This is a genomic window from Ornithinimicrobium sediminis (assembly GCF_021272345.1).
Taxonomy (GTDB): domain Bacteria; phylum Actinomycetota; class Actinomycetes; order Actinomycetales; family Dermatophilaceae; genus Ornithinicoccus; species Ornithinicoccus sediminis_B.
Genome location: NZ_JAJSDQ010000010.1, coordinates 1 through 57,671, shown reverse-complemented (window position 1 = coordinate 57,671; position 57,671 = coordinate 1). Strand labels below are relative to the sequence as shown.

Sequence of the window (57,671 nt, the reverse complement as noted above, 5' to 3'; positions counted from 1 at the left end):
TTCGTCAGCGGTTCGGGCCCGGTCGGCCACCTCGTTGAGCCACATGCCGCTGGTGAGCAGGAGCTCGGCTCCCTGAATCCACGGTGTGGGGTCGGGTAGCTCGGATACCGCCACCCAGCCCACCTCGTGGTCAAGCCCTTGCGGGTCACCATGGGCGGTCAACCGCAGATCGCCGTCGGCAATCAGGCTACGGATCGTCACCGTCACGGCCCAGGTCCTCTCGTTCCGCACTCCAGTTCCGACAGTATCGCTCAAAGATTGGCATAACTGTCAGGGAAGTTCGTTGTGTGTCGAGGGTTAGCGTGTGATCCACACCACTGGCCCGATCTTGGAGGGGTGGGATGACCGGCTCCAGACAGTCGATGAGCGAGAGTGGCGGTCTTCCGCGCATCGTCAGCGAACGTGCGGTAGGGCAGGTCGACGCCACGGTCGTGCCGCGGTTCGCCGGACCGACGACATTTGCGCGGTTGCCGAGGATCGACGAGGTCTCTGACGTCGACGTGGCCGTGATAGGCGTCCCGTTTGACGCCGGGGTCTCTTACCGCCCCGGGGCTCGGTTCGGCCCGGCACACGTGCGCGAGTCTTCCCGGCTGCTAAGGCCCTATAACCCTGCGGCTGACGTAGAGCCGTTCGCGGCTCAGCAGGTCGTGGACGCTGGGGACGTGGCTGCCAACCCCTTCTCGATCGAGGACGGCATCAGCCAGATACAGGCCGGCGCGCAGGCGATGCTGGAACGGGCCGGCCGGCTCGTGACGATCGGCGGGGATCACACCATCGCCCTGCCACTGCTGCGCGCCATAGCGGCAAGGCAAGGTCCTGTGGCGGTGGTGCACTTCGACGCCCACCTCGACACCTGGGACACCTACTTCGGTGCCGCCTACACTCATGGGACGCCATTCCGGCGGGCCTCCGAAGAGGGCCTCATCGACCGGTCCGGCTGTATGCACGTCGGCACGCGTGGCCCGCTCTACTCCACCCAGGACCTGACCGACGACGCCGAGCTTGGTTTCCAGATCGTGCCGAGCGTTGAGATGGATGACATCGGCGTCGGTGGTGTCCTGGAGCGTATTCGGGACCGGGTGCAGGAGCGACCTGTTTACGTCTCGATCGACATCGACGTACTCGACCCGGCTTTCGCTCCGGGCACGGGCACGCCGGAGGCCGGGGGTATGACCAGTCGCGAGCTGCTCGCGGTTCTTCGCGGCCTGGGTGGCTTGAACCTCGTCGGCGCCGACGTTGTCGAGGTCGCCCCTGTCTACGACCACGCGGAGATCACCGGCATCGCCGCCTCGCACGTCGTCTACGAGCTGCTGTCGGCGATGGCGAGATCCAGCGGTCGCGGCACCACCGAGACCGGCACCGATCAGACCCCGGAGGAGAGAGCATGAGCACCTGGCAGAACCTGGTTAGCAGGATGCCAAAGGAGTCCGACGCGGACGCACCTGCCGAACGGACCATGAGCCTGGGCCGCACAGCGATGCTGTGGCTCGCCGCCAACATGGTCGTCACCACACTGCTCACCGGCACCTTGTTCGTGCCCGGCGTTTCCTACGCCACCGCCCTGCTGATGATCCTCACCGGCACCCTGGTCGGTGGCGCGGTCCTCATCCTGGTGGGCCGGATCGGGACCCGCACCGGCCTGCCCACGATGGTGTTGACCCGCGGCTCCTTCGGCCGGCGCGGCGGCTATCTCCCGGCCGCCTTCAACCTGATCGTGCTCATGGGATGGGCATGGGTCCAGGCACTGTTGGCCGGGATCACCCTCAACTACGTCGTGGAGCGCGCCACAGGCTTCTCTAATCCGGTGCTGTTCGCCGTCATTGCCCAGACCATCGTGGTGCTGCTGGCGCTCTTCGGCCACCTGGGCATCCAGCGGGTCGAGCCGTGGCTGGCCGTGATCATGGTCGCGGTCGCCGGCTACGTCTTCTACACGGCCTTCAGCACCTTCGGTGTGAGCGAGTTCCTCGCCATCCCTGCTCAGCCAGAGGTGATCACAACCATCGTGGTCTTCGACATCGTGGTCGCGACCGCGATCTCGTGGACGGTCCTGTCCGCGGACTTCAACCGCCATGCAATGAGCGAGCGGGCCGGCGTCGTTGGCACCGCGATCGGCTACACCGCCTCGACGTTCACCGCCATGGCGCTCGGGGCGACGGCCCTCGGCTACGTGTTCCTCGAAGGCGGCGAGCCCATCCCGTTCGACCCCACCGTCATCGTGGAACGGTTCGGCGTCCCCTTGGCGATCATCATCTTCATCTCGGTGATGGCGACCAACACCATGGTCGTCTACGGCATGGTGATGTCGTACCTGAACGTGCGTCCCAAGGACAACTTCCTCGTGGCTGCTCTCGTCATCGGCCTGATCTCCATCGTCGGTGCGACGTGGCAGGGGCTGCTCGAGCGCTTCATCGACTTCCTGTTCTTGATCAGCGGGCTGTTTGTGCCGGTCTTCGCGATCCTGCTCGTTGACTACTACATCCTGCGGCGCGGACGCTACATCTTCGCCGACCTGGTCAAGGACCGTGGCGGCGCCTACTGGTACTCCGGCGGCCTCAACCCCGTTGCGCTGCTGAGCTGGGCTGTCGGCGCGGCGCTCGCCTACTACTGGTCTCAGGTGTCGCCGCTGTCCTTCGGTGCGACCGTGCCGGTCTTCTTCGTGACCTTCGCTCTCTACCTACTCGCCAGCCTTCTCGTCGGACGTAGACCGAAGGCTCAGGCCGACCGAGCGGCGGCGACCTCGCCGCCAGCGACCGACACCGTGGGTAGGTGAAGGCCGATGGCACCGCAGATCCGCCGCATCGTCGACCTCTCGCACCCGGTCGGCGAGGGCACACCCGTCTACCCAGGCGACCCCGAGCCGGCCTTCACCCCTGCGACGACCATCGCCGAGGACGGCTACAACGTGCTGCATGTGAGTATGGGCTCCCAGACCGGCACCCATCTCGACGCGCCCTACCACTTCCTTGAGGACGGTGCCCGCGTCGATGAGCTCGACCTAGGCCTGCTGTGCGCGCCGGCCGTCGTGGTGAATGTGAGAGGCAAGCAGCCGCGACAGCCGATCACCTGGAGGGACATCGAGCCGTACGCCTCATCGCTCGAGTCCGGGGTCATTCTGGTGCTGCACACCGGGTGGTCCGAGCACTGGGGTACCGACGCGTACGCAGAGCACCCGTTCCTGGACGCAGCGGCCGCCCAGCGGGTGGTGGCCGCGGGCGTCCGCACCGTGGCGATCGACGCGATGAGCCTCGATGAGACCTCTGACGCTGCCGAGCACCCCAGCGGGTTCGCCGCGCACTACGAAGTGCTCGGTGCCGGCGGAACGATCGCGGAGAACCTCACCCGGCTCGCTGACATCGATTTCCCTGACCCGGTGGTGAGCCTTCTCCCGATTCGTTTTCGGGGAGCAGACGGTGCTCCCGTGCGAGCGGTGGCGATGGAGGTGGTGTCATGAGCGACGGCATCGCCCTGGTTACCGGCGCCGCCAGGGGTCTCGGTGCCGCGATTGCGCAAGGCCTGAGGGCCGAAGGCTGGCGGGTAGCAGGGGTCGATCTGCTGCGCTCCGAGACCGATCTGAGCATCGAGGTCGACGTGGCTATCGCGGCCGACGTGGCCGAGGCCGTGCGTCGGGTGGAAAACGAGCTCGGTGCCATCGACGTACTCGTCACGGCCGCCGGCATCTACGAGATGCTCGACATCGAGGAGATCAGCGACGAGAGCTGGGAGCGGATGCTGAGCGTGAACATCGGCGGCACCGCGAACACGTGCGCCGCCGTGGTGCCCCGGATGGTGGAGCGTGGACGTGGCAGCGTGGTCATGATCTCTTCCGACCTCGGCTACGGCGGGAGCCAAGGCGACGCCCACTACGCGGCCACCAAGGGGGCGATCGTTGGCCTCACCCGTAGCCTGGCGCTGGAGGTCCAGTCGGCGGGCGTCGCGGTCAATACCGTCGCGCCGGGCGCGGCTGACACCCCGATGCTCGCGGTGGACTCGCCGTGGCGGGCCGACGACTTCCTGTCAACGATTCCAGTCCAACGGCTGGTGCGACCCGACGAGATCGCCGCGGCAGTCCTGTTCATCGTGCGTAGCGGCCAGGCCTTCGTCGGCCAGGTCGTCTCGCCCAACTGCGGAGCAACAATCTGATGAGCCGGCGCAGAACAGCTCTCGTCGAGCTCGAGGACGCCGCCATCGTTGAGTCGGTGGTTGGCGCGCTTCACCTGGACGGTTACGAGGTTTACGACAGTGGCTCGGACTTGCCTTCGACCCTCGACCTGCTCGTCGTCGACACTCCTGTGCCTCCGGCCGGCGACTTCCTCGAGAGCGACGTGCAACGTTGGTACGACGACGTGCGCGCGGCGGTCTCCCGGCCCTTCCGGTTGGTGCATGCCGCGACCCCAGCCCTGCGTCGTTCCGGTGACGCCCGGGTGGTAGTGCTCGGGTCCGGATGGATTCCCACGTCTCTGCGCGCCAGCGCGGCTGCCGTCGCGCACGGAGCCGTCGTCGGCCTCGTGAAGACCCTCGCTCGTGACCTCGGCCCCCAAGGCATCACCGTCAACGAAGTCGTCCTCCACCCCTTCGACCCCCCTCGTCCCGAGGATGTCGCCAGGACCGTCGCCTACCTTGGTGGTACTCACGGGGGCGCCATCACAGGGCAGCTCATCACCCTTGGCAGCGCCGGGGAATTGCGACCATGAACGAGTCCAAGGAAGGGCAGTCCCAGACTGACGAGGTCGAGGTGCTTCGAGCCGCAGCCCAACTCGTCGCGGCGTTCGGCGAACACCGGGTGGCTGACTACTTCGGCTGTTTCGATGAGTCGGCGACCTTCATCTTCCACAATGTCAGCCAGCCGTTACGATCACGCGCGGACTACGAGCGGCTGTGGCTGGACTGGGAGCGCCACCTGGACTTCCGGGTGCTAGAGTGCCGATCGTCCAATGAGGCACTGGACGTTCATGGCGACGTTGCAGTCTTCACCCATGACGTCCGCACCAGGACCAGCACGCTAGAGGGTGAGGAAACACTCGTGGAGCGGGAGACGATCATCTTTCGCAGAGTGCCTGATAGCGGATGGCTCGCCGTGCATGAGCACCTCTCTACCATGCCCGACGGGGAGTGAGTCTCCGCCGTCAATGAGCCGGTTGCGCAGCATCGGGCTTGCCAACTCGATCAGCAATCCTGAATATGCGGACGCCCCAACAACCCTGAGGGCTGCCGGGGCGTTCGCTTGTGGTGCTCAGTTCGCCGCGTAGTACGCGTCCTTGACTGCCTGGGCGATGCGGCCACGCTCGGAAACCTGGTGACCGTTGGCCTTGGCCCACTGCCGGATCTTGCTGAGGTCCTCCTTGCTCGCGGATGACTTCTGGCCAGCCTGGCGTCGCCCGCCGACCTTCCGGCCGTGCTCGATGTACATGCCGATGGCCTTGTCGAAGTCGGCGATCTCGTTCTCGCTGAGGTCGATCTCGTACTCGACGCCCTTGTAGCCGAACCTGACGGTCTGGCCACTCTCGCCGAGGTCATCGCCCGAGAGGTCGCTGACAAAAAGCGTCTGGACGCGCTGCGCCATCTTGTTGCTCCTAGGTAGATTTGCGATTGTGTCGGAGCAGACTATACGCAGCGTGCGGCTGTACTCGCACGGTAGCGGCCCAAGCTGATGTGATCCTCGCCCCGCCGCTCGGCCGAGCTGACGCGCGTTCGCACGGTCGCCACTTGCGCACCCGTGGGCTGATTGCTTCAACCAAACATGGTGACCAAGTGCGTGAGCGCGGGTGGTGGTCGTGTCACGTCGTCTCGGGTGGGTGTTCCACACCGGTCGGATCCTGGGGTGTGGCAGCATGCCACGCATGGGTATGTCTCAAGTTATTGCTGATGTTCTGGAGCGATCGTCCAGGCTGCGAGAGGCTAAGAAGGGGAACGAGGCCAACACGAAGGCGCTGCTGATCGAGCCGGTCCTCCGTGGGCTTGGCTGGGACACCGATGACCTCGACGCTGTTCAGCGGGAGGTGAAGGTGTTCGAGGGGACCTACTTGGACTATGCGTTGATCGTGGCCGGGGGGACGAGCCTGTACGTCGAGGCGAAGGGCCTGAAGGAGAACCTGAACGACAAGAAGTTCATCGCGCAGACGGTGAACTACGCCAACAACGACGGTGTCGTGTGGTGCGTCCTCACGAACGGCCTGCAGTACCGCGTGTTCAAGACTAACGGAGCCTGTGGCAATGGACCAGAAGCTCCTGTTTGAAGTGGATCTGCGCGACGAGTCCCAGTCGTTGGCCGACCGGCTGCGCCAGTTGCGGGCACTGAGCAGGGACGCCGTGTCCAGTGGCGAGCTCGACGCGTTGGGGGAGCGGGTCTTCACTGACACCCGTGTGCGGGCCGCGCTGGCCAATCTGGCCACCAACCCTCCCAGGGAGTTCATGAAGTTGCTGTCGGACAGGCTGGGGCATCCAGCCGTCTCCAGCGAGGCCCTGCGACGTAGTCTTGTGAGGGTGCTCGACGGGGATGTGACGACGCCCGCGCCGCTCGCCACCGAGCCCACGCCTGCCTCCGCAAAGGGAGTTGGGCCTGCGGTCCCCCCAAAGGGCAAGGAGTACGACCTCGATCACCACATTGGTGGAAAGAGCAGCCTAATCCGCGAGCTGTTCGAGGCGGTCGACAACTATGCCGAGTCTCTCGGTGGTGACGTCTCGCGGCGTATCCGGAAGTTCTACGTGGGCTATTTCCGGGGGAAGCGGTCCTTCTTCACGGTAGAGGTTCAGAAGAGCCGCATCCTCTTGTACCTTTGCCTGGACCCTGCTTCCACGAAACTGTGGAACGACGCTGTGATGCGAGACACCACCAACATCGGGCACTTCGGGATGGGAGACGTCGAGTACTCGCTGACCACCGCTGAGCAACTGGGCGATGCCCGCAGCCTGATCGAAGCCGCCTACGGACGGTGAGTCTGGGGCGAACCAGGGCATTCCATTGGGCTCCACAGTCATCACCAGCGGCCAGTCCAGCACCCACCGCCCGTCAGCCATCCCGCCAGAGGCCGATTGACGGGCGGGCGAGGACCGGGAATTCGTCGACGGCGGCGTCTGGGCGAACAACCCTGGAGGAGTCGCGCTCTCCGAAGCCCTCGCGCTCGAGGGCGGCGCCACCGCCGAGTCCATCGTCATGGTCTCGCTCGGCACCGGAGTCGCTCCCGGAGACTCGGTGCTGGACGGGAACGGCTCATGGCTGGGCGTGGCCATGGACCTGGCCGGGATGGCGACCAGCGTCTGGGCGGGTGAACTGTTGGCCAGCCGTGCTCTGCACGACAACCTGCACCGGTTCCAGGTGCTGGACCCCAGTGTGGCAGGGCCCATGAACGACCCGAGCACCGACAGGCTAGAGGCACTGAGGACCAGCCGCGTCGTCCCTGGTCACCAGTCAGTCCGCGGCCCTCGACCGAGCCATCAGCAAGCTCACCTGAGAAACGTTCACGGTGCCGCATGATCTCACCTGGACTGGTGCTCGGAAGAGGCACGGCCACCCCATACCCGGACTCCGTGAGACCCGCCGAGCCATCCTGGCCACGGGTCCTTCCCCTCGGGCGCGTCGAGGTCCACACTGAACCATGGGCCGATGGGTGATCCTCCTGATTGCGTCAGCGGTCGGGCTGAACGGCTGCACCTCGAATCCGGTGCCTGAGGAGTCCACCTGGAGTCCACCGCCAGTCGAATCCCCGGACACGCCCCCCCAGGTCCCGGACGATCCGCCCGTGTCTCACGCGACGGACCCGGCGGCCTGCGCGGCGTTCGTAGGGGGACACCCCCTTGTCGTCACAACCAGCATTCCCGAGGAGATGCCCTACATCAGCTCGTGGGACGTTTGCCTGCGTCTCGAGTCCGGAGCGAGCGAGACCTGGATCCGTAACCGGACGGACGCGCTATGGGTCGTGCAGGGCGTGAGCTGGTCGGACGTCAGCGAGCGCGTCCTCGCCGACGACGCACTGGGTGCGGGCGCCGCCAAGGAGGCGGCGCTGTCGGTCATGCTCGTTGACAGCGTCTTCCTCTCACCTGGTGCCTCGATGCGTATCCACCGCCCGCCGGAGGACGTCGCGTGGGCGCTGGACCTCGAAACGACCCTGGCCTGGGAGGCCCAGGGGGCGCTTCTGGACGCGGTTAACGCACGGCTGGGGCCGGCATACGTGCGATCGCTCACGAGTCAAGTTGGCTCCCGTGCGCTCGCCGTGTGCGCGCTCGAAGTGCACAACTACGCCCAGTCGGTCGATGACTGGGGGGCGACGGACCCGTATGAGGTGATCATCGGGGGCCTGGGCGCGGCGGGCACGGCGAACGCCTGTTACACGGAAACCAAGAAGGTGCCTGTGCACTTCCAGGACGGTCGGGTCTCAACGCTCGGGGACGAAGTCCTGAGGCCGCTGCCCCAACTGCAGGTGCTGGACGACGTCAACGCGAAGCTCGGCCCGTTCAAGAGCACGGTGAGAGTGGTTGGACTGAAGCTGATCACCAGGGCGCGCGGCTGAAAGTCCGGGCGAACCGCCGCCACACATCCATCTGGGTGGCGTCAGGTCCGGGGCCGCAGCGTCAGCGACTACACCACCGACCCGACCTGGCCGTGTATGTCATGCATGTGCGAGGAGGACTGGCCGATACGGGTCAGGCGCCACGAGACCTGGCTGTTCGCCCCGACCCACGGCCCCTCGGGCTGGCGGTGCAAGTGCAGCGTGAGGTCGACGTAGGCGTAAAGCGGCTCTTCGTCTTTGAGGGTGGGGTGGCGACGCGCCGCAGCGCGGACTTGAGCCGGTGATGGGGTCGAGGTCCCCGAGGATCAGGGGACTTCTACCTCTCCCGATCTCAAGGACCTCGACGTGTCTGACCCTACGTCGTGCTGCCCCGCTGTGTGCGCGGGCGGTGCGTACTGCGACAACTGCGACCTCTTCCTTGGGCTGGAGGGCGTGCACGTGACCACCGTCGATCGTGGCGTGGACCTGTTGACCGTCACGGTTGAGTCCGCGATGGTCCCCACCGGGTGCCCGGCCTGCGGGGTGGTGGCAGAGTCGCTCGGCCGGCGGACGGTGCGCCTGGTCGACGCGCCCTGTTTCAGCACCCCGGTCGTGCTGCTGTGGCGCAAGCGCCGGTACCGGTGCCGGGAGGACCTCTGCGAGGTGGTGACGTTCACCGAGCAGGACCCCGACCTGGCCCGGCCTCGCGGGCTGCTCACCTCCCGGGCGGCCAGGTGGGCGATCACTCAGATCCGCCGTGAGCACGCCAGCGTGCAGGGCGTGGCCCGCCAGCTCGGGGTCCGCTGGCGCACGGTGTGGGAGGCGATCAAGCCGATCCTGACCACCGCAGCCGATGACGAGACCCGCTTCGCCGGCGTGACCACCCTGGGCGTGGATGAGCACGTGTGGCACCACGTGTCCACCAAGCCGCCCGAGGACGGGGGCCGTGGACCGAAAGAGCTGACCGGCATGGTCGACCTCACCGTCGATGAGCACGGGCAGGTCAGAGCCCGGTTGCTCGACCTGGTCCAGGGCAGGACCAAGGCTGCCTACGCCGACTGGCTCGAGGCACGCGGGAGCGAGTTCACCGCCGGCGTGGACGTGGCCACGTTGGATCCGTTCCAGGGGTACAAGTCCGCGATCGACGACGAGCTCGCTGACGCGACCGCGGTCCTGGACGCCTTCCACGTCGTGGCGCTGGGCACCAAGTGCGTCGACGAGGTCCGCCGCCGGGTGCAGCAGGACACCACCGGACACCGCGGTCGCAAAGACGACCCGCTGTACGGCATCCAGAACATCCTGCGCGCCGGGCAGGAGAACCTCACCGACAAGCAGCGCGGGCGGATCGAGCGGGCGTTCGCTGCCCACGAGGCCCACGACGAGGTCGACCTGACCTGGCAGGCCGCCCAGCTGCTCCGCTCGGCGTACAAGACCACGGACAAGCCCGAGGGAAAGAAGATCGCCGAGCGGATCGTCGCGTCGTTCCCGACCTGCCCGATCCCCGAGATCGCCCGGCTCGGGCGGACCCTACGCACCTGGAAGGAGGCGTTCCTGGCCTACTTCGACACCGGCGCCACCAACGGCGGCACCGAGGCCATCAACGGACTCATCGAGCTCCACCGCCGCATCGCCCGAGGCCTGACCAACTTCGAGAACTACCGCCTCCGCGTGCTCCTCATCGGCGGAGGCCTGAACCTATGACCCCACCCTCAAAGACGAAGAGCCCGTAAAGCCACACCTCCCAATCGTGCCCACCAACGATGCCGTTGGCCACTTGGAGCACGCCGCACCAGCGGGCCAACCCGGCCGTCTCCTCGCCGGGCGGCGACGACTCGCTGCGTTGGACCGGTGTGAGACCGGCCGGTGTCGTCGCTGCTCCGAGGCCCGGTAGTCGGAGAGGGATTCCGAGCCGAGGGGCATGTGGTTGACGCCTCGGCAGCGGATGGCCAGGTACCAGTGCAGCAGGAAAGAGAGGTTCTGGCAGCCGAAGCTGGCGATGGTCGGCAAGAATGCAAGCGTGACCAACGAACATGGTGAGGACGTTCTCGCTGCTGTCGCAGCCTCGCGGCCGGCCGCCGACATGGCAATAGCGCGGGACGCCGCAGAAGTGCTCGAGCACATGCTCGGAGACGGTCGGTCCGTGATCGATCCCGGGACGATGATGTGGACGGCTGAGACAGCGGAGGACCTCCGCGCGAGGATCGGGGACAACCCGATCCTCGGCAAGGCTCAGGGCCAATGGGACAAACTTGACCGTCAACTCGAAGGCGCACCCCGCGAGGTGGTACTGCTCGCGGCCGAACTCGTGTTTCTCCGGGAGCACCCGCTGCATTCAGCCAAGCCTGAGACCCGCCGCGCCCACGTCGACCGGGTTCTGGCGCACCTCGACCCACCCGTGACGATCCCCGAGCCGATGTCCACGTGGCTGGGACGCCCGCCTGGGACCGCAGGTTTGGAGCCGGGGACCTGGTACCACGGCGCGCTCTGGCGGCACGTCATCTGGGCCTCCACCTTCGTGCGCTACTGGACCGGCCTACCGCTCGCCGAGCGCGAGAAGGCGCGCAACGACCCGTGGGAGCTGCAGCACGTCATGCTCACCTCTGGCGACGACCGCTCCGACATGCGGAACGTGCTGCAGTTCCTCGCCTGGCCGGAGGTGTTCGAGCCGATCTCGTCGGCGTCGATGAAGAAGAAGGTCCGCGATGGACTCGCCGATCGGATCGGCGGGGCGACCGGTGAAGACCCTGCAGCCATAGACCGTGACCTGCTCGCGATCCGCGCCGCCTTGGCCAGCGAGATCGAGGGACCGTTCCACTTCTGGTCTCCTGGCGTGAACGAGCTCTGGAACAACTCGCCAGGCGAGAGCGACTCGGATGCTGAGTCCGCAGACATAGCCGAGCCCCGGCCACGGCACTACTGGCTCTACGCCCCCGGTCCGCAGGCCTCGGAGTGGGACGAGTTCTCATCAAGCGGCATCATGGCCATCGGCTGGGACGAGCTCGACGACCTTGCCACCTACCCGAGCCGGGAAGCGGTCCGCCAGGCCCTAGACCCGGACGGCACCGGTGGGTCGAAGACGAACATCGTGCTTGCCGTCTGGCAGTTCCAGAACGAGATCGCCGTCGGCGACATCGTCTTCGCCAAGCGCGGGCGGCGAGAGATCGTCGGGCGCGGCGAGGTCACGTCCGACTCACGGTTCGAGCCGGGGCGCGAGTCCTACCGCCACGTCCGCTCGGTGAACTGGACTCACACGGGTTCTTGGGAGCACCCCGGATCCGCTGCCATCAAGACTCTGACTGACGTCACGACCTTCCGCGACTACGTCGAGGACCTTGAGAGGCTCGTGACTGGCGAAGAGGTCCCACCGCTGCCCGAGCCCTCAACGCCTCCTCCGGCCTACGACAAGGCTGCGTTTCTGAAGGAGGTGTACCTGTCTGAGGAGCGCTACGAACGGCTGCGCGCCCTGCTGGCCCGCAAGAAGAACGTCATCCTTGCGGGCCCGCCCGGAGTGGGGAAGACGTACGCCGCGAAGCGCTTGGCGTACTCGGTCATGGGCGCGAAGGACCCAGCCCGGGTGCAGGTGGTCCAGTTCCACCAGAGCTACAGCTACGAGGACTTCATGATGGGCTACCGGCCCACTGAGGCAGGCGGATTCACGCTGGCCGAAGGCCCGTTCTATCGGTTCTGCGAAGCTGCCCGCGCCGCCGACGACGACCGGCCGTACTTCTTCATCATCGACGAGATCAACCGCGGGAACATCTCCAAGATCTTCGGCGAGCTGCTCATGCTCATCGAGGCTGACAAGCGCGGACACCACCTGCGCCTGCTCTATAAGAACGAGACCTTTTCCGTCCCGGCGAACGTCCACATCATCGGCATGATGAACACCGCCGACCGCAGCCTCGCCGTGCTTGACTACGCGCTGCGCCGACGTTTCGGCTTCTTCGAGATGCCCCCCGGCTTCGACTCAGCAGGGTTCGGTCGCTGGCAGCAGGACGCCGGCAGCCCCACTCTCGATCGCCTCGTCGAGGTTGTCGTCGAGCTCAACGCAGCGATCGCCGAGGACCCTGCGCTCGGCCAGGGCTTCGCCATAGGGCACAGCTTCCTGTCCCGCCCCACGGGCACCGACGCAGACGATGCCTGGCTCTACTCGGTCGTCGAGGACGAACTCATCCCGCTGATCGATGAGTACTGGTTCGACGAGCTAGCCAAGGCCAAGGAGTGGGCGGACAGGCTGAGGGCCGCGGTCGCATGATCGACCGGACGATCGCCATCTCGAACGTCTACGTGATGCTGGCGTACGCGTTCCGTGCGATCCGCTCCGAGGGCAAGGATCGGATCGAAGGCCAGCGGTTCGACCACCTCCACGACCTGCTCGCAGAGATCCTTGCACGAGGCGTCGGCGCACAGGTCAAGCGCGGCCTTCACCGCGACTACCTCGACCGCCGCGACGAGCTCGCCACCGTCCGTGGTCGCATCAACATCACCCGCACCGTCGCCACCCGCTCCACGACGCGGGGGCGGCTGGTGTGCGAGTTCGACGAGTACGAGGCGGACACGCCGCACAACCGGGCCCTGAAGTCGGTCATCGTGCTCCTGATCCGCCGGGGCGACGTGGGTACACCGCGCAAGGCGGCACTTCGCCGGCTATTGCCCTACCTGGACGCCGTGACCCTGATCGCGCCGACCTCGATCCGTTGGGACGCACTCACCTACCACCGCGCCAACGCTACCTACCGGTTGCTGCTCGGTGTCTGTGAACTGGTCGTCCGCGGGCTCCTGCCCACCGAGAACCCCGGAGCCACACAACTCACCTCGTGGGTGTCGGATGAGCAGATGAACCGGCTGTACGAGCGGTTCATTCGGGAGTACTACGCCTTCCACCACCCGGAGTTGTCACCGGGTGCGCCCACCGTCGCTTGGGACCTCGATGGCACGAAGACACGCGGGGTCGAACAACTCCCAGCAATGCGCACCGACGTCACGCTCCGGTCAGAGCAGCGCACCCTTATCGTTGACGCGAAGTACTACAGCGAATCGATGCAGGTCAGCAAGTGGGGGAGCAAAACTACCGTGCACTCAGAGCACCTCTACCAGATGCTCGCTTACACGAAGAACGCCGACGTCCACCGCGACGGATCCGTCAGCGGGCTTCTCCTCTACGCGCGCACCAACGCACCCGACCAGCCCGACCTCGACGTCGTCATACAGGGAAATCGCATCGGCGCTCGAACCCTCGACCTCGGGCGGCCCTGGGACCAGCTTCGCGCTCAGCTTGAAGAGATCGTCACCTGGCTGGAGGACAAGCAGACCGCCCTGACTCAGTGATCAACGGCCCCGGGGCGACTCACGCCGAGCCCCTCGAGAATGTGCGGTCACGCGGATCCGCCGCAGGACAGGACGAGCCTCACGAGCTGGTCCGCGAAGGACGTTCCGTGGGGTTAGACGATCCGTCACCGCGTGAGACCGAGGTGGTGATGGGCAGGTCAGGAACATGCGTATCGGATCGGGAGTCCGATCCCTCGTGCTTGGGGGCGAGCGACGCGTCGGCGAGCACGCGATGTCGCAGTCACGTCAGGGGGGTCGGGTCGGCACGACCGCGGCGATGAGGCAGGATGCCGTTCGTGGGGTCGACGTCTGCGGAAGAGGGAGAAACCTGCATGCGGGTGACTCCCGACTCGGACCTGACACGCCCCAGTTGCGCTCCGCGCCTGAGCCGTTCGACATGTCGACCAAGGGGACTCAGTAGTGCCTAACATCTTTGACAACCTCACCGATGACACGCGCCTCGGTTCGGCTTTGCGTGAGTCGCTGCGCGACTTCGATACTGTGGACGTGGCTACTGGGTATATCGACCTGCGTGGTTGGTCGAGCATGGCCGACATCGTCGATGCCAAGCCCGCAATCGAGCCTGGAGGGCGCCCGACCGCTCGTGTGTTGGTCGGGATGGTAGCTCCGTCGGACTCCCGGCAGTTGCTGGAGTTGTTGCAGGATCACGTACAGCCGCCCGAGTACGGCTCCGATATCCACGACCGGGAGCGGGCCTTCGCTCGCCGCGATCAGCTGGTGGCCCACCTGCGCACGCAGCTGATGCGGGGTTTGGCTACCACCGAGGGGCAGGCGACCCTGCAGACGCTCAAGCGTCAGCTGGCGGAAGGGTTGGTGGCGATGAAGGTGTTCACCGAGACGCCGCTGCACGGCAAGACGTACCTCTTCCACGCCCCCGGAAAGAAGCATGCGTCCCGGTGGGCCTACGTCGGTTCGTCAAACCTCACCGGCGCTGGCCTACACCGCAATCTCGAGCTCAACATCGACGTTCAGGACTCCGACGCCACGACCAAGCTTGCGACCTGGTTCGAGGACCGATGGAACGACAGGTTCTCCCTGGATATCTCCGCTGAGATCGTTGACCTGATCGCCGGCTCCTGGGCCGACGAGGTGCAGCCCACCCCGTTCGAGGTCTACCTCAAGGTCTGCCACTCGTTGTCGCAGGACGCGCGTGACGGCATGGGGTACGTCCTGCCGAAGTCGATGAGCGACCTGCTCCTGGACTACCAGGAGAGCGCCGTGCGCACCTTGTCTCGGCGGATCGTGCGCCGGGGCGGCACCATGCTCGGCGACGTCGTCGGTCTCGGCAAGACGCTCACGGCCGTTGCCACTTCGTTGATGCTGCAGGCGGCCGAGGACTACTCCACCCTCGTGCTGTGCCCGAAGAACTTGCAGACCATGTGGGAGAGGCACGTCGAGGAGTACGACATCAACGGAAGGGTCGTGCCTTACTCCATGGCTGACAAGGTCCTGCCCGAGCTCAAACGGTTCAACCTGGTCATCTGCGACGAGTCGCACAACCTGCGGAACAATTCCACCATCGCCTACGAATCGATCCACCAGTACATCCGCGCGAACAGCTCCAAAGTCCTGTTGCTGACTGCCACCCCGTACAACCTCGCATTCACCGATGTCGCCAGCCAGATCGGCCTGTACATCGACGAGGACCAGGACCTGGGCATCGTGCCCACCGAGGCCATGAGCAACGACCCCAACCTGGTCGCCAAGGTCGACGGCAAGATCAACACGCTCACCGCGTTCCGCCGCTCCGAGGAACCTGAGGACTGGCGGAGGCTCATGAGCGACCACCTCGTCCGCCGCACGCGCTCCTTCATCAAGCGCACGGCCAAGAAAGAACTGGTGACGGGCCCGGACGGGACTCCGGTAGAGCGGGAGTACCTGGAGTTCGCCAACGGGCAAAAGTTCCACTTCCCCACCCGCGTCTCCACGCCGCTGAGCCTGGACTTCGCTCCCGACGACCCTGCCGCGCTTATGGAGGACGACACGACTCTGGACGCAGTCCGTGACCTGATCCTGCCCCGGTACCGGCTCGCTGACTACGACGACCGCAAGGCCGAGCACACCGAGACGGACATCAAGAACCTGGATGACATCCGGTCCGGACGCGGCAACGTCAGCGGTTTCGTCCGGATCGGGCTGTTCAAACGACTGTCCTCCTCCGGATACTCCTTCATCCTGTCGCTGCAACGGCAGCGGTCACGTAACGAGCTGTTCATCCACGCGATCGACAACCAGCTGCCCATCCCGCTGGGCAGCTTTTCCGACAAACAGATCGCCGTGAGCGACGAGGACATCGAGACCGACGGCAGCCTGCACGGCAGCGTCGAGACCCGCTACAAGAACCTCGTGGCCTCCCTGCCCGCCAGGACCAAGTGGGTCAACTCGACCGTCTTCCAACCCACCTTGCGAAAGGACCTGCTCAAGGACAACGAGACCATCACCTACCTCCTCACCCGGTTCGGTGACTGGGACCCCACCCGCGACTCCAAGATCGACAAGCTGGTCGACCTGCTCACGAACGACCACCCCGGGGACAAAGTGCTCGTCTTCACCGAGTACAGCGACACCGCCCAGTACGTCGCCGACGCCCTCACCGGCGCTGGGATCCCCCGCGTCGGGCTGGCCACCGGTGACACCGACGACCCCGCAGACGTGGCACGACGGTTCTCACCCCGCTCCAACCGGTTGCCATCCGAATCCACCGACACCCCGGTCGAGGTGGACAACCCCATCGAAGTGCTCGTAGCCACCGACGTGTTGTCCGAGGGTCAGAACCTGCAGGACAGCCACATCATCGTCAACTACGACCTGCCCTGGGCGATCATCCGCATCATCCAGCGCGCCGGCCGCGTGGACCGCATCGGGCAGCGCTCCGACACCGTCCACCTGTACCTGATCACGCACGAGAAGATCGAGGAACAGATCCAGCTGCGGCAACGGATCAAGGAACGGCTCGGTGCCTCCGCCGAGGCGTTCGGCTCCGATGAGAAGTTCTTCGGCGGCGACCGTGAGGTCAAGATCCTCGACGACCTGTACAAGGGCCGGGTCAGTGACGATGACAGCGACGACGAGGCCGAGGTCGACTCGGTCAGCGAAGCCTGGCTCGTGTGGTCCAACGCGCAAGACAAGCACCCCGCTACCGCCGCAAAAGTGCTCCGGATGCAGGACATGATCCACTCCACACGTGAGCAGTACATGGACGAGAGCCACGCCGGCGTGACCTGCTACATCTCCACCGGCTCAGGTGTGGACGCCTTCGCGACCGCAACGATCACCGACCATCAAACGCACGAGCGGATCCTCACCCCCCTGGAAGCCCTTCGGATCTTCCGCGCCGAGCCCACCACCCCGACAGCCCTCCAGCGAGCCGATCACTTTGACCGCGAAGCTGCTCTGGTCCGGGGACCGTTGAAGACCGAGACCGTGGCCGCCGGAAACCTCAAAGGCGTGCGCAAGTGGGCATGGCAACGCCTCGGCGGAACCGTATTCGGAGAGAAGGCCTCCGAAGCTCTCGACGCGCTGCACGCCCGACCACTCACTGAGCACGCCACCATGCGGTTGAGCCAGGCACGCCGCAACAAGTACAGCCCAGACGACCTAGCCGACCTGCTCAACCAGCTCCACGGCGAGGACCGGCTCGTCATCGGCGCGACCGACACCGACACCATCAAAATCGTCTGCTCACTGGGGGTTCTCGACTCATGACCCACCCGCTCATCCAGCGCGCCGAGCGGCGCGACTACCAGAGACTGTTCGTGCACGACCTGAACTGGTCCAAGCCCGACCACCCACCGGTCACCCTTGAGCACGACGGACGCATGGTCACTGCGACCAATGTCTCCTCGTACCGGGGCCTACGAGTGTGGTTGGCGGACGAGAAGCCCGACTCAAGGCTCGAGGCCGCCCTAGACCAGCACCTGGCCAAGAACAGCACGGACAGAATCCTGATCTTTCACGACGACAGCGAGCAGGTGTGGCGCTGGCCCGTCCGCCGTTCCGTCGGCAACACCACCATCACCCGCCTGAGCCGGCACCGACACCGCACCGGTGACACCGACCCCCGGTTCGCCGAGAAACTCGACGTCATCCGCTTGCCGTTCGACTTGACGCTCGACAGCAACGCCGTCCTCGCCAAGGTCCGCCAGGCCTTCGACGTCGAGGCGCACAACGAGACCAAGCACGCCTCCAAGCTCATGGCTCGTCTCTACGCAGCCATGGAGAAGGCCTACCCAGCCGCCACACCTCGTGCCGTCCGCGATCACGAGATCTCGGTCACACTCGCCCGGATCCTCTTCCTCATGTTCGGAGACGACACCGACATGTGGGACCCCAACCTCTTCCGCGACCTCATCCGCGACTTTGCTAAACCCGATGGCTCCGACGTGGGGGCTCAGCTCACCGACCTGTTCGACCACCTCGACACTCCCGACGACCAGCGTGGCGTCTCTCGATCGGAGTTCAACGGCTTCCCTTACGTCAACGGCCGGATCTTCACCGAGCGCGTCACCTTGCCGGCCCTCAACGCCGAGTTCCGTACCGCCGTGTTGCAGGCGTGCGACCGTGACTGGGCCAGCATCAGCCCTGCCATCTTCGGGTCCATGTTCCAGTCCGTCCGCGACGCCGAGACCCGGCGTCAACTCGGAGAGCACTACACCTCAGAAGAAAACATCCTCAAGACCCTCAACCCGCTCTTCCTTGACGAGTTGCGGGCCGAGTTCGAGCACGTCCGATCCCTGGGCAGGTACGAAGCCGACCGACTCCGCAAGCTCCGCGAGAAACTCGGCCGCATCCGCTACATGGACCCCGCCTGCGGCTGCGGCAACTTCATCATCGTCGCCTACCGAGAACTTCGAGACCTCGAACTGGCGATCATGGAACGCCTGCAAGAAATTACGGGCGACAACCCCATGCTCCTAGCCAATGTCGGTCTCAAGGTCACCCTCGACCACTTCTACGGCATCGAGATCGACGAATGGCCAGCCCGCATCGCCGAAACAGCCATGTTCCTCGTCGACCGACAGTGCGACCTCAAGCTCACCGCCTCACTCGGCTACGCACCCAACCGTCTACCAATCCAGGAGCAAGCCACCATCGTCGTCGGCAACGCCCTCCGCTCGGACTGGGCTCAGATCTGTCCACCCACACACGAAGCCATTGTGGCCGGCAACCCTCCGTTCCTCGGCATCTCCCTACGCTCAGCAAAACAGACTGCAGACCTACAGTTGGTCTGGGGAAGCCGCTACCACGGAACCTTGGACTACGTCACCGGTTGGTACGCGAAGGCCGTGCAGTACTTCGGCGCTGTGGATGGCAGATGGGCATTCGTCAGCACGAGTTCCATCACCCGGGGCGAAGCGGTTGCTCCACTCTTCCAACCTACCTTGGATAGGGGTTGGCGAATCAAACTCGCCCACCGAACCTTCCCGTGGACATCCGAGGCCGTGGGGAAGGCTGCGGTGCACTGCGTCATCGTCGGGTTCTGGCGACAGCCCGGTAACGTGAGGCTGTTCGAGTACCAAGGAAACGGTTCCGCCCCGCTCGAGCAGACCGTGGCGAACATCACGCCCTACCTCACCGACGGTCCTACTGTGATCGTCCAGCCCAGCACCAAGCCGTTGAACCCTCAACTAGGGGAGGTCTCCTACGGGAACAAGCCCACAGACGGAGGGTGGCTCGTTGTCGAGAGGGAGGATTACGAGGACGCGATGTCCGATGCCGTGGCCGCCAAGTACATACGGAAGTACGTGGGAGCGCGCGAACTCATCCACACTGAAGACCGCTACTGCCTGTGGCTGACCGACCTCAAGGACGGCGACGCTGACCGGAGTACACTCCTCAAGGAACGCATCTGGGGAGTCGAAGCGTTCCGCGCCGCCAGCAAGGCAGCGTCAACCAGGGCTGCCGCGGCAACACCTCATCTGTTCAGACAGATCGCCCAACCCAACACATCCTACTTATGCATCCCTGCACATGTCTCGGAGTCTCGGCCATACTTCCTGGCAGCACGCTTCGACCCGGGGACGATCGCAAGTAACGCCAACTTCATTACGCCGGATGCTGACGGCTTCATGTTCGCCATCATCTCGTCAAGCATGTTCATCACGTGGCAGCGCACGGTGGGAGGGCGACTAAAGTCGGACCTGCGGTTCAACAAGTTACTGACCTGGAACACTTTCCCCCTTCCTTGCACTGATGAGGGCAACAGGGAGCGCATCATTGGAGCGGGCGCAGAAATCCTGCAAGCTCGTGAATGGGATCCTCACGCCTCTCTAGCGAAGATGTACCACCCGGACTACATGACGCGAAATCTACTCGAAGCGCACACGAATCTCGATGTTCAGGTGGACAGACTGTTTGGCCTGAAGTCTGAAGCGCCCACGGAGCTGGAGAGACAGGAGGTTCTCTTCGCTAGATACCAAAAACTCGCGCGCCGCTGATTGCTTGCTTCGGGCCCTCGAACCCAGAATGTCACCGACGCTCGCTAGCGTGCCGATGGTCCGGCGAGCAAGGCAGCCAACTCACATCGAAGAGACCACAGGCAGCGGGCATCGGATTAGGTATGCGATCACTCGACGGAGCGGTCTGTACGATCCTCACGAGTGTGGTGGGTAGACCGCTCATTGTTGTTTCATGGGTCGCTGAGGGGAACCACGTGGGCCAATGCGCCGCGCAACCGGGGGTCGTCGGGCCAAAGGAGCGGTGACTGGCGAATCCAGGTCCAGTACGGGTCGCCCCATAGTGCTTCTCGGCCGAAGATTGGGATATCGCGAAGTAGGGGAATTGCACCTGCGGCCAGGTCGTCTGCGGCATCATGTAGTTGGTCTGGGTCCCCAGACAGCACGTCCAATGCGGAGGGGGCCAAGTTTTCAGCGAGAACGACCGCTTGCAGATGCAGGCACCGGGCATAAGCCAAAGCGGCGATGGGATCATCAGACCGAGCGGCGGCGTACCGCAGGTATCGCGAGGCGGGTCGCAGGTCCTCCATCAGTCTACGCTCTTCCCCCTCACTGCTGTCCGAACGGGAGTACTGTCTCCAGGACTGTAGAGAAGAGGCTGACTCGATAGCTTCCGGCAGGTGAAGTCGTCCACGCACGCTGGACACCCAAGGCAGACCAGGGCTGCTTTCGTCAGCCTGGTCTAAGAGCGATAGGACGTAGTGTCTAATCCCGAGAGTTCTCTCGGTGTCACGCTCGCGGCGGGCTTCGTAATAAAACAGCAAAGCATACTCGGCATCGAGTAAAGCTAACAGAGATGAATCGCGCAGTGCCATGGCGAGCGCCCGAATCTCCAGGTCTACCTCTCGGCGGACTATACCCAGGTAGACCCCAGCGAGCGTCAGCAGAACAAGTGCTGCCCAAACTTCCACGGATGGCAACTGGTCCCAGGACCATCCAGCGTATATCGCACCAATCGCGATCAACCCAATCATGACTAACAAGAATCCCCGAGCCATTCTGAGGAGGGATCGCACGGAGAGTTCGGCTACTCTTGCGCGCCCAGTTAGTCTTCTGTAACCAGAGGTGGTAACACCGGCTTGGTTAGCAGCGGTCGTAGCCTCTGCGTCCTCTCGTAGGAGGCGTTGCTTCTCCTTTTCCAAGGTCCGCTGTCGACGTGGTGACGGCGTGACTCGTTCCTCGCTAGCGGTGAGTTCACGATCGATTTGCATGAGCGAGAATCCTCGTTCAAACTTGCCGGCTTCCCCCCAATTGCTCACCGGCCTGCGGGCCTCCCGCAGGATGCGTCTCGCCTCGACGTTTGTTACGGCCCCCGTCTCCATGAGTGCTGCTTTAATTCGACCAGCGTGTCCCCATAGATCAAGGGTCGTTACTGCCTCGGGGTGTTCGGCATAAGACTTGAGCAGCGCTTCCTCTCTTCGCCGCGCGGCGTTCGCCAATGAATCGACCGTGCGGGTCAGTCGGCTCTGGGCGAGGCTCAGCACGAATACGAGCGCTGTTAGAAGTAGACCGACTGCCTGCAGCAACGGCGCGGGAAAAGAATCCGATTGACCTCGTTGGGTGGCCCAGACCACCGTCACGATCGAGATTCCGATGAGCCAAAATACTATCGGCGTCCAGTTACGTGCACGGACCCTCTCGACCCAGTTCCCCATACAGCGAGTGTGGCGCGTCTGGACAACGCACGCAACCCATAAAAAATCGGTGGCCATGTGCCAAGGGACTCGGTCCTCAACAGGAAGACACGTCGGGGTCAGACCTGTTATCCGCCCTCGACACACCCGGGCAGGTATGAAGTGTCCAAGTACGAAGGCGCAGGACCCCGACGGTCCGGGGGCTCGGCCTCTCCTGCCGCCCCTCGGGACCGGTAGCAGCAGGAGAGATAGGGTCGGTCAGGCCGCCTGGAGCCTCTGCAGAGTGTCAACAGGGCGGACCGGTCTGTGGCGTCGAAGTCGCCTTTGACGGTGCGTAGCACGCTGCGTTCGGGGCGGGTGGCTCCACCGACGATCGAGTGGTGGTGGTCGTAGGTGTTGACCGACTGGAGGACGCCGAGCGCCGTGCCTCCCCACCGCTTGCCCCTACCTCTCTCACGGTTGGGGTCTCCGATCGGTTCATCGCTGGTGGCAAGAAGTCTTGTGCTGGAAGACCGCCAACCGACGGTGAGTCCGGATCAGTACAAGATGCCCAGCTTCGAGTCCACGCAGGCCCGGCAGTCCATTTGGCCGACTGCAATGTCCTGCAGGGTGCGGCAGCTACGGCAGGTACCAAGGGTTCGTTGCCGTCGTAGCCAGGTTCTCTCGACCAGCTCTTGGAGTTCCGCAGCGAGGTTGCTGGAGTGAAGGCTGAGCGAGCCTCGCAGTTGACACTCCTTCCATGGTGGCAGGCCGCGTGAGGGGTGCTCGCGAACCTCTGCAACCGTTACGGTGTCCTCGTTCAGGGCCATCAGCAGTTGCTGTGGGTCTCCACTAACAAAGGTGTGGGCGTCGTTCCCGAAAACTGGCCCGGTGTCTGGGGAGGCGCAGTAGTCGCGGGGATCGGCTGGCCGCCAATTGATTCCTGCGGCGCCCACAAACTCTGAGTGATCGAGTCCAAGGTAACGCGCAAGCGCGCTGCTCGCGTCGGGACCGTCAGAGTCGTCGTCGGGTTGAGGAAGGTGGAGCAGACCGAGTTGACGGTCGTAGATCGCCCGCCACTGATCTAGGTGTTCTCGGAACTCGGCGAGGGTGAAAGGGTACTCCAGGCCAAGGCCCAGGTTGTTGGCGACACAGATGAAGCAGCCATCTTCCTCAAGAAAAATTCGTCCCGCTCCTTCAGGGATGTCCATGGCATTGAGGAGCATGTCTTCAAGGTCCTCTTCGCTGCCCAGGGCCGCGGTGTTCAGCAGTTCTCGTCCCGTCGAGACGACGGTCGCAGATGGTACTGATGTATCAAAGAGTGCCACTGGCGCTCCCCGGCTGCTGGCCTGCTTCACCCCGCCGGAGGGCGGTGACGAGGGGGAAGGTCTCACCATCAGGTGAGCGCAAGGCGTACGTCCAGGCCCGTCGATCGCGGAACTCCGCGTCAGCAGTCCAGGCGGGTTCAATCATCGACACCGTCCATGAGGCCCACCGTGCCTCCCGCTCCCAGGGGGCCTCGTCCACGACATCGCCGTCGGGGAGGACCGCAATCAGGTACCAACCGCCGAGGTCAAGATTGTCTGCAGAAACCACCGCGGTGTAATCCCCGTCGTAGGAGCTGGCCATCTGGAGGCCAGTCGGGTTCATTGCCCACTCCGTGGCATCGGTCACCAACGCATGATACGCGCTAGGCCGCTGGGCGGCGGCAATCGCTGTGGGAGGCGCGGCTTCAGCACGACGATGAGTCCCCACTCCCTCTTGACCCTTGTAGGACAGGGCAGGAGGGAGTGGAGGGGGACCTGGGGGGAGTGGCCACGCGGTTTGGAGGACCTGACGGAGAGCGTCTGCGTCATCCGCTCGTTCGGCCCAAGCTCCCGATCTCACTCCAGGATATTTCAGTGCACAGCGCTCATGAACTGCGCGTTTGTCAAGCACGGCAGCACAGCGCAGATCCTAGTTCGCGACTACCTGGACTGAAGTCGAGGTTCGACCCATGGGACGCCGCCCTAAGCTCGGGGTGGCATGGGATGTCCTGGGTACGGAAGGTGCCCCTTAGGGCACCCGTAGGTCCACCCCCGTCGCCGCACTCAGTACCTCGAAGAGCGGTGTCGTCTCTTCCTTGAGCACGGTGTATCGGGCTGTGGCGTTCATGGGGTCGTAGTCGAACTCGTCCGCCGCCAGCTCGGCGAACTGGGACAGAGTGCCCACGCGGGCGAGGTAGTCGGCCGGATCGGCGCCCCCTGGCACGCCGGCGTCGTTGAGGCAGTCGTAACTGTCGCTCAATAGGTAGAGCGCGTTGGAGACCTGGATGCCGTCAGAGAGACGCTCGTCCACTATCTCGAGGTCCTCGAGTATGCGGTCGGTGCACACAAGGGCCCACTCTTCGTCGAAGTCCTCGACGGGCCACTCCGCATCCTCGTCGAAGTCCTCGAAGTGCTCCTCGCTTTCGTCCTCCGGTTCGTCGGCAGCAGAGCCCGACGGGTCCTCAGGGGCGGATGCATCGGTGGTGGGCTCTGGCGATGCCGAGGTCGTGTCCTCGGGTGTGCTCGTGTCCTCCGGAGTGGTCGGTGTGTCTGGGTCGTTCTCCGGGCTGGCAGTGACGGTCTGCGTGACCGTCACCTCGAACCGCTCATCGTCAGGCTGTGCCCCGTCGCCGCCGCAAGCCGCCAGCAGCAGGGCGCCCGACAGGGCCCCGGCGCTCAGATGCAGGTTCATGGTTCCCCCTCCAAGGCCTATGCCCCCCCAGTTGCCGGTCAGCGTACTGCAACCTGCGGACAGTACGCGGCGGTCCGCGCGTAGTCCGCAGCAAGTCCGCAGCGGGGCCAATAGTGGTCAACGCGAGCCAACGCCCTCCAACGGTGTCTCCGCAGGTCAGGCCGGGTCGATGGGGAATCACCACACGTCAGAGCGACGCAGGGCCAGAACCCGGCGTACCGGCCGACTCATCCACCACCGCCGCGGGGGCCCGCGACGTCGTCCCCCGGACCCGCTACAGTGCGAGACAGGCCCCGCATCGGGGCCGGCCACGACCTGAGGAGACCGATGTCCACGACCAGTGACCACGGCGGCCGGCCGTTCGCCCTCGACATCGAGAAGGCGACGACCGGCAACGAGACCTTCCGGACCACGATCTGGACCGGTGAGCACCTGCAGACCACGCTGATGTCCATCGCGGTGGGAGACGACATCGGCCTGGAGGTCCATCCCGACAACGACCAGTTCCTGCGCCTGGAGCAGGGCCGGGGACGGTGCCAGATGGGGCCGGCCGAGGACGACCTGCCCTTCGAGCAAGAGGTCTCCGACGACTGGGCGGTGTTCGTGCCGGCCGGCACCTGGCACAACATCACGAACACCGGCGACGAGCCGATGCGGCTGTACGCCATCTACGGCCCGGCCGACCATGTGCGCGGCACGGTGCACCGGACCAAGCAGGACGTCGAGCGGGACCCGAACGAGGACTGACCCCCGGTCCGCACCGACCGGTCGTGCGGGTCGCCCGAGACGCCGGGAGGCACGGGGTGAGGGCAGCCTGTGCTTGCTGGTGGGGCTGCGGGACGAGACCTACCCTGGGCGGGTGAGCACGCAGACCCCCTCCCGCAGCGACGTCTCCCGCTGGCGCCGCCACCTGGCCGACGAGCGTGGCACCGCTGCCGTGATGCGTTCCCTGGCAGACCGGCGCGCCGGTGAGGAGCGCCGCATCCTGCTCCAGCTCGCCGAGGCCGAGGAGCGGCATGCCTCGCACTGGGTCCACCTCCTCGGGGAGCGGGCGACCCCCGACCCCGCCCCGAGCCTGCAACATCGCCTCTGGGCGGGGCTGGCCTCCCGCTTCGGCTCCCTCTTCGTGCTGGCACTGCTCCAGCGCGAGAAGGGCAACACGAGCTACGCCGCCGACACGGACGCCTCGGCCGCCATGGCCGCCGACGAGATCATCCACGAAGAGGTGCTGCGGGGTCTTGCGGCGAGGGGAAGAGCGCAGCTGTCGGGGAACTTCAGGGCTGCGGTCTTCGGGGCCAACGACGGTCTCGTGTCCAACCTCGCCCTCGTCATGGGCATGAGTGCGACGGGGGTGGGCAGCGGGGTCGTGCTCGCCGCCGGCATGGCGGGTCTGCTCGCGGGTGCCCTGTCGATGGCGGCCGGGGAGTACATCTCGGTGCGCTCCGCTCGCGAGCTGCTCGCGGCGTCCCAGCCGGGTGCGGAGGCGCAGGACGCGTTGCGGCACCTCGACCTCGACGTCAACGACCTCGAGCTCGTCTACCGCGCCCGAGGCATGGAGCTCGAGGACGCCCGGGCCAGGGCGGGCGACGTGCTCCGTGCCGCCCACCGTGACGGTGGGGTCCCCGCAGACGCGGTGCCGGCAGCCGAGGCGGACGTCGACGAGCACGAGGCCGTCGGCAACGCGTGGGGTGCTGCGATCTCGAGCTTCTTCTTCTTCGCCAGCGGCGCACTGATCCCCGTGCTTCCCTACCTGTTCGGCCTCACCGCGACGTCGGCCCTGCTGGTCGCCGCCGTGCTCGTGGGTCTGGCGCTGCTGCTTACCGGTGGTGTGGTCGGGCTGCTCTCCGGTGCCTCGCCGCTGCGCAGGGGTGTGCGCCAGCTGCTCATCGGCTACGGCGCAGCGGCCGTGACCTACCTGCTCGGGCTGGCCTTCGGCGCCACCGGCATCGGCTGAGTCACAGCGTGACCGGCCCCCGGTCACGCAGGTCGAGCACCTCGACGCCGCCGTCGACCCCGTGGGTGCCGATATGGCCCAGGTACATCCGTCGGCCGTTCTCGTTGAGCAGCCCGTCGTGGATGGGCACGACGCGCTGCGGTGCCAGGCGCCGCACGAAGCCGACGGTGTCGGCGACCCGTGCCCACGGTGCGTTGACCGGGACGCACAGGACGTCCACCTGCTGCAGCAGGGGATCCTCGGCGTCGAGGGCGTCACCGGGGTGGAAGACGGTCGGCTCGCCCTCGGCCGTGACCACCAGGCCCAGGTTGGTGATGCGAGGCACGTAGTCGTGGATGAAGGCGTGCTGCTCACCCACCGGGGTGACGGCGAGGCCCCCGACCTGCACGGCCGTGCCCCGCGCCAGCGGCACGGCTCTGTCGCCGACCTCCGGGACATCCGGGGAGAGGGTGTCGGCGGCGGCCGGCTCCGTCCACAGCCGGGCCGAGGGGTTGTCCCGCAGCAGCTGTCCCAGCCGCCGCGGGTCCGCGTGGTCGGGGTGCTGGTGGGTGACCAGGACCGCGTCCAGGTCACGCACCTGAGCGAAGTCGGAGAAGGTGCCCGGGTCGATGAGCAGGCGCCGGCCCGCCGCTTCGACGAGCATGCACGAGTGACCGAGGTGGGTGAGCTCCATACCGCCACCGTATGCCGTGCAGCGCCGGTCCGTCAGGGGGAGGGGTGTGCGTAGCATGGTGGCCCGTGGAGTTCCTCAACGGCACCGAGCCGACGCACGACCTGACCTACAACGACGTCTTCATGGTGCCCTCGCGCTCCGCGGTGACCTCCCGCCTCGACGTGGACCTCACCACACCGGACCGCGTCGGCACGACGTTGCCGCTGGTGGTCGCCAACATGACGGCGGTCGCCGGCCGCCGGATGGCCGAGACCGTCGCGCGACGGGGCGGTGTCGTGATCCTGCCCCAGGACATCCCGGTGTCGACCACCGCGCGCACCGTGCAGGCGGTCAAGAGCGCGCACGCGCTCTACGAGACGCCCATCACGATCCACCTCGACGCGCCGGTGGCCGAGCTCGTCTCGGTGATGGGCAAGCGGGCACACCACGCGGCGATCGTCGTCGACGGGCAGGCCCCGGTCGGCATCGTGACCGAGTCGGACTGCTCCGAGGTGGACCGCTTCGCCCAGGTGCGCGAGGTGATGGCCGAGCTGCGGGTGGAGGTCGGGCCGGACGCCGACGTCCGGGAGGCCTTCGACGTGCTCGAGGCTGCGCGGGTCGGGCTGGCACCGGTCGTCGACGACGGGAGGCTCCTCGGGGTCGTCACCCGGACCGGGCTCCTGCGCTCGGCGATCTACCGGCCTGCGCTGGACGCCGACGGACGGCTGCTCGTGGGAGCGGCCGTCGGCATCAACGGCGACGTTGCCGCCAAGGCGCGCGCCGTCCTGGACGCCGGTGTCGACGTCCTCGTCGTGGACACCGCGCACGGGCATCAGGACAAGATGGTCGACGTCCTGCCGCGGGTGGTCGCGGTGCGCGAGGAGGTCGAGGCCCGGACCGGTCGGCGGGTGCCGGTGGTGGCAGGCAACGTGGTGTCCGCGGCGGGTGCGCAGGACCTGGCTCAGGCCGGGGCCGACATCGTCAAGGTCGGCGTCGGGCCGGGGGCCATGTGCACCACCCGCATGATGACCGGTGTCGGCCGACCCCAGTTCTCCGCGGTGCTGGAGTGTGCTGCCGCGGCCAAGGCGGACGGAGCCCATGTCTGGGCGGACGGAGGGGTGAAGTACCCGCGTGACGTGGCGCTGGCCCTCGCTGCCGGTGCCGGCTCGGTGATGGTCGGGTCGTGGTTCGCGGGCACCCACGAGTCGCCCGGTGACCTCATGCGCGACGCCGACGGCCGTCTCTACAAGGAGAGCTTCGGCATGGCCTCGGCGCGAGCGGTGCGCCACCGCACCCGGGAGCTCTCGGCGTTCGACCGGGCCCGCTCGTCCCTCTTCGAGGAGGGGATCTCGTCCTCGAAGATGTACCTCGACCCACAGCGACCCGGGGTCGAGGACGTCATCGACCAGATCGCCTCAGGCGTCCGCAGCGCCTTCACCTACGCCGGCGCCCGCACCATCGGGGAGTTCCACTCCCGGGTGGTCGTCGGCATCCAGGGCGCGGCCGGCTACGACGAGGGACGCCCGCGCCACACCTCCTGGTAGGTCTCGACGCGGTCCGTCACCGGTGGTGGCTGGCGAGCCAGGCGGCACCGATGATGCCTGCGTCGTTGCGCAGCTCCGCAGGGATGATGGGAGCGCGCAGATGGAGGTGCGGGAGATACTTCTCTGCCTTCTTCGACACCCCGCCGCCGACGATGACGAGGTCCGGCCAGAAGAGGTCCTCGAGGTGGCCGTAGTAGCGCTGCAGCCGCTCGGCCCACTCCTCCCAGGACAGCTCCTCCCGCTCTCGCGCGCTGTTGGCCGCGCGGGTCTCGGCGTCGTGGCCGTCGAGCTCCACGTGCCCGAGCTCGGTGTTGGGCAGCAGCTCGCCGCCCAGGAAGAGCGCGGTGCCGATGCCAGTCCCCAGCGTGGTGACCAGCACGACGCCGTCGCTGCCCCGGCCGGCGCCGTAGTGCATCTCGGCAGCCCCTGCCGCGTCCGCATCGTTGACCACGATGACCGGGCGGTCCAGCACGGTGCGGAAGAGCGCCTCGGCGTCCGTGCCGATCCACGAGGGGTCGATGTTGGCGGCTGTGCGCACCACGCCGTGGTGCACCACGGCCGGGACGGCCACCCCGACCGGTGCCTTGCTGTCGACCTCGCCCTTGAAGGTCTTCGCCACCTCGGCGACCAGCTCGGCGACCGCCTCCGGCGTCGAGTCCTCAGGGGTGTCGACCCGCTCGCGGTCGGTGGCGAACTGCCCTGCCTGGAGGTCGACGGGGGCACCCTTGATGCCGCTGCCCCCGATGTCGATCCCCAGCACGTGCTTCTTGGTCATGGTGTCTCCTGGACGTCGTCTGTCGGGGCTGACCGGCCGCTCACGGCAGAGTCAGGATCTCCGGACCGCTCTCGGTGATCAGGATGGTGTGCTCGAACTGCGCGGAGCGCAACCCGTCGGCGGTCACGACCGTCCAGCCGTCGTCCCACTCCACCCAGTCGGGGGTGCCCAGGTTGAGCATGGGCTCGATCGTGAACGTCATGCCGGGCTCGATCACGGTGTCGTAGTCGGGAGCCGAGTCGTAGTGCGGGATGACCAGACCCGAGTGGAAGGCCTCGCCGACACCGTGCCCTGTGTAGTCGCGGACCACTCCGTAGCCGAAGCGCTTGGCGTAGGACTCGATGACGCGGCCGATCACGTTGACCTGCCGTCCGGGCCGTGCCGCCCTGATGGCTCGGGCCAGTGCCTCCCGGGTGCGCTCGACGAGGAGCCGCGACTCCTCGTCCACCTCGCCGACCAGGAAGGTGGCGTTGTTGTCACCGTGGACACCACCGATGTATGCGGTGATGTCGATGTTGCAGATGTCGCCCTCCTGCAGAGGCCGGTCGTCCGGGATGCCGTGACAGATCACCTCGTTGACCGAGGTGCACAGCGACTTCGGGAAGCCGCGGTAGCCCAGCGTCGAGGGGTAGGCGCCGTGGTCGAGGAGGAACTCGTGCCCCAGCCGGTCGATCTCGTCGGTGGTCACCCCGGGGGCCACGGCGTTGCCGCACACCTCGAGCGCCTGGGCCGCGATGCGGCCGGCGACCCGCATGGCCTCGATGACCTCAGGGCTCTTCACGTCGGACCCGGTGAACTTCGCGGGTGCCGGCCGGTCGACGTACTCGGGACGGACGATGGACGAGGGCACGGCGCGACGAGGGGAGATCCGGCCGGGAGTCAGGGTTGCGGTGGCACTCGGCATACGGTGAAGTCTAGGTGTCGTCTCTGCCCGAGGAGGATGGGATGCAGTACTGGTTCAACATCAGCACCCGCGAGGTCGAGGAGCACGACGACCCGGGTCGCGCCCGTGCCGACTCGCTGATGGGCCCCTACGAGACGCGCGAGGAGGCCCAGACGGCGCTGGACAAGGCGGCGCAGCGCACCGAGGCCTGGGACGAGCAGGACCGCGCGGACGCCGCCTGGGAGTCCGGTGACCCGGAGGCCGACGACTGGGACAGCAACCCGCTCAACGGCTGAGGGTGTGCACGCTGACCGCGTAGTCGCCGGTGAGCGGCTCGCCGTGCCAGGTGCCCCAGCGGGCCAGCAGCTGCAGGCCGGAGGCGTCGCAGGCGCGGTCGAGGTCGGTGAGGGGCATGACCGGGCACCCGTCCGGCAGGTGCTCCTCGTCCAGACCGAACCCGCTGACGAGCAGCGCCCCCGGCCGCAGGTGGTGCACGACCGCCCGGGTCAGGACCTGCAGGTGGTCCGAGCCCACCAGGGGCACCACGTTGCCGGCCAGGAGCACCACGTCGACCGGCTCACCCCGGTATGCCGTGAGGTCGTCCGTGACCCACGTCGGCGGTGCGACCTCGGCGTCCCGGGCACGTGCGGACCCCAGCATGCGCGGGTCCAGGTCGACCCCCACCACGCGGTGTCCGAGCTCGGCCAGACGCCAGGCGACCCGCCCGGTGCCGCACCCCAGGTCGAGGACGTCTCCCTGTCTGTCGAGCAGTCCGTCGACGAGGTCCGCCTCGCCGTGCACGCTGCGTCCGGCCGCTGCGACCTCGGCCAGGTGCGCCTCCGTGCGCCGGTCGTAGCCCGCCACATGGTCGTCGTCGGCCAGGTGCAGCCAGCGGGTGCTCACCGCACGAGCCTGGGCAGCACCTGCTCGGAGAACACGTCGATCCACTCGCGCTGGTTGCGCCCGACGTTGTGCAGGTAGATGCGGTCGAACCCGAGGTCGACGAACCTCTGGATGGAGGCGCGGTGCTCGTCCGGGTCGCTGGAGACCACCATCCGGCCCGCGAAGTCCTCCTCCCGCACCAGCGCGGCCATCGCCGCGAAGTCGTGCGGCGAGCGGATGTCGGCCTTGGCGAACTTCATGCCGCCGTTGGGCCACTCGGTCAGGGCGTTGCTGAGGGCCTGCTCGTCGGTGTCCGCCCACGACAGGTGCAGCTGCAGCACCTTCGGCATCGTGTCCGGGTCCTTGCCCGCCTCGCGCGCCCCCTCGGCGAACTTCCCGAAGAGCATGTCGACCTTCTCCAGTGGTGCGCCGACCGTGATGATGCCGTCGGCGAACCTGCCGGTCCGCTTCGCGTTGACGGGTCCGGCGGTGGCGACCAGGATCGGCGGTGCCTGCTCGGGCATGGTCCACAGCCGGGTCGTCTCCATGGTGAAGAACTCGCCGGAGTGCTTGACGTCCTTGTCCTCGAGGCTCGCGACAAAGAGCCTGTTGATCACCTCGACGGCCTCGAACATCCTGCGTGAGCGCTCGCCCGCCTCCGGCCAGTAGCCACCCACCACGTGCTCGTTGAGTGCCTCCCCGGCGCCGACCCCGAGCCAGGAACGCCCGGGGTACATCGCCTCGAGGGTGGCTGCGGCCTGGGCGACCATCGCGGGGTGCCAGCGGAAGCTGGGGCACACCACACCCGGCCCCATGTCGCCGGTAGTGCGCTCGCCCACCGCGGCGAGCACGTTCCACACGAACGCCGACTGGCCCTGCTGCGGCACCCAGGGCTGGAAGTGGTCGGCCGCCATGCACCCCGAGAAGCCGCGCTGCTCGGCGTAGGCGGTGAGCTCCACGGCCTCGGTGGGGTGGAACTGCTCGAGCATGGCGGCGTACCCGACGGTGAGATCGCTCATGCGCGCCAGCGTAGGCGGTCTCCCCGACGGTGTGGACGACCGGGCGCGGACACCGCGCTAGCGTCGGTCATGTGGACGAGGTCGTGGTCGAGCGGGTCCTGCGCGCCGTGGAGCAGGTGCCGCCCGGCCGTGTGGTGTCCTACGGCGACGTCGCAGCGCTGGTCGGCACCGGGCCCCGCCAGGTCGGCACGGTCATGCGGCTGTACGGCTCCGGCGTCGCCTGGTGGCGGGTTGTGAGCAGCCACGGCGACCTCGGCGCCGACCTGCTCGACCGAGCCCGTCCGCACTGGGCCGAGGAGGGGATCCTGGTCAGGCGCAACGGGCTGGGCTGCCGCATCGCCGACCACCGCGCCGACCTGGCTGCGCTGCACACCGCATACACCGCGGCGGTGGCCGACCTCGGCTGACGCGACCGGCCGCAGGGGTGGCCGGTCAGAGCGTGTGCGGCACGTGCGCCTCGAGCTCGGCCAGCCAGGCTGCGGCGTTGCCGTCCGAGGGCGCCCGCCAGTCCCCACGCGGGGAGACCGCCCCACCGGGGGACACCTTGGGGCCGTTGGGCAGCGCGGAGCGCTTGAACTGGCTGAAGGCGAAGAAGCGCTGGAGGAAGAGCTCCAGCCAATGACGGATCTCCGCCAGGTCGTAGCTCCTGCGCTGTTCCACGGGGAAGCCGGGAGGCCACGCACCGGCGTCGGCGTCCCGCCAGGCGTGCCAGGCCAGGAAGGCGACCCGGCTCGGCGGGAAGCCGTAGCGGACGACGTGGTGCAGGTGGAAGTCCTGCAGCTCGTAGGGACCGATCTTCTCCTCGGTGCTCTGCGGCCCCTCGCCCTCGCCCGCGGGGACCAGCTCTGGCGTGATCTCGGTGTCCAGGATCGACTGCAGGACCTCGCCGACCTCGTCGGCGAACAGTCCCTCGGAGACGACCCAGCGGATGAGGTGCTGGATGAGCGTCTTGGGCACACCGGGGTTGACCGTGTAGTGCGACATGTGGTCGCCGACCCCGTAGGTCGCCCAGCCCAGCGCGAGCTCGGACAGGTCACCGGTGCCGAGAACGATGCCGCCGAGCTGGTTGGCGAGCCGGAAGAGGTAGTCGGTGCGCAGCCCGGCCTGCACGTTCTCGAAGGTCACGTCGTAGACGGGCTCCCCAGCGGCGAACGGGTGGTCCATGTCGGCGAGCATCTGTCGGGCCGCCGGCCGGATGTCGATCTTCTCGAAGGTCACCCCCAGCGCGTGTGAGAGGGCGGTCGCGTTGTCCTTGGTGTGCTCCGAGGTCGCGAAGCCCGGGAGGGTGTAGGCGAGGATGTCGCTGCGGGGCCGGCCCAGACGGTCCATCGCGCGTGCCGCCACGATCAGCGCGTGGGTCGAGTCCAGCCCGCCCGAGACGCCGATCACGATCTTCGGGTGGCCGATGGCGGTGAGCCGACGCTCCAGACCGGAGACCTGGATGCTGTAGGCCTCGTAGCAGTCCTGCGCCAGCTCGGCGGGGTCGTCGGGCACGAACGGGAACCGGTCCAGGTGACGGCGCAGACCGATGTCGGTGCGCGGGGGGTCGAGCCTGAAGGGCACGGTGCGGAAGCGGGAGGTCCGGTCCGCGAAGGCGACCCGGTTGTCGTCGAAGGACCCCTGGCGCAGCCGCTCCTGTCGGATGCGGTGCAGGTCGACGTCCGCGACGGAGCGCTGTGCTCCCAGCGCGAACCGCTCGGAGTCTGCCAGCATCACCCCGAGCTCGTGGATCATCGTCTGGCCGTCCCAGGACAGGTCCGTCGTCGACTCGCCCTCCCCGGCGGAGGTGTAGACGTAGCCGCACAGCCCGCGGGCGCTGGCCTCGGCGCACAGCGCGTGCCGCTCCGCGGACTTGCCGATCGTGATCGGGCTGCCGGAGAGGTTGGCCACCACGGTCGCCCCGGCCAGCACCGCCTCGCGGCTCGGGGGGATGGGCACCCACACGTCCTCGCACACCTCGACGTGCAGGTGCAGCCCCGGCACGTCCGTGGCGGAGAAGATCAGGTCTGGGCCGAACGGCACGTCGACGCCTCCGACACGGACGGTGCCACCGTGCTGGTCGGCGCCGGGGGCGAAGTGACGCTTCTCGTAGTACTCGCGGTAGTTCGGCAGGTAGGACTTGGGTGCCACCCCCAGGACCTGGCCACGGTGCACGACGACGGCGCAGTTGTAGAGGCGGTTCCCGTGGCGCAGCGGTGCACCGACGACGAGCACCGGCACCAGGCCGGCACTGGCCTGGACCACCTCGGCCAGGGCCGCGTCGACGGCGTCGAGCACCGCGTCCTGCATCAGCAGGTCCTCGATCGCGTAGCCGCTGATGCCGAGCTCGGGGAAGACCGCGAGCGCGGCCCCTTCGTCGTGGCACTCCCGCGCCACCGCGATGGTGCGCGCGCCGTTGGTGGCCGGATCGGCGATGGCCACCGGCAGGGTGCACGCGGCGACCCGGGCGAACCCCTGGTCGTAGACGCTCAGAAACTCCACGCGCCACAGTGTTGCAGGCCCCGGCACGACTGGCTGCTCGTAGGGCAGGATGAGGGCATGGATCGCCAGCAGGAGTATGTGCTTCGCACCATCGAGGAACGCGACATCCGCTTCGTGCGGCTGTGGTTCACCGACATCCTCGGTGCCCTCAAGTCGGTGGCCGTGGCGCCGGCCGAGCTCGAGCAGGCCTTCACGGAGGGGATCGGCTTCGACGGCAGCGCCATCGAGGGCTTCACCCGGGTGTACGAGGCCGACATGATCGTCCAGCCCGATGCGAGCACCTTCCAGGTGCTCCCGTGGCGAGGGGACAACCCGGGCACGGCCCGCATGTTCGCAGACATCCTCATGCCCGACGGCACACCCTCGATGACCGACCCCCGACACGTGCTCAAGCGTGCGCTCGACGCGGCGGCCGACGACGGCTTCACCTTCTACACCCACCCGGAGATCGAGTTCTACCTGTTCAAGGAGCCCTACGAGCCGGGCACCGCACCCGTTCCGGTGGACCAGGCCGGCTACTTCGACCACGTGGCCCGGGGGGACGGCCACGACTTCCGCCGCGCCGCGATCACCATGCTGGAGGAGATGGGGATCTCGGTGGAGTTCAGCCACCACGAGGGCGGCCCCGGGCAGAACGAGATCGACCTGCGGTATGCCGACGCGCTGTCGATGGCGGACAACATCATGACCTTCCGCACCGTCGTGCGGGAGGTGGCGCTCCAGCACGGTGCGCTGGCCTCCTTCATGCCCAAGCCGCTCTACGGTCAGCCCGGGTCCGGCATGCACACCCACGTGTCCCTCTTCGAGGGCGACACCAACGCGTTCTACGAGCCTTCCGCGAAGTACGAGATCAGCCAGACGGGCCGCCGGTTCGCCGCCGGGGTCCTGATGCACGCGCGGGAGATCTGCGCTGTCACCAACCAGTGGGTCAACTCCTACAAGCGGCTCTGGGGCGGCGGCGAGGCGCCGGCCTACGTGTGCTGGGGGCACAACAACCGCAGCGCCCTGCTGCGGGTGCCGATGTACTCGATCGGCAAGGGGCACTCACGTCGCCTGGAGGTCCGCTCCATCGACTCGGCCTGCAACCCCTACCTCGCCTACTCGATGGTGCTCGCCGCCGGGCTCAAGGGCATCCGGGAGGGCTACGAGCTGCCGGAGGAGGCCGAGGACGACGTCTGGTCGCTCACCGAGGGCGAGCGACGGGCGATGGGCATCGACCCGCTGCCCCAGTCGCTCGGTGAGGCCGTGGCGATCATGGAGGAGAGCGAGCTCGTCGCCGAGACGCTCGGTGAGCAGGTGTTCGACTTCTTCCTGCGCAACAAGTGGCAGGAGTGGTCCGACTACCGCTCCCAGGTGACACCGTTCGAGCTGGATCGCTACCTGGTGCGGCTGTGACCGGACGGAGCACCCCGGAGGTCGCGGTTGCCGACCTGGCGCGGGCAGGCTTCACCCAGGCACGGCGGGCGGGCAGCCTCATCGCAGCGGCGCTGGACCAGATGGACGCCGACACCGACGAGGGTGCGCTGATCTCGGACCTCGGCGCTGTCGCCGACCCCAACGAGGCCGCGCTCGGTCTCGTGCGCCTCGTCGAGCACGACGCCGACGCGGCACGGCTGCTGTCCGTGCCCGGGGCGGGCCGGGAACGGGTGCTGGCCGTGCTGGGCGCCTCGTCGGCCCTCACCGACCACCTCGTCAAGCACCCGGAGCACCTGCGTGACGCCGCCGACGGCTCGGCGCCGCAGCCGTCGGCGATCGTCGAGGCGGTGCACGGGCTGTCCGGCCGGGCGGGCGCCGACGCGCTCCGGGTCGCCTACCGCCGGGAGCTGCTGCGCGTCGCCGTCACGGACCTCACCACCCAGGACCCGCTGGAGGCCGTCCCGGTGGCGGCCGCCGCGCTGGCGGACCTCGCCGGGGCCGCGGTCGAGGCCGCGCTGCACGTGGCCCGCAACGACGTCGAGGACGCAGACCGGTGTCGCCTCAGCGTCATCGGCATGGGCAAGTGTGGAGGGCGCGAGCTCAACTACATCAGCGACGTCGACGTGATCTTCCTCGGGGCTCCCTCGGAAGGAGCCGACGAGACCGAGGCGATGCGGGCCGCGACCACCCTGGCGAGCGCGGTCATGCGGATCTGCAGCCAGGCCACGGGGGAGGGGTCTCTGTGGCAGGTCGACGCCGCTCTGCGGCCCGAGGGCAAGCAGGGGCCGCTCATCCGCAGCCTCGCCTCGCACCGCGAGTACTACCAGCGCTGGGCCAACACCTGGGAGTTCCAGGCGCTGCTGAAGGCACGTCCCATCGCCGGTGACACCGCGCTGGCACAGGAGTGGCTGGACATCGTGCAGCCGCTGGTCTGGGAGGCCGGCAGCCGCGACGGGTTCGTCGAGGGCGTGCAGGCGATGCGACGCCGGGTCGAGCAGAACGTCCCCTCGGCCGAGGCCGACCGCCAGCTCAAGCTCGGGCCCGGTGGGCTCCGCGACATCGAGTTCAGCGTCCAGCTGCTGCAGCTGGTGCATGGGCGCGCCGACGAGACCCTCCGCTCCGGCACGACGCTGGAGGCGCTGGCCGCCCTGCGCGACGGCGGCTATGTCGGGCGCGAGGACGCTGCCGCCCTGGCCGAGTCCTACCGGCTGCTGCGGGCCCTGGAGCACCGCATCCAGCTGCACCGCATGAAGCGCAGCCATCTCATGCCGACCTCCGACGCCGACCTGCGCCGTCTGGGCAGGTCGCTGGGTGAGCGTGGCGAGGCCGAGCGGGCCGTCGTCCAGCGGTGGCGGAGCCAGCAGCGAGAGGTGCGCCGGCTGCACGAGCGGCTGTTCTACCGCCCGTTGCTGCAGGCGGTGGCCAAGCTGAGCCCCGACCACCTGCGTCTGTCCCCCGAGGCCGCCCGCACCCGGCTGGCCGCGCTCGGCTTCCGTGACCCCGCCGGCGCACTGCGGCACCTGGAGGCGCTCACCTCCGGGGTGAGCCGCAGGGCGACGATCCAGCGCACCCTCCTGCCGGTCATGCTGGGCTGGTTCGCCGACGGTGCCGACCCCGACGCCGGCCTCCTGGCCTTCCGGCGGATCAGTGACAGCCTGGGCACGACGCACTGGTACCTCGGCATGCTGCGCGACGAGGGCACCGCTGCCCAACGGCTGGCCCGGGTCCTGTCCAGCAGCCGGTATGCCGTGGACCTGCTCATCAAGTCGCCGGAGACGGTCGCGCTGCTGGGAGACCCGCACGGGCTGGCGCCCCTTCCGCTGGAGACGCTGGTGACCCGCATGTCGGCGGCTGCACAGCGCCAGCAGGAGCCGGCCGACATCTTCCAGGCGATCCGGGCCGTGCGGGCCCGCGAGCTGGTGCGCATCGTGCTGACCGACCTGGTCGGCGGAGGAGAGGAGGCAGAGGTCCGTGCCGCGCTGACCGCGCTCACCGACGCCTACATCGGTGCCTCCCTCGAGGCGGCCAGGCGCATCGTCGAGCAGCGGCGGGGTGCCGAGCTCGGCATCGAGCTCATCGTCATCGGCATGGGACGGCTGGGAGGGCGCGAGCTCGGCTACACCAGCGACGCCGACGTCATGTACTGCTTCCGGCCCACGCCCGGCTCGGCGACCGGAGGCGACGCCGGGGCCGACCACGGGGAGCAGGCCTCCGAGGTCGTCACCGAGCTGCACAAGGGCCTGGCTGGACACGGCCCCGACCCGACCCTCGAGCTCGACGCCGACCTGCGCCCCGAGGGCCGGTCTGGTCCCCTGGTGCGCAGCCTCGACTCCTTCGCCACCTACTACGAGCGCTGGTCCGCCGGCTGGGAGGCCCAGGCGCTCCTGCGTGCCCGGGTCGTGGCCGGTGAGGAGTCGCTGGCCGCCGACTACACAGCCCTCATCGACCCGTTGCGCTGGCCCGAGCAGGGCCTCGACCAGGTGGGCCTGCGGCAGATGCGCAAGCTCAAGGCCAGGATGGAGGCCGAGCGCCTGCCCAGGGGGGCAGACCCGCGCACCCACTTCAAGCTCGGCCTCGGGGGGCTCACCGACGTCGAGTGGGTGGTGCAGCTGATGCAGCTGCAGCACGCCGCCACCGTGCCCGGGCTCCGCACGACCGGCACGCTGGCTGCCCTGCGCGCAGCATGGGAGGCCGACCTGGTCAACGCCTCGGACGCGCAGGTGCTCCGTGAGTCGTGGCAGCTGGCCTCGCGGCTGCGCGACGTCGGGGTCCTCTGGCGCGGCCGGCCGGTCGACTCGGTGCCCAGTGACCTCAGGGACGCGGAGGGCATGGCCCGCATCCTCGGGCGCGCGCCCGGACACGGTGCCGACCTGGCGGGCGACTGGCGCCGTCAGGCGCGTCGCGCACGCCACGTCGTGGAGCGTCTGTTCTACGGCCAGCAGATGCCGACGGCCACGACCAGGTCCTACCGGCCGACCCGTTCGTAGGATGGCGCGGTGACCCCGAGCGAACAGACCGTGACCCCCCGCCCGGCCGTGTCCGCCCACGGCATCCTGCTCTCCCAGGCACCCGTCGGCGAGCTCCTGGCGTGGGCGGCCAAGGGCGTGGTGCCGGTCGTCGTGGCGCCGCTGGAAGGGCGGACGGTGCTCGTGCCGCGCGGCCGCCCCGCCGTCGCAGCCCCCTACGACGACGCCGCGACGCTGTGCGCGGCGCGACCGGCGCCGACCCGTCTGGCGCCGACCCTCGGCTGCTGGGTGATCGACGGGCGTGCCGTGCTGACCGTCCAGTCGCGGCACTGGCGTCGTCAGGTGCGCTGGGTCGTCTGGGACCCCGAGCGAGGCGTGCTGCGACCGCCGGGGGTGCAGATCGCGACCCCTCAGCAGGTCGTGTCGGCGGCCGGGGGAGGCTCACGGGCCGAGCTCACGTCGATGCTCGCGGAGCGGCACCACCCGCCGGCGCGGCTGCTCAGCGCGGTGCTGGCCGTGCTGGGACTGCCCGGCGGGCCGTTGCTGCTCGACCCGGCCTCGGCCGAGGACCTGCCCCGTGCGCAGGTGCACCAGCCCGACCCCCGCGAGGTCGCCTACTTCGAGGACGCCGTCAAGGACGCGGTCCTGCTGCGTCGTGAGCTGGGGGTGGACGCGTGACGTCGCTGACCCTGCTCCCCGCTGTCGACGTCGCCGGCGGTCGGGCCACCCAGGTCGCAGCGGGCGCCGACGCCGACCCGCGGGCCGTGGCGCGACGGTGGGTCCAGGAGGGTGCCGAGTGGATCCACCTGGTCGACCTCGACCAGGCCTTCGCCCGGGGGACCAACCGTGACGTGCTGGCGTCGGTCGTCGCTGCGGTGCCGGTGCCGGTGCAGGTCTCCGGAGGCATCGACAACGACGCGACACTGCGTGCAGCCCTGGCGACCGGCGCCGAGCGCGTCAACCTCGCCAGCACCGCCGTGGCCGACCTCCCCTGGGTGCGGGCCGTGGTGGCCGAGCACGGCAGCCGCATCGCGGTGGGGCTCGACGTGCGTGACGGGGACGTCGTGGCCCGGGGAGTCGACGTCCGGCTCGGGACCCTCACCGAGGTGCTGCACGCGCTGCACGACGTGCCGGTGAGCACGTTCGTGGTCGCCGACGCCAACCGTGACGGTCGTCGCCTGGGGGCGGACATCGACCTGTTCCACGCCGTGGCACTGGCTGCGCATGCCCGGGTGATCGCCTCCGGGGGGATCAGCGACCTGGCCGACGTCCGGGCGCTCCGGGCCCTGGTGCCCGACGGCGTCCAGGGACTGGTGCTCGGCGCCGCCCTGCACGAGGGAGCGTTCACCCTGGCAGAGGCGCTCGAGGTGGCGCGCTGATGGCCGGGCGCTTCGACGGGCACGACCCCGCGGGCGGGCACGACACGGCAGGGGTGCCCTGGGCTGGCCGCACACTGACGGGCACCGGGTTCGACGACGACCTGGGACAGGCCGACCCGGCCCTCGCGGCGGCACTGGCGGACCCGGGGGAGGAGGTGGGGCTCGTGGCTGCTGTGGCCGGCGCTCGGCTGCTGGTGCCGGTGGTCGCGGTCGCCGGGGAGGTCGACGAGAGCGCGGGGCTGGCCCGGGACGTCAGCACTGACATGGCGGCGGTCACCCTCGTCGCGCCGGACGGACAGAAGGCCCTGCCTGCTTTCACCAGCCTCGCCACCCTCGCCGACTGGGACCCGGACGCACGCCCAGTGCCGGTGAGCGCCCAACGGGCCGCCCTCGCCGCGGTGCAGGAAGGCTGTCAGGTGATCGTGCTCGACGTCGCCGGGGTCTCTCGCGCGTTGCGCCCCTCGATGGTGTGGGCCCTGGCGATGGGCAGGCCGTGGGTGCCGGCCCATGAGGACGAGCAGGTCCAGGCTGCGGTCGCCCGGGCGGTGGCCGCAGAGGACCGGGTCGCCGGACATGAGCTGTCAGCCGGCCCGCACGGTGCGCTGCAGGTCACCCTCACGGTGCCTCCCGGGCTCGACCAGCAGGCGGTGCAGGCCCTGGTGACCGGGCTGGGGGAGCAGGTCGCCGCCGACGGCGAGGTGCGTGCCCGGATCGACGCCGTCGCCTTCCGGCTGCGCACAGCCTGAGCCGTCCTCCCCGTCGCCCGGTAGGTCGGCCCGGAGCAGCAGTGCTCCGGGCCGACCTACCGCGGCTCGTCGGGGCGAGCCGTCGCGAGGTCAGTGCGGGGGTGTCGACGCGTGCGTGTCCTCATCGGCCGGGGCTCCGGCGGCCTCGGCGCGCGCCTGGTCGTCCTCCCCGCCGGGGTTGGTGCCTCCGACGCGAGCCCGCACCCTGGCCTCGATGCGGGCGCCCGTGTCGGCGTCGACGCTCTTCCAGTAGCCGAAGGCGCGCTCCAGCACGTCGCCCTTGACACCTCCGAGCAGGTGCCCCGCGACGTTGTCGACGAAGTCGGCACGCTGCTGGTCGTCCCAGACCTCACGCACCAGCGCACCCGCCTGGCTGAAGTCGTCGTCGTCCGCACGCAGGGTGTAGGCCTGCCGCACCATGGCGCCGTCGGACTCCCACGAGTCGTCCATCTGCCCCGTCTGGTCGGCGTAGCCGCGACCCTCGCTGTTGGGGGCGTAGACGGGTGCATCGCCGCTGTGCTGGTAGGCCATCGCGCCGTCGAAGGTGTAGGTGTTGTGGTGCTGCACCTGCCTGGGCTGGTTGACCGGCAGCTGCAGGTAGTTGGGACCGATGCGGTGCCGGTGCGTGTCGGCATACGCGAACGCCCGCCCGAGCAGCATCTTGTCGGGGGAGAACCCGATGCCCGGCACGACGGCGGAGGGCTCGAAGGCGGCCTGCTCGATCTCGGCGAAGAAGTTCTCGACGTTGCGGTCGAGGGTCATCGTCCCGACCGGGATGAGCGGGTAGTCGGCGTGCGGCCAGACCTTGGTCAGGTCGAACGGGTTGATGCGGTAGGTGCGGGCCTCCTCGTAGGGCATGACCTGCACCGACAGCGTCCAGCTGGGGTGGTCGCCGGCGTCGATGGCGTCGTAGAGGTCTCGCCGGTGGAAGTCTGCGTCCTCGCCCGCGATGCGGGTGGCCTCCTCGCCCGTGAGGCCGCGCACCCCCTGGTCGCTGTGGAAGTGGTACTTCACCCAGAACTTCTCGCCCTGGGCGTTGACCCACATGTAGGTGTGTGAGCCGTACCCGTTCATCTCCCGCCAGGAGGCCGGGATGCCCCGGTCTCCCATGAGGTAGGTGACCTGGTGCGCCGACTCCGGGTTCAGGGTCCAGAAGTCCCACTGCATGTGGTTGTCCCGCAGCCCGTTGCCACCGCGGCGCTTCTGTGACCGGATGAAGTGCGGGAACTTCATCGTGTCGCGGATGAAGAAGATCGGGGTGTTGTTGCCCACGAGGTCGTAGTTGCCCTCGCTGGTGTAGAACTTCAGCGCGAAGCCCCGCGGGTCACGCCAGGTGTCGGGTGAGCCCTGCTCCCCGGCGACGGTGCTGAAGCGTGCCAGCATGTCGGTGCGCACGCCGGGCTGGAAGAGCGCGGCCCTGGTGTAGGCGGACACGTCGTGGGTGGTCTCGAAGACCCCGAAGGCGCCGCCGCCCTTGGCGTGCACGTTGCGCTCCGGCACACGCTCCCGGTTGAAGTGCGCCATCTGGTTGAGGAAGTGCACGTCGTGCAGCAGGATCGGGCCGTCCGCGCCGACCGTGAGGCTGTTGCGGTCGCTCGGTGCGGGGGCTCCGGTGTCGGTGGTCGATCCGGTGTGTGGGTCGGTCATGCTGTCCTCTCGGTCGGGTCCTTCTCGGTCAGTGCGGCGCCGTGTCCCGGCACCGCGCACAGGTGCCCCAGAAGACGACCTCGGCCTCGTCGACGACGAAACCCTCCGCCTCCCCGGGTGCCAGGCAGGGCGCGGCGCCGACGGGGCACGGCACGTCGCGCAGCCCGCCACACGTGCGGCAGGCCAGGTGGTGGTGGTTGTCCCCGAGCTCCATCTCGTAGCGTGCAGGGGACCGGGCCGGCTGCACCCGTCGCAGGATCCCGGCATCCGTGAGGGTCGCCAGCACGTCGTAGACCCCCTGCACCGAGATCCAGCCGGCGCGCTCCCGCGTCGTCCCGACCACGGTGCCGGCGTCCACGTGGGGGTGGTCCCGCACGACGCCGATGACGGCCACCCGGGGCGCAGTGACCCGCAGCGCGGCCGCTCGCAGCAGCGCGGTGGCATCGGACCCCCGTCCCTCGGTTGCGGGGTCGGTGGTGGGCATGGAGGCCACCCGATCATGAAAACTGGAACGGTTCAACCGCACCGGCGTCGTGAACGGGTGCCGGTCGCCTGGCCGCGGGCACTGTCGCCCTCCCTGCTGCGCGGCGCGCTGGGAGCCCTGACCGTGCCGATGGCGCTGGGACGATCGGTCGGCCAGCTCGCCGTGCTGGCCCTGGTGGCCGGCCTGGTGTGTGCGCCGACGATCACCGCGACGGTGGACGACCTGAGCCGCGTGGTCCCGGAGCGGGCCCGTGGCGAGGCGATGGGCCGGCACGGCTCGGCGATGACGGCCGGCAGCGCAGCAGGGGCGCCGTGGGCCGGCATGGCCGTCGACGTCTGGGGCGCCTCCGGCGGCTTCGTCGTCGTCGGGGGAGTCGACGTCGCCGTCGCGGCAGGAGCCGTGACTGCGGTGCAGGCGCGCCGGGTCGTGCTGTCGCGAGCGCGCCGTCGTGCCGCCTGATTGGTCTGCCGGCTCGACCCGCTGCTACCCTGGGAGCCGACCACGTGTCCGGTGCTCGTCCCGGCCGGCCACAGTGCAAGAGAAGCCTCGAGTTTCCACCCGCGCCGACCGTCCAGGTCGCCGGGTCCCGGTCCGAGTGGCACCTTCGCCCGTCGAGGAGTGCCGACGACCCGGCATACCCGCCGTGTCGTCCCACTCGCCGAGGATCTCCAGGCCTCTCGCGCACCCGGTGCCGAGAGGCCTTTCTCGTCCCCGGGGTCGGACACCTGACATGACGAAGGAGCAAGCACATCAGCGAGCCTCGTATCAACGACCGCATCCGGGTTCCCGAGGTGCGGTTGGTCGGCCCCAACGGTGAACAGGTCGGGATCGTGCGCGTCGAGGACGCGTTGCGCCTGGCCGCCGAGGCGGACCTCGACCTCGTCGAGGTGGCCCCGATGGCACGTCCCCCGGTCGCCAAGCTCATGGACTACGGCAAGTACAAGTACGAAGCCGCCATGAAGGCGCGGGAGGCCCGGAAGAACCAGGTCAACACCGTCATCAAGGAGATCAAGCTCCGCCCGAAGATCGACGCGCACGACTACGGCACCAAGAAGGGCCACGTCGAGCGCTTCCTCAAGGCGGGGGACAAGGTGAAGGTCACCATCATGTTCCGCGGTCGCGAGCAGTCGCGCCCCGAGCTGGGCTTCCGGCTGCTGCAGCGCCTGGCCGAGGACGTCGCCGAGCTCGGCTTCGTCGAGAGCTCACCCAAGCAGGACGGTCGCAACATGGTGATGGTCCTCGGTCCGTCCAAGAAGAAGACCGTCGTGCGCAGCGAGAAGCGCCGCGACGCCGAGCGGGCCGCCCAGGCCCAGCACGGCGAGGGCGGGCAGGACGAGCAGCAGGACCCGTCGGCCGAGACCACCGAGGTCTCCACGAGCTGACATCCGACGCGGCCGCGGCCGGACAGGGTCACTGTCCGGGTCCGGCACGTCCGCACGAGTGATGCACACGCGGCGTCCCTGACGGGGCGCGGCACGAAGAGCAAGGAGATCGGCACCATGCCGAAGATGAAGACGCACAGTGGCGCCAAGAAGCGCTTCCGCGTGACCGGGTCGGGCAAGGTGATGCGCCAGCGCGCCCGCCACGTCCACAAGTTCCAGGAGCGCAGCTCCCGAGCCGCCCGGCGCCTGGCCAACGACGTCGTCGTGGCCCCGGCCGACACCAAGAAGGCCAAGAAGCTGCTCGGTCTCTGAGAGACCGCAGGCTTCCGGCACCACTGCACCACCCCTACTGACTTGCAAGGAGTACTCACGTGGCACGCGTGAAGAGGGCGGTCAACGCCCACAAGAAGCGCCGGGTCGTCCTGGAGCGCGCCAGCGGTTACCGCGGCCAGCGCTCGCGGCTCTACCGCAAGGCCAAGGAGCAGGTCACCCACTCCCTGGTCTACAGCTACAACGACCGTCGGGCCCGCAAGGGCGACTTCCGTCGGCTGTGGATCCAGCGCATCAACGCCGGAGCCCGCGCTCACGGCATGACCTACAACCGCTTCATCCAGGGCCTGAAGGCCGCCGAGGTCGAGGTCGACCGGCGCATGCTGGCCGAGCTCGCGGTGAACGACGAGGCCGCGTTCGCCGCCCTGGTCGAGATCGCCAAGGCCAACGTCCCGGCCCAGGCCTCCGGCGACTCCTCCGCCGCCTGAGCCGTCCGACGCCGGCTACGACGCCCCAGGACCTTGACCGCCGACCTGCCGCTGCTGGACAACCCACGCAGCGAACGGGTCAGGCAGGTCACGGCACTGGGGCGTCGGGCTGTCCGGCGGCGCACCGGGCGTTTCCTGGTCGAAGGGCCGCAGGCGGTGCGCGAGCTGCTGGTGCATGCCTGCGACCACGCCGAGTCGGTCTACCTGACCGCCGAGGCCGCGGACCGGCACGCGGATCTGGTGGAGGAGGCGGCGGCCGGTCGGGTGCGGCTGCAGCACTGCACGCCGCAGGTGCTCGCGGCCATGGCTGACACACCCCACCCGCAGGGCGTGGTCGCGGTGGCCCGCGAGGTCGGCGTCGACGCGGCCCGAGCCCTGGAGGCGGCGGGGCGCTCCGGGTATGTCGTGCTCCTGGCGAACGTGCGTGACCCCGGCAACGCCGGGACCGTGATCCGCGGCGCTGACGCCTTCGGAGCTGCCGCGGTCCTCGTGAGCGACGCCAGTGTCGACGTCTACAACCCGAAGGTGGTGCGGTCCACGGTCGGTGCCCTCTTCCACCTGCCCGTCAGCACCGGGACCCCGCTGCCCGACCTGCTGCGTCTGTGCAAGGAGGCCGGCCTGCGGCTGCTGGCTGCGGACGGGACCGGGCAGACGATGCTGCCGGACGCGGACCTCAGCACGCCGCACGCCTGGGTGCTGGGCAACGAGGCGCAGGGTCTGGGGGAGGACGTGCTGCGGGCCTGTGACCAGGCGGTGGCGGTCCCGATCGTGCGCGTGGAGTCGCTCAACCTGGCGATGGCCGCGACCGTCTGCCTCCACGCGTCCGCGGCGGCCCGCCGCTCTGCCTAGACTTGCGCAGGTGTCCGGACCCAACAAGAACTACGACCCCGTCGAGGTGGCCGCACTCGACCCGGCGGTCATCGAGCAGGACCTGACAGCGGCACTGGCCGCCATCGCCGCCGCGAGCAGCCTGGAGGAGCTCAAGTCCGTGCGCATCGCGCACGCGGGAGAGCGATCTCCTCTGGCTCTCGCCAACCGTGAGATCGGTGCGCTGCCACCGAGCGCCAAGGCGGAGGCGGGCAAGCGCGTCGGTCAGGCCCGGGCGGCCGTCACCCAGGCGCTGAAGGGCCGACAGGCACAGCTGGAGGTCGAGCGGGACGAGCGGATCCTGGTCGAGGAGGCGCTCGACCTCACCGCCGTGCCCGGTCGGCGTCCCCTGGGACGGCGCCATCCGGTCCCGCTCACCGCCGAGCGCATGGCGGACGTCATGGTCGGCATGGGCTGGGAGATCGCCGAGGGCCCCGGCGTGGAGGCCGAGTGGTTCAACTTCGACGCACTGAACTTCGACACCGACCACCCGGCGCGGCAGATGCAGGACACCTTCTTCGTGGACCCGGCTGACGCCGGGCTGGTCCTGCGCACGCACACCTCGCCGGTGCAGGCCCGCTCGCTCCTGGAGCGTGGCGCGCCGCTCTACGTCGCCGTGCCGGGCAAGACGTTTCGCACCGACGAGCTGGACGCCACCCACACCCCGGTCTTCCACCAGATGGAGGGGCTGGCCGTCGACGAGGGCCTCACGATGGCCCACCTCAAGGGAACGCTCGACCGGCTCGCCTACGGGCTGTTCGGCGAGGGCATCACCAGTCGTCTGCGCCCGGCCTACTTCCCGTTCACCGAGCCCAGTGCCGAGATGGACCTGGTGTGCTTCGTCTGCCGGGGCGAGCCCGCCGCCACACCGTGTCGCACGTGCGGAGGCACCGGGTGGATCGAGTGGGGCGGGTGCGGCATGGTCAACCACAACGTGCTGCGTGCCACCGGCATCGACCCTGAGCGCTACCAGGGGTTCGCCTTCGGCATGGGTGTGGAGCGCTCGGTGATGTTCCGCAACGGCGTGGCCGACATGCGTGAGCTCATCGAGGGTGACGTGCGCTTCAACGCCCAGTTCGGGATGGAGATCTGATGCGGGTGCCAGTGGAGTGGCTGGGCGAGTACGTCGCGCTGCCCGAGGACGTCACCGGGGAGCGGATCGCGGCCGACCTCGTGCGGGTGGGTCTGGAGGAGGAGGCGCTGCACGGCAGCGAGGTCACCGGGCCCCTCGTCGTCGGACGGGTCCTGGAGCTGACCAAGGAGCCGCAGCGCAACGGCAAGACCATCAGCTGGTGCCGTGTCGACGTCGGAGCGGCGAACGGCACCGGTGAGCCCCAGGGCATCGTCTGCGGGGCGCACAACTTCGTCGAGGGCGACCTCGTCGCCGTCATCCTGCCCGGCGGGGTGCTGCCCGGAGGGTTCGAGATCAGTGCCCGCAAGACCTACGGTCACGTGAGCGCGGGCATGATCTGCTCCTCCCGCGAGCTCGGGCTCGGGGACGACCACGAGGGCATCATCGTGCTGACCGAGCACCTCGGCGAGCAGGCGGTGCATCTCGAGCCGGGGCAGGACCTCATCGGCGTGCTGGGGCTGGACCGTGAGGTCGTGGAGGTCAACGTCACCCCCGACCGTGGGTACTGCTTCTCCTTGCGCGGCATCGCACGGGAGTACTCCCACTCCACCGGCGCGGCCTTCACCGACCCCGCCGACCTTCCCGTCCCCCCGGCGACGACGGGCGGGTATGCCGTGCGGCTGGCGGACGAGAGCCCGCTGTCCGGGGTCGAGGGGTGCGACCGCTACGTGGCGCGCGTCGTGCAGGGTCTGGACCTGTCGAGGCTGACCCCGCGGTGGATGTCCACCCGCCTCCTCGAAGCGGGCATGCGGCCCATCTCGCTGGCCGTCGACGTCACCAACTACGTGATGCTGGCTCTGGGCCAGCCGTTGCACGCCTTCGACCTGGCCAGGCTCTCCGGCCCGGTCGTGGTGCGTCGTGCCAGACCTGCCGAGACGTTGCGCACGCTCGACGACGTGACCCGCACGCTGGACGCCGAGGACCTCCTCGTCACCGACGGCGGGTCCGACACCGTGCTGGCCCTCGCGGGGGTCATGGGCGGGGAGTCCAGCGAGGTCTCGGCGGGCACGACGGACGTGCTCGTCGAGTCGGCGCACTTCGACGCCCGCACGGTCGCCCGCACGTCCCGGCGGCACCGGCTGTCGACCGAGGCGTCCAAGCGCTTCGAGCGGGGTGTCGACCCCGACGTCACCGCCGTGGCCGCGCAGCTCGCGGTGGACCTGCTGGTGGAGATCGGCGGAGGCACCGCGGACCCCGAGGTGACGGACGTGGACCACCGCGTCGCACGTGCGCCGGTCGTCTTCGACCTCGACCTGCCGGCCCGCTACGTCGGCGTCGACTACACGCACGAGCGTGTCCGCGAGGTCCTGACGGAGATCGGCTGCTCGCTCACCGACCAGGACGCCTCCGACAGGGTCTCGGTGCTCCCACCGTCCTGGCGCCCCGACCTCACGGACGGGCCCACCCTGGTCGAGGAGGTCGCCCGCATCGACGGGTACGACCGGATCCCCTCCGTCGTCCCGTCGCCGACGGGAGGTCGCGGCCTCACCCATGCGCAGCGCCTCAGGCGCGTGGTGGCGTCGGTCCTGGCCGGGCAGGGTCTGTCCGAGGTGCTGACCTACCCGTTCGTCGGGCAGGACCGCTTCGACGAGCTGGGGCTGCCGCTGGACGACGAGCGCCGCCGCGCGCTGGCACTGGCCAACCCGCTGTCCGACGAGGCACCGCTGATGCGCACCGAGCTCCTGCAGACCCTGCCCGAGGCGCTGCGACGCAACGTCTCCCGCGGCACCCGCGACGTCGCGGTGTTCGAGATCGACACGGTCACCCGGCCCGTGGACGACCGTGCAGCGCCGGTGCCCGGCGTCGGCGCCCGCCCCGACGACGCGACGCTCGCGACGATCCGCAGTGCGGTGCCGCACCAGCCGTGGCACCTGGCACTGGTCGCCGCAGGCGAGTCTGACCGTTCGGGGTGGTGGGGCGCCGGGCGCGCCGCCGACGCCGCCGACGTGGTGGCCTGGGCCCGGTCGGTGGCCGAGGCCGCTGGCGTCCCGGTCAGGGCCGTCCCGGCCGAGCGCGCACCGTGGCACCCGGGCCGGTGCGTCGCTCTCCGGGTCGTCACCCCCGACGGCGAGGACGGCCTCCTCGGCCACGCCGGCGAGCTGCACCCCAAGGTCGCGCAGCGTCTGGGGCTGCCCGAGCGCACCGTCGCTGCCGAGCTGGACCTCGACGTCCTCGTCACCGCCTCGGACCGCCGGGTCCAGGCCTCACCGATCTCCACGCACCCGGCCGCCACGTCCGACGTGGCGCTCACCGTCCCCCGGTCCGTCCACCACAGCACGGTCGAGAGCGCCCTGCTCGAGGGCGCAGGTGAGCTGCTGGAGTCGATCCTGCTCTTCGACGTCTACCGTGGTGACCAGATCGAGGAGCACGAGAAGTCCCTGGCCTTCCGTCTCACCTTCCGGGCGCACGACCGCACCCTGCGGACCGAGGAGGTCAACGCCGCGCGTGACGCCGCGATCGCGCGGGCCGCCGCCCTGACCGGGGCCGTCCAGCGAGGAGCATGAGATGACCGAGCACACCCCGACCCGACCAGCCGCCCGCGACGAAGCGCACCGCGTCGCCCTCGTGACCGGAGCCTCCCGCGGCATCGGTGCCCACATCGCCACCGCCCTCGCCGAGGCCGGGTGGAGCCTGGCCGTGCTCGCCCGCAGCGAGCACAGCCTGGCCGACGTCACCGACCGCCTCAGACGCGCCGGGGCGGAGGTGCTGCCGGTGGCCTGCGACGTGACCGACGAGGCCGCCGTGGACGCTGTGGTCGCGCAGGTGCGCGACCACTTCGGCAGCATCGACCTGCTGGTCAACAACGCCGGGCTGATCGAGGCCGAGGTGCCGATCTGGGAGGCGGACCCCGAGGAGTGGTGGCAGGTGGTCGTCACCAACGTGCGGGGCCCCTTCCTGATGACCCGTGCGGTGGTTCCGGTCATGATCGGGCAGGGCGGTGGGCGGATCGTCAACCTCAACTCGGGCGCCGGCACGCGGGAGAACCCCGTGCTGACCGCCTACACCGCGTCGAAGTCGGCCCTGGCCCGGATCACCGGGGGCACGGCGGCAGCCGGCGCCGAGCACGGGGTGCACGCGTTCGACCTGGCGCCCGGGGTCGTCCACACGGACATGACCGCCGCGATGGACATGCACCGCGAACGCACCGACTGGACCGATCCCGGTGACGTGACAGCGCTCGTCCTCGCCCTGGCCTCCGGCGAGCTCGACGCCTGGTCCGGACGCATGGTGCGGGCGGGCGCCGACAGCGTCGAGCAGCTCCGTAGCCGGGGCGCCACCGGGCTCGCCGACGGTGCGCGCATGCTGCGGCTGCGCCCCTGGGGCCCGGACGACCCGGTGGCCACCTGAGGGCGTCATGACCTCACCGCCGGCACTGCCCTACGGGGTGCGGCTGGCCTGGCAGGACCTGCCCAGGTCGGTCCTCGGCTGGGTCGAGGCGGCGCTCGGTGCCCCCGTCGTGCGAGCCGACTCCCAGCCCGGCGGCTTCTCCCCGGGAGTAGCGGCTCGCGTCGTGACCGCCGACGGGGCACGTGGGTTCGTCAAGGCGGTCAGCACGGCCCAGAACCCGGACACACCCGACCTCCTGCGGCGCGAGATCCGGGTGCTGCGCTCGATGCCCGCCTCCGCCGGGGTGCCGCTGCTGCTCGAGGCACACGACGACGGCGAGTGGGTCGGCCTGCTGATCGAGGACGTGGAGGGTCGCCACCCCACCACGCCCTGGGTCCACGCCGAGATCCGCGCCACGTTCGAGGCCCTCCGTGGGCTGGCCTCGCAGACTGCCCCGGAGGAGTGGCCGGCGCTGGAGGACGAGCTGCGGGGCGACTTCGCCGCGTGGTCGCGCATCGCGGCCACGCCGCCGCGGGACCTGGACCCGTGGCTGGCCGGCAGACTCGAGCTCCTGGACGGCCTCAGCGGTGAGGTGCTGCCCCGGTTGGCCGGCCGCTCCATCACACACACCGACACCCGCGCCGACAACCTGCTCCTCACTCCGGGGGGTGAGGTGCGGGTCGTCGACTGGCCGTGGGCCGCACAGGGCGCTGGGTGGGTCGACGCGGCCGCCCTGCTGGTCAACCTGGAGCTCTACGGGGCCGTCGACCCCCTCGACTACCTCCCGCTGGTCCGGGCGCAGGGAGCCACCGACCGGGATGTCGTGGGGCTGGTCGCAGGCATGGGCGGGCTCTTCACCGAGACGTCGGCGCGACCGCCCGCCCCCGGCCTGCCCACCGTGCGGGCCTTCCAGGTTGCCCAGGGCAGAGCCTGCACCCGGCTTCTCCGGCGGTTCGGCGGGCTCTGACCTTCTCGGAGAAGACCCTCTGTGCATACTCATACGTGCGTAGGTATAATCGTGCACCGTGACCACGACCGACCACACGGCTGCTGCCATCCCCACGACGCGTGCAGCGCGCCACCAGCGCATCGCCGACCTGCTGGAGCGGCATGCCGTGGCCTCGCAGGCAGAGCTGCTCGGTCTGCTGGCGCAGGACGGGATCAGCGTCACCCAGGCCACGCTCTCACGTGACCTGCTCGAGCTCGGCGCGGTCAAGATCCGCCAGGGCCAGGGCATGGGGCTGGTCTACGCGGTGCCTGCTCAGGGAGGTGACACCACGCCACGGCCGGCCCAGGACCAGGGCGAGATCTCGGCACGTCTGGCCAAGCTCTGCGAGGAGCTCCTGGTGAGCGCGGCGCACAGCGGCAACCAGGTCGTGCTCCGCACCCCGCCCGGGGCGGCGCAGTACCTCGCCTCGGCGATCGACCGCGGCGACGTCGGTGAGGTCATCGGCACCATCGCCGGTGACGACACGATCCTCGTCATCACCGCCGACCCCGACGCCGGCGCAGCGACCGCTGCTCGGCTGCTCGCCCTCGCTCGGGCCGAGTCCGCCGAGCGGCGCTGAGCCGTCGCGTCCGTGCGAGGGGCAGGTTTACGCCTGTCGGTCCGGCCAGGGATGATGACCGCATGACTGTGAGCCTGTGGGGCGGACGATTCAGCGGTGGCCCGAGTGACGCGTTGGCCGCGCTGTCCAAGAGCACGCACTTCGACTGGCGCCTGGCACCGTACGACATCGCCGGCTCTCGGGCCCATGCGCGGGTGCTGCACAAGGCCGGCCTGCTCGACCGCGACGACCTCACCACCATGCTCGCGGGTCTGTCGCGCCTGCTCGCCGACGTGCGCTCGGGCGCGTTCGTGCCGGCCGAGGGCGACGAGGACGTGCACACGGCGCTGGAGCGCGGGCTCATCGAGCAGGTCGGGCCGGAGGTCGGTGGCCGTCTCCGGGCCGGCCGGTCACGCAACGACCAGGTCGCCACCCAGTTCCGGATGTACCTGCGCGACCAGTCCCGTCTGGTCGGGGCCAAGGTGCTGGACGTGGTGCAGGCTCTTATCGACCAGTCTGCGCGCCATCCCGAGGTGGCCATGCCAGGGCGCACCCACCTGCAACACGCCCAGCCGGTGCTGCTCGCCCACCATCTCCAGGCGCACGGCTGGGCGCTGCTGCGGGACGTGCAGCGCCTCCAGGACTGGGACCGGCGCACCGCCTACTCGCCCTACGGCAGCGGAGCGCTGGCAGGGTCCTCACTGGGACTGGACCCGCAGACGATCGCGCTCGACCTCGGGATGCACGAGGCTGTCGAGAACTCCATCGACGGCACGGCCAGCCGTGACTTCGCGGCAGAGTTCGCCTTCGTGACCGCCATGGTCGCCGTCGACCTGTCCAGGCTGTCGGAGGAGGTCATCCTGTGGGCGACGGCGGAGTTCGGCTTCGTCACCCTCGACGACGCCTTCTCCACCGGGTCGAGCATCATGCCCCAGAAGAAGAACCCGGACGTCGCCGAGCTCGCACGGGGCAAGGCCGGCCGCCTGATCGGCGACCTCACCGGGCTCCTGGCGACACTCAAGGGCCTTCCCCTGGCGTACAACCGCGACCTCCAGGAGGACAAGGAGCCCGTCTTCGACGCAGTCGACACCCTCGAGGTGCTCCTGCCCGCCGTCTCCGGCATGGTGGCGACCCTGCGCTTCCACCCGGACCGGCTGCAGGAGCTGGCTCCGCAGGGCTTCTCCCTGGCCACGGACGTGGCCGAGTGGCTGGTCCGGCAAGGAGTGCCGTTCCGCACCGCGCACGAGCTGGCCGGTGCCTGCGTCCAGGTGTGCGAGGCGCGCGGGATCGGGCTGGACGACCTCACCGACGAGGACCTGCACGACATCAGCCCTCTGCTGACGCCCGAGGTCAGACAGGTGCTGACCGTGGCCGGCTCCCTGGCCAGCCGCGACGCGCACGGCGGCACGGCGCCCGTCCGCGTGACCGAGCAGCGGGCACACCTGATCAAGGAGGTCGCGCGCGCCCGGCACTGGGTCGACGACATGCCCGTCATCCGCGGCTGAGGGGCGCGGTGGCTGCCATCATGGAGGGGTGAGCGCACGGTCGAAGGACCTGTGGGCCGGCGAGGTCCCGGCCGACCCGACGCAGCCGGACACCAGGGACGTCGTCATCGACGTCGTCCGGGTGCTCTCCCTCGCCGTGGTCGTCGCCCTGCACTGCGTCTACGTCCGGCTGACCCTGGTCGACGGCGACCTGGTCGCACAGACAGCGATCGGCGGACCGGTCATCGCCGCCCTGACCTGGGTGCTGCAGGTCATGCCGCTGTTCTTCGTCGCCGCGGGCTTCGCCAACACGCGCATGGTCGACCGCTGCGCCCGGGAGGGCACCAGCGCGACGTCGGCCCAGGCCCTGCGGCTGCGCAGGCTGCTGAGCCCGCTGGCCCTTCTCGTCCTGTTGCTGCTCGGGGTGAGCCTGATGCTCGCGTGGGTCGACCCCGCCGCCGCGCTCACGGTCGGGGCGGAGGCCGGCGCGCACCTCTGGTTCGTGACGGCATACCTGCTCTGCCTGGCCCTGGCGCCGGTGATGGTCGGTCTGCAGGACCGGTGGGGGATGCGGACGGTGGCGGTCCTGGTCGCCGGGGCACTGGCCGTCGACACGCTCCGGTACGCCGGCCTGGTCGACGCGGACACGGCCCGGTTCCCGGGTTTTGCGCTGGTCTGGCTCGCCTGCCACCAGCTCGGCATCGCCTACGCGCGCGGAGTGCTGCGCAGGCGGCCCGCACACCAGGTGCTGGGAGTGGCGGTGACCGGGGCGCTGGTCCTCGTCCTCATGGTGCAGACGGGGCCGTACCCCTCGGTCACGATCGGCCTGGCCGACGCGCCGGTGTCCAACCTGGCGCCCCCGACCGCCGTGCTCGCCGTCCTGGCAGTGGTCCAGTTCGCCCTGGTGACCCTGGCCGGCAGGGCCGTCGAGACCCGGCATCCGCCCGCCGTGGTGGGAGCGACCCTGCTCTGGCTGACCCCGCGCATGGTGCCCATCTACCTCTGGCACGTGCCGGTCCTTGCGGGGGTGTCGCTGCTGGGTCTGCTCGCCCCCGAGGTGCTCCTGCCCGACGACGCGGCGACCTGGTGGCTGCACCGACCCCTGTGGCTGGCCCTGGCCGCCCTCGTCCTGTGGCCGGTGCTCGGGGCGGCGGCAGCCTGGGACCGCCAGCTGAGCCACCTGCCGCTCCGCACCGACCGGATCGCCGTCGTGGGGGCGTCGTTGCTGGGGGTGGTGGGGGCCGCCGTGCTGTGGAGGATCGGTGTCACCCCCACCGTGGGGTCGGTGTCGGCCTGCCTCGCGGTCGTCCTCGCCGTGACGCTGCTCGTCCGGCCCGACCGTCCCACCGCCCGTGGCTGAGGCGCGCGACGAGTCCGGCGAGGTGCGAGCCCGGCTGGCGCGACCGGGGCTGGAGGTCGCACCCACGCTGTTGGGCTGGACGCTGAGCCACACGACGGAGCACGGCACCGTCACCGTCCGGCTCACCGAGGTGGAGGCATACATGGGCGAGGACGACCCCGCCAGCCATGCACACCGCGGGCCGACCGCCCGCAACGCGGTGATGTTCGGCCCGGCCGGACACCTCTACACCTACCTGTCCTACGGGGTCCACTGGTGCTCGAACGTGGTCACCGGTGAGGACGGCCGGGCGTCGGCGGTGCTGCTGCGCGCCGGGCGCGTGGTCGAGGGAGCCTCCCTGGCACGTCACCGGCGTGGCGGACGCGTGAAGGATGCCGCGCTGGCTCGAGGACCCGGCTGCCTGGGACAGGCCCTGGGCCTGCATCGCGGACACAACGGCATGGACCTGCTCGGTGCCGGGCCCCTGCGGCTGAGGCCCACTCCCGACCTGCCGCCGTCCCATGTCGCCAGCGGGCACAGGGTCGGCGTCCGCCTGGCCCACGACGTGCCCTGGAGGTTCTGGGTGGACGGGGACCCGACCGTGAGCGCCTACCGGCGCAGCCCCCGGGTCCGTCCCTGACCTCCGGTCGAGGTGTCGACCGCTGAGCCCGGCCCGCGAGGGCGGTGAGGCACGGATTGCACCCGAGCCGCAGGGATGAGGCAGGCTTGGCCCGACGCCGCCGGCCGCGGCGGCCCGCACACTCCGGAGAGGAACGACAGACCGTGAGCAGCATCGTCGACGACCTGCAGTGGCGAGGGCTGGTGGCGCAGACCACCGACGAGGCGGCCCTGCGCGAAGCGCTCGACGGGGGCAGCCTGACGGTCTACTGCGGGTTCGACCCCACCGCGCCCTCCCTGCACTTCGGCAACCTGGTCCAGCTGGTCCTGCTGCGCCGGCTGCAGCGTGCCGGGCATCGGGTGATCTGCCTGGTGGGGGGGTCGACGGGACTGATCGGTGACCCGAAGGCGACGTCCGAGCGCGCCCTCAAGACCCGGGAGCAGACCGCCGCGAACGTGGCGCGGATCAAGGAGCTGGTCCGGCCCTTCCTCGACTTCGACGGGGGCAACCCGGCGCTTCTGGTCGACAACCTCGACTGGACCGCGTCCTTGAGCGCGCTCGACTTCCTGCGCGACGTCGGGCGGCACTTCAGGGTCAACCAGATGATCCGCAAGGATGCGATCGCGGCGCGCCTGGAGAGCCACGAGGGGATCTCCTACACCGAGTTCAGCTACCAGCTGCTGCAGGCGTTCGACTACCTGCACCTCTACCGTGAGTACGGCTGCACCCTGCAGACCGGGGGAAGCGACCAGTGGGGCAACCTGACGGCAGGCGTCGACCTGATCCACCGGGCGGAGGGAGCCTCGGTGCACCTCCTCACGACCCCGTTGCTGACCGACGCGGCGGGCAACAAGTTCGGCAAGTCCGAGGGCAACGCCGTCTGGCTGTCCGCCGACATGTACAGCCCGTACGCGTTCTACCAGTACTGGATCAACATCGAGGACGCCTCGGTCATCGAGCTGCTGAAGGTGTTCACCGACCGCACCCCTGAGGAGGTCAGCCGGCTCGAGACCTCGCTCCAGGAGCGGCCGCACGCGCGCGAGGCGCACCGGACCCTGGCCCGCGACGTGACGACCCTCGTCCACGGTCGGGAGGCGACGGACCAGGTCGAGACCGCCAGCCAGGTGCTCTTCGGAAAGGCCGACCCCGGGTCGCTCGACGCCAGGACGCTCGCCGACGCGACGGCGGAGCTGCCGGTCGCCGTCGCCATGCCCGGCCAGAGCATCCTCGACGCGCTGGTGGCCACCGGCCTGGCGGACAGCAGAGGGGCAGCCCGTCGGCTGGTCGCCGAGGGCGGTGTCAGCCTGAACAACGCGCGGCTCGGCGATGCGGAACAGCTCCTGTCGAGCGGCGACTTCCTGCACGGGGAGGTGGCACTCCTCAAGCGTGGCCGCAAACACCTGGCAGCCGTCCGACCCGGCCCGACGCACCACACCGCTGCACCCACAGCCCGCTGACCTGCGGATTTGTCCTGCGACGCGATGCCGTCTAATGTTTCACCTCGCCAGCCCGAACGGGGAGGCACGGACACCGAGACGGAATTCTGATCCGCTCGCTGGCCGGTCCCCGGGTCTGGACATCGTCCGCAGACGCCGTCGAGCGTCAGCAGAGCATGCAGCGCACGAGTCACGTTGACTCGGGCCGCAGCCGGCGGATACAGTGAAGAGGTTGCCCCGGTCGGGGTTGCACCGGTTGTGGTGTGGCTTTGGTTGGTGTGTGTCCGATTCTTGAGAACTCAACAGCGTGCCAAAAATTGATGCCAAGTTTGTT

Annotated in this window: 51 protein-coding genes (1 of these 51 running past the window's edge); 38 read left to right on the top strand and 13 right to left on the bottom strand. The window is 68.9% G+C overall.

The window, feature by feature from the left end:
• A protein-coding gene (locus LVO85_RS15710; RefSeq protein WP_232748555.1) for a PucR family transcriptional regulator crosses the window boundary here: on the bottom strand, positions 1-207 show its beginning. Its footprint begins 1,284 nt before the window's first position; the window shows 207 of its 1,491 coding nt (coding positions 1-207); the start codon lies at positions 205-207; the stop codon falls past the left edge of the window.
• A 155-nt stretch (positions 208-362) separates the two neighbouring features.
• Between LVO85_RS15710 and speB the strand changes: the two genes are divergently transcribed.
• The 6 genes from speB to LVO85_RS15680 are packed head-to-tail and all read left to right on the top strand — an operon-like array spanning position 363 to position 5,113.
• Positions 363-1,388 (top strand): agmatinase, encoded by a 1,026-nt coding sequence (gene speB / locus LVO85_RS15705; RefSeq protein ID WP_232748561.1) that lies wholly within the window; start codon positions 363-365, stop codon positions 1,386-1,388.
• The gene (locus LVO85_RS15700) at positions 1,385-2,770 is read left to right on the top strand and encodes a purine-cytosine permease family protein (RefSeq protein WP_232748554.1); all 1,386 of its coding nucleotides are present in this window, start codon (positions 1,385-1,387) and stop codon (positions 2,768-2,770) included. The genes speB and LVO85_RS15700 overlap by 4 nt, the downstream gene beginning before the upstream one ends.
• A 6-nt stretch (positions 2,771-2,776) precedes the next feature.
• Positions 2,777-3,451, top strand: coding sequence for a cyclase family protein (locus tag LVO85_RS15695; RefSeq protein WP_232748553.1), 675 nt, complete (start codon positions 2,777-2,779; stop codon positions 3,449-3,451).
• On the top strand, positions 3,448-4,140 hold the full coding sequence (locus LVO85_RS15690; protein WP_232748552.1) for an SDR family NAD(P)-dependent oxidoreductase: 693 nt from the start codon (positions 3,448-3,450) through the stop codon (positions 4,138-4,140). Before LVO85_RS15695 ends, LVO85_RS15690 begins: the two co-directional genes overlap by 4 nt.
• Positions 4,140-4,691, top strand: a complete 552-nt coding sequence (locus LVO85_RS15685) for an SDR family oxidoreductase (RefSeq protein ID WP_232748547.1) — start codon at positions 4,140-4,142, stop codon at positions 4,689-4,691. The genes LVO85_RS15690 and LVO85_RS15685 overlap by 1 nt, the downstream gene beginning before the upstream one ends.
• A complete protein-coding gene (locus LVO85_RS15680) occupies positions 4,688-5,113 on the top strand; it encodes a YybH family protein (RefSeq protein WP_232748545.1) in 426 nt (141 codons plus the stop codon). Before LVO85_RS15685 ends, LVO85_RS15680 begins: the two co-directional genes overlap by 4 nt.
• A 117-nt stretch (positions 5,114-5,230) precedes the next feature.
• On the opposite strand, the gene LVO85_RS15675 is transcribed toward LVO85_RS15680, so the two are convergent.
• The gene (locus tag LVO85_RS15675; RefSeq protein WP_232748539.1) at positions 5,231-5,560 is read right to left on the bottom strand and encodes a histone-like nucleoid-structuring protein Lsr2; all 330 of its coding nucleotides are present in this window, start codon (positions 5,558-5,560) and stop codon (positions 5,231-5,233) included.
• Positions 5,561-5,837: 277 nt separating this feature from the next.
• Between LVO85_RS15675 and LVO85_RS15670 the strand changes: the two genes are divergently transcribed.
• The 8 genes from LVO85_RS15670 (at position 5,838) to LVO85_RS15635 (ending at position 20,269) form a co-directional block, all read left to right on the top strand.
• Entirely contained in the window at positions 5,838-6,233 is a 396-nt protein-coding gene (locus LVO85_RS15670; RefSeq protein WP_232748533.1) for a hypothetical protein, read from the top strand.
• Positions 6,211-6,933, top strand: coding sequence for a DUF5655 domain-containing protein (locus LVO85_RS15665; RefSeq protein WP_232748532.1), 723 nt, complete (start codon positions 6,211-6,213; stop codon positions 6,931-6,933). The genes LVO85_RS15670 and LVO85_RS15665 overlap by 23 nt, the downstream gene beginning before the upstream one ends.
• Before the next feature lie 803 nt (positions 6,934-7,736).
• On the top strand, positions 7,737-8,504 hold the full coding sequence (locus LVO85_RS15660) for a hypothetical protein (RefSeq protein ID WP_232748531.1): 768 nt from the start codon (positions 7,737-7,739) through the stop codon (positions 8,502-8,504).
• Positions 8,505-8,849: 345 nt separating this feature from the next.
• Positions 8,850-10,184 carry an ISL3 family transposase gene (locus tag LVO85_RS15655; RefSeq protein ID WP_232748526.1) on the top strand — a complete coding sequence of 445 codons (1,335 nt, stop codon included), beginning with the start codon at positions 8,850-8,852 and terminating at the stop codon, positions 10,182-10,184.
• Between the two features lie 241 nt (positions 10,185-10,425).
• Positions 10,426-12,738, top strand: coding sequence for an McrB family protein (locus LVO85_RS15650; protein WP_232748523.1), 2,313 nt, complete (start codon positions 10,426-10,428; stop codon positions 12,736-12,738).
• Complete coding sequence (gene mcrC / locus LVO85_RS15645) at positions 12,735-13,811, top strand: 5-methylcytosine-specific restriction endonuclease system specificity protein McrC (protein WP_232748518.1); 1,077 nt, start codon at positions 12,735-12,737, stop codon at positions 13,809-13,811. Before LVO85_RS15650 ends, mcrC begins: the two co-directional genes overlap by 4 nt.
• 420 nt (positions 13,812-14,231) lie before the next feature.
• Positions 14,232-17,537 (top strand): helicase-related protein, encoded by a 3,306-nt coding sequence (locus LVO85_RS15640; protein ID WP_232748516.1) that lies wholly within the window; start codon positions 14,232-14,234, stop codon positions 17,535-17,537.
• Positions 17,534-20,269 carry a class I SAM-dependent DNA methyltransferase gene (locus tag LVO85_RS15635; protein WP_232748514.1) on the top strand — a complete coding sequence of 912 codons (2,736 nt, stop codon included), beginning with the start codon at positions 17,534-17,536 and terminating at the stop codon, positions 20,267-20,269. Before LVO85_RS15640 ends, LVO85_RS15635 begins: the two co-directional genes overlap by 4 nt.
• Before the next feature lie 2,188 nt (positions 20,270-22,457).
• Here LVO85_RS15635 and LVO85_RS15630 read toward each other — a convergent pair.
• From LVO85_RS15630 to LVO85_RS15620, 3 genes are all read right to left on the bottom strand, one after another.
• The gene (locus LVO85_RS15630; RefSeq protein ID WP_232748506.1) at positions 22,458-23,228 is read right to left on the bottom strand and encodes a hypothetical protein; all 771 of its coding nucleotides are present in this window, start codon (positions 23,226-23,228) and stop codon (positions 22,458-22,460) included.
• The gene (locus LVO85_RS15625; protein ID WP_232748504.1) at positions 23,215-23,574 is read right to left on the bottom strand and encodes a hypothetical protein; all 360 of its coding nucleotides are present in this window, start codon (positions 23,572-23,574) and stop codon (positions 23,215-23,217) included. Before LVO85_RS15625 ends, LVO85_RS15630 begins: the two co-directional genes overlap by 14 nt.
• A gap of 381 nt (positions 23,575-23,955) precedes the next feature.
• Positions 23,956-24,618, bottom strand: a complete 663-nt coding sequence (locus tag LVO85_RS15620; protein WP_232748493.1) for a hypothetical protein — start codon at positions 24,616-24,618, stop codon at positions 23,956-23,958.
• Positions 24,619-24,945: 327 nt separating this feature from the next.
• Here LVO85_RS15620 and LVO85_RS15615 point away from each other — a divergent pair, with 327 nt between their 5' ends.
• Positions 24,946-25,365, top strand: coding sequence for a cupin domain-containing protein (locus LVO85_RS15615; protein WP_232748492.1), 420 nt, complete (start codon positions 24,946-24,948; stop codon positions 25,363-25,365).
• A 112-nt stretch (positions 25,366-25,477) separates the two neighbouring features.
• Positions 25,478-26,572, top strand: a complete 1,095-nt coding sequence (locus tag LVO85_RS15610; RefSeq protein ID WP_232748490.1) for a VIT1/CCC1 transporter family protein — start codon at positions 25,478-25,480, stop codon at positions 26,570-26,572.
• A 1-nt stretch (position 26,573) separates the two neighbouring features.
• Here the strand turns inward: LVO85_RS15610 and LVO85_RS15605 are convergent, their stop codons facing one another.
• On the bottom strand, positions 26,574-27,245 hold the full coding sequence (locus LVO85_RS15605; protein ID WP_232748489.1) for an MBL fold metallo-hydrolase: 672 nt from the start codon (positions 27,243-27,245) through the stop codon (positions 26,574-26,576).
• Positions 27,246-27,310: 65 nt separating this feature from the next.
• Between LVO85_RS15605 and LVO85_RS15600 the strand changes: the two genes are divergently transcribed.
• On the top strand, positions 27,311-28,768 hold the full coding sequence (locus LVO85_RS15600) for a GuaB1 family IMP dehydrogenase-related protein (RefSeq protein WP_232748487.1): 1,458 nt from the start codon (positions 27,311-27,313) through the stop codon (positions 28,766-28,768).
• Between the two features lie 16 nt (positions 28,769-28,784).
• On the opposite strand, the gene ppgK is transcribed toward LVO85_RS15600, so the two are convergent.
• Together ppgK and map are read right to left on the bottom strand one after the other, a co-directional pair.
• On the bottom strand, positions 28,785-29,543 hold the full coding sequence (gene ppgK, locus LVO85_RS15595; protein ID WP_232748480.1) for a polyphosphate--glucose phosphotransferase: 759 nt from the start codon (positions 29,541-29,543) through the stop codon (positions 28,785-28,787).
• Between the two features lie 40 nt (positions 29,544-29,583).
• Positions 29,584-30,447, bottom strand: coding sequence for a type I methionyl aminopeptidase (gene map / locus LVO85_RS15590; protein ID WP_232748478.1), 864 nt, complete (start codon positions 30,445-30,447; stop codon positions 29,584-29,586).
• Positions 30,448-30,461: 14 nt separating this feature from the next.
• Here map and LVO85_RS15585 point away from each other — a divergent pair, with 14 nt between their 5' ends.
• A complete protein-coding gene (locus LVO85_RS15585) occupies positions 30,462-30,722 on the top strand; it encodes a methionine aminopeptidase (protein WP_232748476.1) in 261 nt (86 codons plus the stop codon).
• On the opposite strand, the gene LVO85_RS15580 is transcribed toward LVO85_RS15585, so the two are convergent.
• Together LVO85_RS15580 and LVO85_RS15575 are read right to left on the bottom strand one after the other, a co-directional pair.
• On the bottom strand, positions 30,712-31,329 hold the full coding sequence (locus LVO85_RS15580; protein WP_232748469.1) for a class I SAM-dependent methyltransferase: 618 nt from the start codon (positions 31,327-31,329) through the stop codon (positions 30,712-30,714). The genes LVO85_RS15585 and LVO85_RS15580 overlap by 11 nt on opposite strands.
• A complete protein-coding gene (locus LVO85_RS15575) occupies positions 31,326-32,327 on the bottom strand; it encodes a TIGR03557 family F420-dependent LLM class oxidoreductase (RefSeq protein WP_232748467.1) in 1,002 nt (333 codons plus the stop codon). The genes LVO85_RS15580 and LVO85_RS15575 overlap by 4 nt, the downstream gene beginning before the upstream one ends.
• A gap of 71 nt (positions 32,328-32,398) precedes the next feature.
• On the opposite strand from LVO85_RS15575, the gene LVO85_RS15570 reads away from it, so the two are divergent.
• Complete coding sequence (locus LVO85_RS15570; protein ID WP_232748465.1) at positions 32,399-32,734, top strand: MGMT family protein; 336 nt, start codon at positions 32,399-32,401, stop codon at positions 32,732-32,734.
• Between the two features lie 25 nt (positions 32,735-32,759).
• Here LVO85_RS15570 and LVO85_RS15565 read toward each other — a convergent pair whose 3' ends face one another.
• Positions 32,760-34,808: an NAD(+) synthase gene (locus LVO85_RS15565; RefSeq protein ID WP_232748463.1), complete on the bottom strand. Its 2,049-nt coding sequence runs from the start codon at positions 34,806-34,808 to the stop codon at positions 32,760-32,762.
• Between the two features lie 57 nt (positions 34,809-34,865).
• Between LVO85_RS15565 and glnA the strand changes: the two genes are divergently transcribed.
• Genes glnA through LVO85_RS15540 form a run of 5 tightly spaced genes read left to right on the top strand, consistent with a single transcriptional unit; the run spans position 34,866 to position 41,315 of the window.
• The gene (gene glnA, locus LVO85_RS15560; protein WP_232748443.1) at positions 34,866-36,203 is read left to right on the top strand and encodes a type I glutamate--ammonia ligase; all 1,338 of its coding nucleotides are present in this window, start codon (positions 34,866-34,868) and stop codon (positions 36,201-36,203) included.
• Positions 36,200-39,211 carry a bifunctional [glutamine synthetase] adenylyltransferase/[glutamine synthetase]-adenylyl-L-tyrosine phosphorylase gene (locus tag LVO85_RS15555; protein ID WP_232748441.1) on the top strand — a complete coding sequence of 1,004 codons (3,012 nt, stop codon included), beginning with the start codon at positions 36,200-36,202 and terminating at the stop codon, positions 39,209-39,211. The genes glnA and LVO85_RS15555 overlap by 4 nt, the downstream gene beginning before the upstream one ends.
• Positions 39,212-39,220: 9 nt before the next feature.
• Entirely contained in the window at positions 39,221-39,868 is a 648-nt protein-coding gene (locus LVO85_RS15550; protein ID WP_232748439.1) for a hypothetical protein, read from the top strand.
• Complete coding sequence (locus LVO85_RS15545; RefSeq protein ID WP_232748432.1) at positions 39,865-40,569, top strand: HisA/HisF-related TIM barrel protein; 705 nt, start codon at positions 39,865-39,867, stop codon at positions 40,567-40,569. Before LVO85_RS15550 ends, LVO85_RS15545 begins: the two co-directional genes overlap by 4 nt.
• Entirely contained in the window at positions 40,569-41,315 is a 747-nt protein-coding gene (locus LVO85_RS15540; RefSeq protein WP_232748430.1) for an SseB family protein, read from the top strand. Before LVO85_RS15545 ends, LVO85_RS15540 begins: the two co-directional genes overlap by 1 nt.
• A 90-nt stretch (positions 41,316-41,405) precedes the next feature.
• On the opposite strand, the gene LVO85_RS15535 is transcribed toward LVO85_RS15540, so the two are convergent.
• Together LVO85_RS15535 and LVO85_RS15530 are read right to left on the bottom strand one after the other, a co-directional pair.
• Complete coding sequence (locus LVO85_RS15535) at positions 41,406-42,962, bottom strand: catalase (protein WP_232748426.1); 1,557 nt, start codon at positions 42,960-42,962, stop codon at positions 41,406-41,408.
• 28 nt (positions 42,963-42,990) lie between these two features.
• Positions 42,991-43,446 (bottom strand): Fur family transcriptional regulator, encoded by a 456-nt coding sequence (locus tag LVO85_RS15530; RefSeq protein ID WP_232748418.1) that lies wholly within the window; start codon positions 43,444-43,446, stop codon positions 42,991-42,993.
• A 15-nt stretch (positions 43,447-43,461) separates the two neighbouring features.
• On the opposite strand from LVO85_RS15530, the gene LVO85_RS15525 reads away from it, so the two are divergent.
• The 14 genes from LVO85_RS15525 to tyrS all read left to right on the top strand — a co-directional run bounded on the left by LVO85_RS15525 (position 43,462) and on the right by tyrS (position 57,358).
• Positions 43,462-43,905 carry an MFS transporter gene (locus tag LVO85_RS15525; protein WP_232748410.1) on the top strand — a complete coding sequence of 148 codons (444 nt, stop codon included), beginning with the start codon at positions 43,462-43,464 and terminating at the stop codon, positions 43,903-43,905.
• A gap of 332 nt (positions 43,906-44,237) precedes the next feature.
• The gene (infC, locus tag LVO85_RS15520; RefSeq protein ID WP_456299709.1) at positions 44,238-44,828 is read left to right on the top strand and encodes a translation initiation factor IF-3; all 591 of its coding nucleotides are present in this window, start codon (positions 44,238-44,240) and stop codon (positions 44,826-44,828) included.
• A gap of 117 nt (positions 44,829-44,945) precedes the next feature.
• Positions 44,946-45,140, top strand: a complete 195-nt coding sequence (rpmI, locus tag LVO85_RS15515) for a 50S ribosomal protein L35 (protein ID WP_232748408.1) — start codon at positions 44,946-44,948, stop codon at positions 45,138-45,140.
• Between the two features lie 59 nt (positions 45,141-45,199).
• Positions 45,200-45,586: a 50S ribosomal protein L20 gene (gene rplT / locus LVO85_RS15510; RefSeq protein WP_232748406.1), complete on the top strand. Its 387-nt coding sequence runs from the start codon at positions 45,200-45,202 to the stop codon at positions 45,584-45,586.
• A gap of 33 nt (positions 45,587-45,619) precedes the next feature.
• Positions 45,620-46,435 (top strand): TrmH family RNA methyltransferase, encoded by an 816-nt coding sequence (locus LVO85_RS15505; protein WP_232748405.1) that lies wholly within the window; start codon positions 45,620-45,622, stop codon positions 46,433-46,435.
• A 10-nt stretch (positions 46,436-46,445) separates the two neighbouring features.
• Positions 46,446-47,546, top strand: coding sequence for a phenylalanine--tRNA ligase subunit alpha (gene pheS, locus LVO85_RS15500; RefSeq protein WP_232748404.1), 1,101 nt, complete (start codon positions 46,446-46,448; stop codon positions 47,544-47,546).
• Positions 47,546-50,089, top strand: a complete 2,544-nt coding sequence (gene pheT, locus LVO85_RS15495) for a phenylalanine--tRNA ligase subunit beta (protein ID WP_232748403.1) — start codon at positions 47,546-47,548, stop codon at positions 50,087-50,089. The genes pheS and pheT overlap by 1 nt, the downstream gene beginning before the upstream one ends.
• 1 nt (position 50,090) lies before the next feature.
• Positions 50,091-50,933 carry an SDR family NAD(P)-dependent oxidoreductase gene (locus LVO85_RS15490; RefSeq protein ID WP_232748402.1) on the top strand — a complete coding sequence of 281 codons (843 nt, stop codon included), beginning with the start codon at positions 50,091-50,093 and terminating at the stop codon, positions 50,931-50,933.
• 7 nt (positions 50,934-50,940) lie between these two features.
• A complete protein-coding gene (locus LVO85_RS15485; RefSeq protein WP_232748401.1) occupies positions 50,941-51,879 on the top strand; it encodes a phosphotransferase in 939 nt (312 codons plus the stop codon).
• A gap of 58 nt (positions 51,880-51,937) precedes the next feature.
• Positions 51,938-52,480 carry an arginine repressor gene (locus LVO85_RS15480; protein ID WP_232748400.1) on the top strand — a complete coding sequence of 181 codons (543 nt, stop codon included), beginning with the start codon at positions 51,938-51,940 and terminating at the stop codon, positions 52,478-52,480.
• 62 nt (positions 52,481-52,542) lie between these two features.
• Positions 52,543-53,964, top strand: a complete 1,422-nt coding sequence (gene argH, locus LVO85_RS15475; protein ID WP_232748399.1) for an argininosuccinate lyase — start codon at positions 52,543-52,545, stop codon at positions 53,962-53,964.
• 28 nt (positions 53,965-53,992) lie between these two features.
• On the top strand, positions 53,993-55,303 hold the full coding sequence (locus LVO85_RS15470; RefSeq protein WP_232748398.1) for an acyltransferase family protein: 1,311 nt from the start codon (positions 53,993-53,995) through the stop codon (positions 55,301-55,303).
• Entirely contained in the window at positions 55,296-55,922 is a 627-nt protein-coding gene (locus tag LVO85_RS15465) for a DNA-3-methyladenine glycosylase (RefSeq protein WP_232748397.1), read from the top strand. The genes LVO85_RS15470 and LVO85_RS15465 overlap by 8 nt, the downstream gene beginning before the upstream one ends.
• A gap of 143 nt (positions 55,923-56,065) precedes the next feature.
• Positions 56,066-57,358, top strand: a complete 1,293-nt coding sequence (gene tyrS / locus LVO85_RS15460) for a tyrosine--tRNA ligase (protein WP_232748396.1) — start codon at positions 56,066-56,068, stop codon at positions 57,356-57,358.
• Positions 57,359-57,671 lie beyond the last annotated feature (313 nt).

Excerpts from the sequence above, each read along its gene's own strand:
- speB (WP_232748561.1), top strand. The coding sequence starts at position 363 with ATGAGCGAGAGTGGCGGTCTTCCGCGCATCGTCAGCGAACGTGCGGTA.
- LVO85_RS15700 (WP_232748554.1), top strand. The coding sequence starts at position 1,385 with ATGAGCACCTGGCAGAACCTGGTTAGCAGGATGCCAAAGGAGTCCGAC.
- LVO85_RS15695 (WP_232748553.1), top strand. The coding sequence starts at position 2,777 with ATGGCACCGCAGATCCGCCGCATCGTCGACCTCTCGCACCCGGTCGGC.
- LVO85_RS15690 (WP_232748552.1), top strand. The coding sequence starts at position 3,448 with ATGAGCGACGGCATCGCCCTGGTTACCGGCGCCGCCAGGGGTCTCGGT.
- LVO85_RS15685 (WP_232748547.1), top strand. The coding sequence starts at position 4,140 with ATGAGCCGGCGCAGAACAGCTCTCGTCGAGCTCGAGGACGCCGCCATC.
- LVO85_RS15680 (WP_232748545.1), top strand. The coding sequence starts at position 4,688 with ATGAACGAGTCCAAGGAAGGGCAGTCCCAGACTGACGAGGTCGAGGTG.
- LVO85_RS15675 (WP_232748539.1), bottom strand. The coding sequence starts at position 5,560 with ATGGCGCAGCGCGTCCAGACGCTTTTTGTCAGCGACCTCTCGGGCGAT.
- LVO85_RS15670 (WP_232748533.1), top strand. The coding sequence starts at position 5,838 with ATGGGTATGTCTCAAGTTATTGCTGATGTTCTGGAGCGATCGTCCAGG.
- LVO85_RS15665 (WP_232748532.1), top strand. The coding sequence starts at position 6,211 with ATGGACCAGAAGCTCCTGTTTGAAGTGGATCTGCGCGACGAGTCCCAG.
- LVO85_RS15650 (WP_232748523.1), top strand. The coding sequence starts at position 10,426 with ATGGCCAGGTACCAGTGCAGCAGGAAAGAGAGGTTCTGGCAGCCGAAG.
- mcrC (WP_232748518.1), top strand. The coding sequence starts at position 12,735 with ATGATCGACCGGACGATCGCCATCTCGAACGTCTACGTGATGCTGGCG.
- LVO85_RS15635 (WP_232748514.1), top strand. The coding sequence starts at position 17,534 with ATGACCCACCCGCTCATCCAGCGCGCCGAGCGGCGCGACTACCAGAGA.
- LVO85_RS15620 (WP_232748493.1), bottom strand. The coding sequence starts at position 24,618 with ATGAACCTGCATCTGAGCGCCGGGGCCCTGTCGGGCGCCCTGCTGCTG.
- LVO85_RS15615 (WP_232748492.1), top strand. The coding sequence starts at position 24,946 with ATGTCCACGACCAGTGACCACGGCGGCCGGCCGTTCGCCCTCGACATC.
- LVO85_RS15605 (WP_232748489.1), bottom strand. The coding sequence starts at position 27,245 with ATGGAGCTCACCCACCTCGGTCACTCGTGCATGCTCGTCGAAGCGGCG.
- ppgK (WP_232748480.1), bottom strand. The coding sequence starts at position 29,543 with ATGACCAAGAAGCACGTGCTGGGGATCGACATCGGGGGCAGCGGCATC.
- map (WP_232748478.1), bottom strand. The coding sequence starts at position 30,447 with ATGCCGAGTGCCACCGCAACCCTGACTCCCGGCCGGATCTCCCCTCGT.
- LVO85_RS15575 (WP_232748467.1), bottom strand. The coding sequence starts at position 32,327 with ATGAGCGATCTCACCGTCGGGTACGCCGCCATGCTCGAGCAGTTCCAC.
- glnA (WP_232748443.1), top strand. The coding sequence starts at position 34,866 with ATGGATCGCCAGCAGGAGTATGTGCTTCGCACCATCGAGGAACGCGAC.
- LVO85_RS15540 (WP_232748430.1), top strand. The coding sequence starts at position 40,569 with ATGGCCGGGCGCTTCGACGGGCACGACCCCGCGGGCGGGCACGACACG.
- LVO85_RS15535 (WP_232748426.1), bottom strand. The coding sequence starts at position 42,962 with ATGACCGACCCACACACCGGATCGACCACCGACACCGGAGCCCCCGCA.
- LVO85_RS15530 (WP_232748418.1), bottom strand. The coding sequence starts at position 43,446 with ATGCCCACCACCGACCCCGCAACCGAGGGACGGGGGTCCGATGCCACC.
- LVO85_RS15525 (WP_232748410.1), top strand. The coding sequence starts at position 43,462 with ATGAAAACTGGAACGGTTCAACCGCACCGGCGTCGTGAACGGGTGCCG.
- rpmI (WP_232748408.1), top strand. The coding sequence starts at position 44,946 with ATGCCGAAGATGAAGACGCACAGTGGCGCCAAGAAGCGCTTCCGCGTG.
- pheT (WP_232748403.1), top strand. The coding sequence starts at position 47,546 with ATGCGGGTGCCAGTGGAGTGGCTGGGCGAGTACGTCGCGCTGCCCGAG.
- LVO85_RS15490 (WP_232748402.1), top strand. The coding sequence starts at position 50,091 with ATGACCGAGCACACCCCGACCCGACCAGCCGCCCGCGACGAAGCGCAC.
- LVO85_RS15485 (WP_232748401.1), top strand. The coding sequence starts at position 50,941 with ATGACCTCACCGCCGGCACTGCCCTACGGGGTGCGGCTGGCCTGGCAG.
- argH (WP_232748399.1), top strand. The coding sequence starts at position 52,543 with ATGACTGTGAGCCTGTGGGGCGGACGATTCAGCGGTGGCCCGAGTGAC.